Annotated in this window: 45 protein-coding genes and 1 tRNA gene (1 of these 46 running past the window's edge); 21 read left to right on the forward strand and 25 right to left on the reverse strand. The window is 41.2% G+C overall.

Translation table 11 applies throughout. The features are described from left to right. Positions 1–6: 6 nt before the first annotated feature. The 3 genes from B3B27_RS06515 to B3B27_RS06525 form a co-directional block, all read right to left on the reverse strand. Positions 7–669: a hypothetical protein gene (locus B3B27_RS06515; protein WP_286846052.1), complete on the reverse strand. Its 663-nt coding sequence runs from the start codon at positions 667–669 to the stop codon at positions 7–9. A 79-nt stretch (positions 670–748) separates the two neighbouring features. Continuing rightward, positions 749–1,126 carry an HU family DNA-binding protein gene (locus B3B27_RS06520; RefSeq protein ID WP_238841501.1) on the reverse strand — a complete coding sequence of 126 codons (378 nt, stop codon included), beginning with the start codon at positions 1,124–1,126 and terminating at the stop codon, positions 749–751. Positions 1,127–1,657: 531 nt separating this feature from the next. After that, positions 1,658–3,478 (reverse strand): hybrid sensor histidine kinase/response regulator transcription factor, encoded by a 1,821-nt coding sequence (locus B3B27_RS06525; RefSeq protein ID WP_286847161.1) that lies wholly within the window; start codon positions 3,476–3,478, stop codon positions 1,658–1,660. A 574-nt stretch (positions 3,479–4,052) separates the two neighbouring features. Between B3B27_RS06525 and B3B27_RS06530 the strand changes: the two genes are divergently transcribed. The 3 genes from B3B27_RS06530 to B3B27_RS06540 all read left to right on the forward strand — a co-directional run bounded on the left by B3B27_RS06530 (position 4,053) and on the right by B3B27_RS06540 (position 6,232). Then, complete coding sequence (locus B3B27_RS06530) at positions 4,053–5,213, forward strand: TlpA disulfide reductase family protein (protein ID WP_286832446.1); 1,161 nt, start codon at positions 4,053–4,055, stop codon at positions 5,211–5,213. A gap of 148 nt (positions 5,214–5,361) precedes the next feature. Then, positions 5,362–5,832 carry a transcription elongation factor GreA gene (gene greA, locus B3B27_RS06535; protein ID WP_238841504.1) on the forward strand — a complete coding sequence of 157 codons (471 nt, stop codon included), beginning with the start codon at positions 5,362–5,364 and terminating at the stop codon, positions 5,830–5,832. Positions 5,833–5,839: 7 nt separating this feature from the next. Further along, positions 5,840–6,232 (forward strand): HIT family protein, encoded by a 393-nt coding sequence (locus B3B27_RS06540; protein ID WP_238841505.1) that lies wholly within the window; start codon positions 5,840–5,842, stop codon positions 6,230–6,232. Between the two features lie 292 nt (positions 6,233–6,524). Here the strand turns inward: B3B27_RS06540 and coaA are convergent, their stop codons facing one another. Next, on the reverse strand, positions 6,525–7,475 hold the full coding sequence (coaA, locus tag B3B27_RS06545; RefSeq protein ID WP_238841506.1) for a type I pantothenate kinase: 951 nt from the start codon (positions 7,473–7,475) through the stop codon (positions 6,525–6,527). A gap of 147 nt (positions 7,476–7,622) precedes the next feature. Beyond that, a complete protein-coding gene (gene htpG / locus B3B27_RS06550; RefSeq protein WP_286847162.1) occupies positions 7,623–9,521 on the reverse strand; it encodes a molecular chaperone HtpG in 1,899 nt (632 codons plus the stop codon). Between the two features lie 600 nt (positions 9,522–10,121). Between htpG and B3B27_RS06555 the strand changes: the two genes are divergently transcribed. Further along, on the forward strand, positions 10,122–10,640 hold the full coding sequence (locus tag B3B27_RS06555; protein ID WP_238841508.1) for an RNA polymerase sigma factor: 519 nt from the start codon (positions 10,122–10,124) through the stop codon (positions 10,638–10,640). 79 nt (positions 10,641–10,719) lie between these two features. Here B3B27_RS06555 and lon read toward each other — a convergent pair whose 3' ends face one another. After that, the gene (gene lon, locus B3B27_RS06560) at positions 10,720–13,197 is read right to left on the reverse strand and encodes an endopeptidase La (protein ID WP_238841509.1); all 2,478 of its coding nucleotides are present in this window, start codon (positions 13,195–13,197) and stop codon (positions 10,720–10,722) included. Between the two features lie 109 nt (positions 13,198–13,306). Between lon and B3B27_RS06565 the strand changes: the two genes are divergently transcribed. From B3B27_RS06565 to B3B27_RS06620, 12 genes are all read left to right on the forward strand, one after another. Continuing rightward, a complete protein-coding gene (locus B3B27_RS06565; protein ID WP_238841510.1) occupies positions 13,307–14,023 on the forward strand; it encodes a tRNA1(Val) (adenine(37)-N6)-methyltransferase in 717 nt (238 codons plus the stop codon). A 256-nt stretch (positions 14,024–14,279) separates the two neighbouring features. Next, complete coding sequence (locus B3B27_RS06570) at positions 14,280–15,914, forward strand: sialidase family protein (protein WP_286847163.1); 1,635 nt, start codon at positions 14,280–14,282, stop codon at positions 15,912–15,914. Positions 15,915–16,013: 99 nt separating this feature from the next. Continuing rightward, on the forward strand, positions 16,014–16,550 hold the full coding sequence (gene hpt / locus B3B27_RS06575; protein ID WP_238841512.1) for a hypoxanthine phosphoribosyltransferase: 537 nt from the start codon (positions 16,014–16,016) through the stop codon (positions 16,548–16,550). 177 nt (positions 16,551–16,727) lie between these two features. Further along, entirely contained in the window at positions 16,728–17,426 is a 699-nt protein-coding gene (locus tag B3B27_RS06580; protein WP_286847164.1) for an energy transducer TonB, read from the forward strand. 209 nt (positions 17,427–17,635) lie between these two features. Next, entirely contained in the window at positions 17,636–18,613 is a 978-nt protein-coding gene (locus B3B27_RS06585) for a polyprenyl synthetase family protein (RefSeq protein WP_238841514.1), read from the forward strand. Positions 18,614–18,668: 55 nt separating this feature from the next. Continuing rightward, positions 18,669–19,364: a hypothetical protein gene (locus tag B3B27_RS06590; protein WP_238841515.1), complete on the forward strand. Its 696-nt coding sequence runs from the start codon at positions 18,669–18,671 to the stop codon at positions 19,362–19,364. Further along, on the forward strand, positions 19,361–20,137 hold the full coding sequence (locus B3B27_RS06595) for a TatD family hydrolase (protein WP_286844891.1): 777 nt from the start codon (positions 19,361–19,363) through the stop codon (positions 20,135–20,137). The genes B3B27_RS06590 and B3B27_RS06595 overlap by 4 nt, the downstream gene beginning before the upstream one ends. Positions 20,138–20,303: 166 nt before the next feature. Then, a tRNA-Ser gene (locus B3B27_RS06600) sits at positions 20,304–20,391 on the forward strand. A gap of 125 nt (positions 20,392–20,516) precedes the next feature. Next, the gene (locus tag B3B27_RS06605) at positions 20,517–21,326 is read left to right on the forward strand and encodes a MotA/TolQ/ExbB proton channel family protein (RefSeq protein ID WP_238841517.1); all 810 of its coding nucleotides are present in this window, start codon (positions 20,517–20,519) and stop codon (positions 21,324–21,326) included. A gap of 5 nt (positions 21,327–21,331) precedes the next feature. Then, complete coding sequence (locus B3B27_RS06610; RefSeq protein ID WP_238841518.1) at positions 21,332–21,814, forward strand: hypothetical protein; 483 nt, start codon at positions 21,332–21,334, stop codon at positions 21,812–21,814. 113 nt (positions 21,815–21,927) lie between these two features. Continuing rightward, positions 21,928–22,563, forward strand: a complete 636-nt coding sequence (locus tag B3B27_RS06615; protein ID WP_238841519.1) for an ExbD/TolR family protein — start codon at positions 21,928–21,930, stop codon at positions 22,561–22,563. Next, the gene (locus tag B3B27_RS06620) at positions 22,563–23,021 is read left to right on the forward strand and encodes an ExbD/TolR family protein (RefSeq protein ID WP_238841520.1); all 459 of its coding nucleotides are present in this window, start codon (positions 22,563–22,565) and stop codon (positions 23,019–23,021) included. The genes B3B27_RS06615 and B3B27_RS06620 overlap by 1 nt, the downstream gene beginning before the upstream one ends. Before the next feature lie 165 nt (positions 23,022–23,186). Here the strand turns inward: B3B27_RS06620 and B3B27_RS06625 are convergent, their stop codons facing one another. Then, on the reverse strand, positions 23,187–24,413 hold the full coding sequence (locus B3B27_RS06625; RefSeq protein ID WP_286832436.1) for an anaerobic sulfatase-maturation protein: 1,227 nt from the start codon (positions 24,411–24,413) through the stop codon (positions 23,187–23,189). A 408-nt stretch (positions 24,414–24,821) separates the two neighbouring features. Between B3B27_RS06625 and pepT the strand changes: the two genes are divergently transcribed. Then, positions 24,822–26,045 carry a peptidase T gene (pepT, locus tag B3B27_RS06630; RefSeq protein WP_238841522.1) on the forward strand — a complete coding sequence of 408 codons (1,224 nt, stop codon included), beginning with the start codon at positions 24,822–24,824 and terminating at the stop codon, positions 26,043–26,045. Positions 26,046–26,070: 25 nt separating this feature from the next. Next, a complete protein-coding gene (gene gcvT, locus B3B27_RS06635) occupies positions 26,071–27,156 on the forward strand; it encodes a glycine cleavage system aminomethyltransferase GcvT (RefSeq protein WP_238841523.1) in 1,086 nt (361 codons plus the stop codon). A gap of 12 nt (positions 27,157–27,168) precedes the next feature. On the opposite strand, the gene B3B27_RS06640 is transcribed toward gcvT, so the two are convergent. The 3 genes from B3B27_RS06640 to ffh all read right to left on the reverse strand — a co-directional run bounded on the left by B3B27_RS06640 (position 27,169) and on the right by ffh (position 30,279). Then, entirely contained in the window at positions 27,169–27,927 is a 759-nt protein-coding gene (locus B3B27_RS06640; RefSeq protein WP_238841524.1) for an SDR family oxidoreductase, read from the reverse strand. 33 nt (positions 27,928–27,960) lie between these two features. Further along, positions 27,961–28,842, reverse strand: a complete 882-nt coding sequence (gene folD / locus B3B27_RS06645) for a bifunctional methylenetetrahydrofolate dehydrogenase/methenyltetrahydrofolate cyclohydrolase FolD (protein ID WP_238841525.1) — start codon at positions 28,840–28,842, stop codon at positions 27,961–27,963. A 111-nt stretch (positions 28,843–28,953) separates the two neighbouring features. Beyond that, on the reverse strand, positions 28,954–30,279 hold the full coding sequence (ffh, locus tag B3B27_RS06650; RefSeq protein ID WP_238841526.1) for a signal recognition particle protein: 1,326 nt from the start codon (positions 30,277–30,279) through the stop codon (positions 28,954–28,956). Positions 30,280–30,576: 297 nt separating this feature from the next. Here ffh and B3B27_RS06655 point away from each other — a divergent pair, with 297 nt between their 5' ends. Continuing rightward, positions 30,577–31,521 (forward strand): cation diffusion facilitator family transporter, encoded by a 945-nt coding sequence (locus B3B27_RS06655; protein ID WP_286847165.1) that lies wholly within the window; start codon positions 30,577–30,579, stop codon positions 31,519–31,521. A gap of 238 nt (positions 31,522–31,759) precedes the next feature. On the opposite strand, the gene B3B27_RS06660 is transcribed toward B3B27_RS06655, so the two are convergent. The 7 genes from B3B27_RS06660 to B3B27_RS06690 are packed head-to-tail and all read right to left on the reverse strand — an operon-like array spanning position 31,760 to position 39,275. Beyond that, positions 31,760–32,221, reverse strand: coding sequence for a V-type ATP synthase subunit K (locus tag B3B27_RS06660; RefSeq protein WP_238841528.1), 462 nt, complete (start codon positions 32,219–32,221; stop codon positions 31,760–31,762). Between the two features lie 40 nt (positions 32,222–32,261). Then, positions 32,262–34,079: a V-type ATP synthase subunit I gene (locus tag B3B27_RS06665; RefSeq protein ID WP_238841529.1), complete on the reverse strand. Its 1,818-nt coding sequence runs from the start codon at positions 34,077–34,079 to the stop codon at positions 32,262–32,264. Further along, on the reverse strand, positions 34,073–34,687 hold the full coding sequence (locus B3B27_RS06670; protein ID WP_238841530.1) for a V-type ATP synthase subunit D: 615 nt from the start codon (positions 34,685–34,687) through the stop codon (positions 34,073–34,075). The genes B3B27_RS06665 and B3B27_RS06670 overlap by 7 nt, the downstream gene beginning before the upstream one ends. A 3-nt stretch (positions 34,688–34,690) precedes the next feature. After that, a complete protein-coding gene (locus B3B27_RS06675) occupies positions 34,691–36,004 on the reverse strand; it encodes a V-type ATP synthase subunit B (RefSeq protein WP_238841531.1) in 1,314 nt (437 codons plus the stop codon). Between the two features lie 4 nt (positions 36,005–36,008). Next, positions 36,009–37,763: a V-type ATP synthase subunit A gene (locus B3B27_RS06680; RefSeq protein ID WP_238841532.1), complete on the reverse strand. Its 1,755-nt coding sequence runs from the start codon at positions 37,761–37,763 to the stop codon at positions 36,009–36,011. Positions 37,764–37,789: 26 nt separating this feature from the next. Continuing rightward, on the reverse strand, positions 37,790–38,644 hold the full coding sequence (locus B3B27_RS06685; RefSeq protein WP_238841533.1) for a DUF2764 family protein: 855 nt from the start codon (positions 38,642–38,644) through the stop codon (positions 37,790–37,792). Positions 38,645–38,687: 43 nt separating this feature from the next. Then, positions 38,688–39,275 carry a hypothetical protein gene (locus B3B27_RS06690; RefSeq protein ID WP_238841534.1) on the reverse strand — a complete coding sequence of 196 codons (588 nt, stop codon included), beginning with the start codon at positions 39,273–39,275 and terminating at the stop codon, positions 38,688–38,690. A gap of 255 nt (positions 39,276–39,530) precedes the next feature. On the opposite strand from B3B27_RS06690, the gene B3B27_RS06695 reads away from it, so the two are divergent. Beyond that, positions 39,531–40,820: an MATE family efflux transporter gene (locus B3B27_RS06695; RefSeq protein ID WP_238841535.1), complete on the forward strand. Its 1,290-nt coding sequence runs from the start codon at positions 39,531–39,533 to the stop codon at positions 40,818–40,820. Positions 40,821–40,931: 111 nt separating this feature from the next. On the opposite strand, the gene B3B27_RS06700 is transcribed toward B3B27_RS06695, so the two are convergent. The 3 genes from B3B27_RS06700 to B3B27_RS06710 are packed head-to-tail and all read right to left on the reverse strand — an operon-like array spanning position 40,932 to position 46,415. Beyond that, positions 40,932–42,257 (reverse strand): TolC family protein, encoded by a 1,326-nt coding sequence (locus B3B27_RS06700; RefSeq protein WP_238841536.1) that lies wholly within the window; start codon positions 42,255–42,257, stop codon positions 40,932–40,934. Beyond that, entirely contained in the window at positions 42,250–45,309 is a 3,060-nt protein-coding gene (locus B3B27_RS06705) for an efflux RND transporter permease subunit (RefSeq protein WP_238841537.1), read from the reverse strand. The genes B3B27_RS06700 and B3B27_RS06705 overlap by 8 nt, the downstream gene beginning before the upstream one ends. A gap of 5 nt (positions 45,310–45,314) precedes the next feature. Then, on the reverse strand, positions 45,315–46,415 hold the full coding sequence (locus B3B27_RS06710) for an efflux RND transporter periplasmic adaptor subunit (RefSeq protein ID WP_238841538.1): 1,101 nt from the start codon (positions 46,413–46,415) through the stop codon (positions 45,315–45,317). 295 nt (positions 46,416–46,710) lie between these two features. Here B3B27_RS06710 and B3B27_RS06715 point away from each other — a divergent pair, with 295 nt between their 5' ends. Continuing rightward, complete coding sequence (locus B3B27_RS06715) at positions 46,711–47,421, forward strand: SGNH/GDSL hydrolase family protein (protein WP_407681759.1); 711 nt, start codon at positions 46,711–46,713, stop codon at positions 47,419–47,421. A gap of 280 nt (positions 47,422–47,701) precedes the next feature. On the opposite strand, the gene B3B27_RS06720 is transcribed toward B3B27_RS06715, so the two are convergent. The 5 genes from B3B27_RS06720 to B3B27_RS06740 all read right to left on the reverse strand — a co-directional run. Continuing rightward, entirely contained in the window at positions 47,702–48,979 is a 1,278-nt protein-coding gene (locus tag B3B27_RS06720) for a fimbrillin family protein (protein WP_286847168.1), read from the reverse strand. 484 nt (positions 48,980–49,463) lie between these two features. Next, positions 49,464–52,187 carry an alpha-L-rhamnosidase gene (locus B3B27_RS06725; RefSeq protein ID WP_286847170.1) on the reverse strand — a complete coding sequence of 908 codons (2,724 nt, stop codon included), beginning with the start codon at positions 52,185–52,187 and terminating at the stop codon, positions 49,464–49,466. Between the two features lie 302 nt (positions 52,188–52,489). After that, positions 52,490–55,276, reverse strand: a complete 2,787-nt coding sequence (locus B3B27_RS06730) for a family 78 glycoside hydrolase catalytic domain (RefSeq protein ID WP_286847171.1) — start codon at positions 55,274–55,276, stop codon at positions 52,490–52,492. A gap of 11 nt (positions 55,277–55,287) precedes the next feature. Then, a complete protein-coding gene (locus B3B27_RS06735; protein ID WP_286844748.1) occupies positions 55,288–56,199 on the reverse strand; it encodes an alpha/beta hydrolase in 912 nt (303 codons plus the stop codon). Between the two features lie 250 nt (positions 56,200–56,449). Beyond that, positions 56,450–57,671: the final stretch of a hypothetical protein gene (locus B3B27_RS06740; RefSeq protein WP_286847172.1), read on the reverse strand. The gene runs 1,259 nt beyond the window's last position; the window shows 1,222 of its 2,481 coding nt (coding positions 1,260–2,481); its start codon lies off the right edge, out of view; the stop codon is at positions 56,450–56,452.

Raw genomic sequence — 57,671 nt, forward strand, 5'->3', positions numbered from 1 at the left:
GATATTTCACAAGGTGTTCTCTATGTTTATATGAAACTTTCTACGTTTTTTAGGTTTGAAAAACAGTGAAATCAAAGAAATCAGGTTATACCTCAATACCTGGTTTTTACCGTCATTCCCGAAACTGAAAATCGAACTTCTATTCATTCGCGTTTTTTTATTTTTTTTTTCTTCTTCTTCTATGTTTTGTGTATTAAAGTGTGGTATATAATTCACTTCAACCCCGCCAAATTCAATAATATCATCGCTGTTCTCAAACTCCATGCATATTTTAAGGAGGGTGCTTTTACTTACAACTGCCCTACATTCAGCTTTGATGATTCCCGAGGATGGTAAAGGCTTGTCAACCACCTTGTTGTGAAGTACTGTCGCTGCTATCGGTTCTCTTTGTTCCACTAGCCTTACAAGGGGTATATAGCTTTGAATACCAACGATGTGATAGGCGATTTTTACTTGCGTTATCAGGCTTCCTTTGGGCAGGGGCAACATCATGTATATCCATTTTGCTTCGCCAGGTTCTTTCACAGTAATTCGCACACTCGGGTGAAAAACGTATGGATATGAAATCCTGATTGACGGATCGCCCGTAACAAAACCTATCCCATGAAGCATGAGGGTAAGCTCTTCTTGGGGTTCTTTAATTGAGATATATTTGTTTCGGGATGTCATAAATTTCTCTTAAATTGCTGTTATTATGCTTTCAATTGACTTCTTAAACTGCTTATGCCAAGCTTTCAACAGGTTATAACTATTCCGTTTTTTCAAGTTTCATTTTTGAAAGTGTACTCCTGAATTCAGGAGAAGGAGTGAAAACGACGCGCATATTTTTAATATTGTCAGCTGTGAACTCGTCAGGATCGGAAACCCCTTCGCTTGAGAGAGAGAGACGCAACGTTCCAAAATTATTTAAATTCACGCTGTATCCCTCCATCAGGTATTTTGGAATTTCATCTACCATGTTCTCTATTACATTCATTACTGCCCCTCGTGTGAGAGAAGATTTTCCGGCAATTCCTTTGCTCAGTTGGTAATTGTTTATTGTCCCTGCTTTCACCGGACTAGCATACCACTTGCGTTTGGTCTCCGGTTCGAGCGGATTTGCTTTTTGAATCAATTTATACTTCATAAATGTTCTTGTATTTATATGTTTATTTTAATGTCTTATGTAAATTAAATTGAAAAATTCTGTAGCGAATGCACTAATTTATTGGATGTTACCCCGGCTTTGCCTATTGTCGCGTTTTTAGTAACGTTTATGATGTTCTTTTTATACGTATACCGCTTATTCTCTGACCGTTTACCGCTTTTTCTGATTTTTCCCTTTAATATGCTTTCCGTACGTTTAGCAGTGTCAAGGTGTCCGTTTATCCGCCATCATTTTTCGGTACAAACATAAGGTTTTCCCAAACCTGTCGTTAGGATTTTTTTAGTGAAATATAGCATAAAACAAGCTTTAACATTTATGGTTAATAGCACAATTCGCGCAATTGATTTTTTTAAATAATTAAATATCAGTATTATAATAGTGCTATTATTACTTTGGAGTTGTTGAAGAGTTTTTCACGAAATATTTAAAATTATTATATCATCGACAATTTTCACAATTGCCAGTCATAAATTATTTGAATGAAGCAGCTTATCGTGATGGTTATTTTTGTTAATCCTGAGGTAATCTTTGGTATTGTGTTGGTGTTACGCCCGTGTGTTTTTTAAATATTCTGGAAAAATAATTCACATCAAAAATGCCGCACATATCTGCTATTTCGCTGATGGGCTTGTTGCTACGCGTTAATAGTTTTTTAGCGTAAGCAATTTTTACTTGTTGAATATAGGTAGAGCTAGGGTATCCTGTTATGGCATTTAATTTTTTGTTTAGTTGTGATACACTTATTGCCAGCTCATGAGCCAATTTTTTTGCAGAGAAATTTGGATTTTTTATTTCGTGATGAATTATGTCTGTCACCTTTCTCAGGAACTCAACATTTAAATTGTTGCCTGTTTCGTTTTTTTCTTCTTTAAAAATTGTCCTCAGATATTTTTCTTTCAGTTTGTCGCGCGATTCAAGCAGTTTTTCGACACGTACCTGTAGTTCTTCACCCGTAAATGGTTTTCCTATATATGCATCTGCTCCGCTTTTAAATCCTTCTAAAAAATCGGATTGGGAGTTTTTGGCAGAAATGATAATTATTGGAATATGATTTAGAAGAGTTGATGATCTGATATCTTTACAAAGTTCTATACCGTTCTTTTTGGGCATAATAATGTCGGTAATCACAATGTCGGGGATATATTCATTGGCCATCTCCATGGCTGTAACCCCATTATCTGCATATAAAATATTGAGCTTGTCATTATTGAATAAGGCACTTATATAAAGGTATATATCTTTATTGTCTTCGACAATTAAAATTGTTTTACGTTCTCCTTTCTTCTTGGTCTCGAGGTTTACAATATCTTTGTTTTCAATTGGCGGAAGTTTTTCTAATATTCCCTGTTTGGTGTTTTGGCGCGGCGACCAGTGTGAGTACAACTTTTTTTCATCTCTGTTGATTGGCAGCCCTATTGTAAAGGTAGAGCCTTTTCCTTCAGCGCTCTCTACATCAATGGTGCCATTAAGATTGTATATCAGTTGCTTTGTAAGTGTAAGACCTATTCCGTAGCTCAGACTATCACTGGCTGATGGTGCTTTGTAAAACAGATCGAATATATAGGGTAGCTCGGTTTTAGTTATTCCGCTACCTTGGTCAATCACTTTGATCATCAGTCTTTTCTTATCTTTTTTATTTCGCTCAAGTATAATAAATACACGGCTACCATTGTCACTGTATTTTATTGCATTTGATAGAATATTTTGCAATATTTTGAAAAGGTAATCGGGTACAAAATCAGTCTCTATTTTATTTTCTTCACTGTAAAACACCAGTTCAATATCTTTTTGTTCAGCATATAACCCGAATGTTTCTGAAATCATCTGCACATAAGCTATGATATTGCCTGTTTTCCATTCCAGTTTGTTCTCATTTGTCTGTAAATTGGCTAAATCAAGAAGTTGATTTACAAGATCGGATAAATGACGTCCCTGCCGTTCAATTGCCGAGAGAAATGTGAGTGAGTTTTTACCAAGGTCTTTTTGTCCCTTGAGCTGCTTGCTCATCCCTAAAATTATGGTAAGCGGAGTTCTGAATTCATGGGCAAGTTTTATGAAAAAATCATTTCGTGTCTTTTCATTTTCGCGAAAACGTTTACTCTTGATACGCTCTGATAAAAAGTAAATAAGTAGAATTAACGATGCTGCTAAAAACAGGATAAATCCGGTATAAAGAACCTTGTTGTCAGGGTTATCAATAAGTAGGGTTGGGTGTAATAACGATGCAATGAATTTGTTATTGAATAATACCGATAATCTTAAAGCCGAAGCTTTAAATAAGATAAAGGTGCGAGCTGAAAATCCGGAAATAAGGTGATGACAAAGGTTCATACTTATTACTTAAAACTTAATTCTTATTCAGATCCATTATTTTACAGTTAAAAAACAATTAAATTACCGCATTGTAATTTTTTTCTTATCTTTCTTGTCTGTGACTTTACTGTTAACTTGATAAGATATTGTGCAATATATACTTTTTTTTATCAGACAACGCTTTTTTCAATTAAAAAACAGGTAATTAAGTGCAATAGGGTTGAAAAATGTTATATTTGATTATAATTAACTATTCCTTCTTTTAGAATCTTCACTTTTACTCATAAAAGACGAATTGTCAGGCTGTGTGATTACACATCTTTATTTTCTTGATAATTCACTTAAATAATTAATGTACTTTAGTTTGTACATATATGCACAGTTTTAAAAACGACACACTTCCCTGCAGCTTAATTAACTTCAAAATTAGCAATATTATTTTAAAAAGAATTGTATTTTTTATAAAATTGATCTTAGTGTATCTTTTTTTTGAATGTTCCTTTACGGGATACGTTTATAAATTTTTCACCATATACATACTTTTACCTGAAAAATCATTAGTTTTGCACTAAATATAATTAATGAATAATTTATGAACAGGGTGTTTGAAAGATTTGTGCTGGCCTTAATGATTGGAGGGCTATGTTTCTCATGTAAGCAGGGAGCTGCATTTAAAGTGGAAGGTAAAATAGAATCTGCAAAAGGTGATACTCTCTATCTTGAGCATAGAGGCCTGGGTGGTGTTGTACTTCTTGATTCTGCTGTGCTCAAAGAAAATGGTTCGTTTGCTTTTAAACAACCTGCCCCTCAAAACCCCGAGTTTTATCAGTTACGTATTGGCGATCAGAGAGTGGTTTTTACCGTCGATTCTTCAGAAACGCTTCATTTGCAGGCGGATGCTTCAAACTTATATAGTTCGTTTACCATAGTTGATTCTCCCACCAACGATCAGCTCAGAGAGGTAGATGCACTTACTATTGCTGCTGCCGGGAAAATTACCGGTATTGAAAATCTGCATAAAGCAAAATCGATTGATGATATGACCTTTATTGCCCGGCTTGACACGGTGCTGACAGAGTACAAGTCAAACATATCTCGCATGATTCTGGGAAATCCATCGAGTGCTGCTGCCTATTACGCCGTCTTTCAGAAGATAAACGACTATCTGATTTTCAATCCCTATGATAAAAAAGATTATGCAATGTTTGGAGCAGTTGCCACATCATGGAATAGGTATTACCCCGAAACAGAGAGAACAAAACATCTGTATGAATTTGCCATGAACGCATTGAAGACTCGAAGGCAACAAGAGCAGCAGGCACGTCTGTTGGAAAAAGTGCCAGTTGAAACAGTAACCCGATTACCCGATATTGCGCTGAGAGACATGAACGGGGATAAGAAGGCTCTCTCTTCGCTTCAGGGTAAAGTTGTTCTGCTTGATTTCGTGATATATAATGCTGATTTCTCTCCAAAACACAATATGGGCCTTAATGCTGTATATTCACAATACAGATCGCGCGGATTTGAAATATATCAGATTTCGTTCGATTCTGATGAGCATTTCTGGAAAACAGCAGCTGACAACCTGCCATGGATTACTGTCCGCGATCCTCAATCTGTAAATACACGTTTACTGTCGATGTACAATGTGAGGGAGATTCCTACAGGTTTTATCCTGAACCGTGAAGGAGATATTGTTGTTCGGATTGAAGACTTTTCAAAACTGAGTAATGAGTTGAAAAAAGTGTTGTAAAACATACGTAGGATATTTGTTTTATCAGAACAAAGTTTTTATCTTTGTAGCAATTACATCATGGAAAAAGGGAGTTCCGGTCTTATGAAAAGGCCGGAATTCTTTTCTTTATGTTAAGTTTTCACTAAGTTAAACAGGAGAAAAAATTATGTCTGTAACTTACATGACCGAAGACGGACTTCGGAGATTAAAAGAAGAGTTGATAGAGATGGAATCTGTACAGAGACCTGAGATATCGAGACAGATTGCCGAAGCCAGAGATAAGGGAGATTTGTCAGAAAACGCGGAATATGATGCCGCCAAGGAGGCACAGGGAATGCTTGAAGCAAAAATATCACAGATGAAAGGCCTTATTGCAACTGCCCGCCTGATAGATGAAAGCGCTATAGGTACTGATGAGGTTAAGATAATGAACAAGGTGACCATAAAAAACGTGCAGACAAAAAAACAGATGACCTATACCCTTGTCTCGGAGAGTGAAGCTGACCTTAAAAACGGTAAGATTGCTGTAAACACTCCTATCGCTCAGGGCCTGCTGGGTAAGAAAGTGGGTGATATTGCCGAGATAAAAGTGCCATCGGGTATCATGACGTTTGAGGTGTTGGAAATATCTATTTAAATCAATTATGGCTACAATTTTTAGCAGAATTATCTCCGGAGAGATTCCATCGTACAAGATTTCTGAAGATGATCGTTTTTACGCTTTCTTGGACATCAATCCTATGGCAAAAGGCCATACGTTGGTAGTCCCAAAACAGGAGGTCGACTATCTTTTCGACCTGGATGATATGCTTTTGGCAGATATGGTTGTTTTTGCCAAAAAGACGGCAAAGGCTATAGAGAAAGCTATCCCGTGCAAAAGGGTAGGTGTGATGGCCATTGGACTTGAGGTGCCACATGCGCATATTCATCTGATTCCCATTCAAAAAGAGGGTGATATGAGCCTTGCCAATCCGAAACTTAAACTTTCGAAGGATGAGTTTGAGGAAATTTCGGAGAAGATACGGAATGCCTTTTAGCACAAGTAAAGCCTTTAGCACACATCAAATATAGTTAACTGTGTTAAACAGTGGGCAAGTCACAGCTCATCGTTTTTGTTTTCATCCGGGAATGAGTCCACTATAATTAACAATACTCATAAAGTTTTTACTTTTACAAACATAGTGACCCCTATATGTCTTTTTCATTGCATTGAGACAAAATAAATATTTATATTCAGTGCATTATAATAACCATTTTTGATATTCAGGGTTTCATAACAGGCACATAAACTGTTATTGATATTTGCTGGTTATTAATGATACATATCTGTCAGATTTTCCTGATGCGGATACCTCTGACAAAATGACACTCCCCTTTTTCAAGAATCAGATCTGCGCGGAATCGTGTTGGGAGAATATTTTGTTCCAGATTCGGAAGATTTATTTCGTCCCAAACCCTATTGGCAAACTTCAACAGTCTTTTCTCCGGATAGAAGGCATATTTATGAAAATAGGAGTCAGGGTCACGGAAGGCAGTCAGTTGTAATTTTTTAAATCTCTCCAAATACCATTCACGGAGATCCTTCTCACTTGCGTCCACGTAAATTGAAAAATCGAAAAAGTCGGATACAAACACACGTCTCTTTGGTTTTTTGTTTAAGGAAACCTGTAGTACGTTTATACCCTCAACAATAAGAATATCAGGCCGCTCAATGGCTTGCGTCCTGTCTTTTATTACATCGTAATAGAGATGTGAATAGACCGGCACTTCAAATGTGTCACGTCCCGATTTTACACTTGCGAGAAACGACAACAATTTTTTTGCATCGTAACTTTCAGGGAATCCTTTTTTATTAAGTAATCCCCGCTTCTCCAGTTCATCGTTAGAGTACAAAAAACCGTCGGTAGTTATAAGTTCCACTTTCGGATGTCCCGGTGTCATAGAAAGCAACTTCTGAAGTACGCGGGCTGTAGTGCTCTTTCCTGCTGCAACACTTCCTGCTATACCTATGATGTATGGGATTTGTTTGCTGGTATTGACGAAAAACTGATCCCGTTCGTTGTGCAGGTTGCGATAGTGGGTTATATGGATCTGCAGAAGCCTGATCATAGGGATGTAAATGTCTTCTACTTCACTTAGCGTAAGCGGTTCATTAAGTGCTTGCAGTTTTGTAAGGTCGATGTCCGATATGGGAAACATTGGATGTTCCTCCAGTTTACGCCACTCTTCACGGGTGAAAGCACGAAATGGAGAATAGGTAACCTCGTAAGATTTATTCATTTTAAGTCTGTTTTTTTGATGCAAAGATAATATCATATGTCCGATATGGCATATTCACACGGAATAATCTTTATATCAGAAAGAAAAAACCGGTAATGATTGAATGATTACCGGTTTTCTTCATCTTTTCCCAGATAGGCAGATTTTTTATTGTATCATTTCAAAACTGCGTTTTACAAAATTACTAAGTGCCTCTCCTTTAAGCATTCCGTTAGAAAGGAGGGCCAGATCTAACATCTGCTTCAGCCTGGTATCGGAAGAGGCCTGTTCTATCAGTTCTTCTTTTTCTTTTCCTTCACTTTTGTTTATAAGCTCTTTTATTATTGGATGCTGCACATTCAGAACAATTTGATAGGTATCGGGCATCTCTCCGTAAAATGCCATCTGTTGCTGCATTACAGCCATCTCCTTCATTCTTCGTGAGAATTCGTTTTGGGTAATCTGAATAGGTTTGGATGATTCTCCAAGAGCTTTGAAATCAACGGCGAACTCCGTTTTTTCTATTATCGGCAGTTGTGATTTGATTGTTTCTGAAAGTGTTTCTTTCTGTTTGTCGCTTATATCAACTTTTTCTGCCTCCTCCTTCTCAATAATATGTTCTACTGTATCGCTATCGACTCTGACAAACCGGGTCTTCCCCATTTTTTGTTCCAGCAGGCCCATCCAGTGAACATCGAGCTGACCATCCATCATCAGCACATCGTACCCTTTATCTCTGGCAGCGTCTATATGCGCAAACTGTTCCTCTTTGTTGGCAGTATATAGGTAGATAATATCACCATTTTTATCAGTTTGTGCGCTTTCAACTAAAGTTTTATACTCTTCGGCTGTGAAGTATTTACCTTCAGTGTTTTTTAGTAGTGAAAATTTCACCGCCCTGTCATAGAACTTTTCTTCCGTGAGCATTCCGTACTCGATGAAAAGCTTCAGGCTATCCCATTTCTCTTCGAATTGTGAACGCTCATTTTTAAACAACTCTTCTAGTTTGTCGGCCACCTTTTTCATGATGTGGTTCGATATCTTCTTCACATTGTTGTCGCTCTGCAGATACGAGCGGGACACGTTAAGCGGAATATCGGGTGAGTCTATTACACCGTGCAGCAGTGTAAGAAATTCAGGTACAATGCCCTCTACAGAGTCCGTTACATATACCTGGTTGCTGTAGAGCTGTATTTTGTTGCGTTGCAGATCGATGTTGCTCTTTATCTTAGGGAAGTAGAGGATGCCGGTCAGATTAAAAGGATAGTCCACATTGAGATGAATCCAGAACATTGGTTCATCCATTATAGATAGCGGGTAGAGACCACGGTAGAATTTCAGGTAATCCTCATCTTTCAATACGGCTGGTTTTTGTTTCCAGAGCGGGTTAACATCATTTATTATGTTATCCTCCCCTGTATCCACATAATTGCCATCTTTCCACTCCTGTTTTTTGCCGAAAACAACCGGTACAGGAAGAAACTTGCAATATTTATTGAGGAGTGACTCAATTTTATCCTTTTCGAGAAAATCTTTATTCTCATCATCAAGATAAAGGATGATATCGGTTCCGCGTTCCTGCTTTTCAACCTCTTCCATTGTGAATTCCGGCGTTCCGTCGCAAGACCATTTCACGGCTGTTGCCTCTTCTTTATAAGATTTTGTTATGATATCCACTTTCTTCGCTACCATGAATGAGGAGTAGAACCCCAGGCCGAAATGGCCGATAATTGCATTGGCGCTATCTTTGTATTTGTCCAGAAAATCATTGGCGGATGATAGGGCAATCTGATTTATATACTTGTCAACCTCATCAGCTGTCATACCTATACCGCGATCTGAAATTTTGAGTGTTTTGCTTTTCTTGTCGATGGATATCCTGACTGACAAGTCGCCCAGTTCTCCTTTAAACTCTCCCACATCGGAGAGTGTTTTAAGCTTTTGTGTTGCATCCACAGCGTTTGAAACAATTTCACGCAGGAAAATCTCATGATCGCTGTATAGAAACTTTTTAATAATGGGGAAAATGTTATCGGTAGTCACCCCAATCTGTCCTTTTTGTACCATAAATATATACTTTTTTGGTTTATAAATTGGTTATTCTATTGTTATTCAGTTATTTTGTCGCAATTTGCCTTTTATTAATTCGTTAAACGGATATCAAAAATAACTTACATCGCCGAATAACGATAAAGAATTAAATAATATCCGGACTCTGTAAGCGAATAACGTACAAAGCGCACTTATTGTTAAAGGCAAATATTGTGCCATTATGTTAATATAAGCATCTAACTGTTTTTATGCGCTGATATGTTAATTCTATGTTTAACATATTTCATTATAAAGATTGCAGACTTGTTATTATTTAGAGTCATTTTAAAAAAGGGTTTATTTTGTTAGTATTGCAAAGATTTATATTAAACCTGTAGATATAGAAAATCTCAATCAAGCATCGATGCTATCAGGGGTACCCTTGTGATAGCTATATAGGGCTGATAGTCAGCTTGTTTATTTTAATATTTTTTTTGTTAACACTAATTAATCGTTTTTACATCTAAAACAATTTTCGTTTTAAATTTATCTTTTTATATTTGCAGTGACAACAAACGGTCTTTTCTTGACGAAGAAAAAGCAACTGTTATTTAACACAATTAAAAGTCATCGCTTATGAAGACAAAAATTTCTTTCGAAAAGCAACTGCTTAGTCTGCAGGACAACATGTTCAATTTTGCATTGACCCTGACTGCCGACAGAGAAGAAGCCAAAGATTTGTTGCAGGAAACAACTCTCCGTGTATTAGACAACAGAGAGAAGTATTATGAGAATGTAAACTTCAAAGGGTGGGTATTTACCATAATGCATAATATTTTTGTAAATAATTATCGTAAGATTGTCAGAAGCCAAACTATTATTGATAAAACAGAAAATCTCTATCATCTTAATTTACCGCAGGATTCCGGTTTTGATACTCCCGACGGGGCATACACGATAAAAGAGATAAACAAGGCTATTAACAGTTTTACTGATGAGTATAAAATACCTTTCTCAATGCATGTTTCCGGATACAAATATGAAGAAATTGCAAAGCACCTGGAATTACCTATAGGAACTGTAAAGAGCAGGATTTTCTTTGCAAGGAAAAGGCTTCAGGAATTACTAAAGGATTTCAGATATTACTCCGAATAAAATAATATCTGTATATAAAAGGAAACCTCTTCTGATTGAAGGGGTTTTTCTTTTATATAGCTTTCGGAGGATTACCTTTTTACATTGTTGTCTTAGGTTTTTCTTTTATAGTGAAATCTTTTGGGTTTTCAACCTTTTTGTCTAATAGGGCAAGATCTATAACCTCCTTTACATCACTAATGTAATGGAATGTAAGCCCCTTTAAATAGTCGTCCTTTATTTCTTCAATATCCTTTTTGTTCTCTTTGCACAGAATAATATCTTTGATACCAGCCCTTTTTGCTGCAAGTATTTTTTCGCGGATACCTCCTACCGGAAGAACCTTGCCTCGTAATGTTATCTCTCCCGTCATTGCCAGATTAGGACGCACTTTCCGCTGAGTAAACATAGATACCAATGATGTAATCATTGTGATTCCTGCCGAAGGGCCATCTTTTGGTATAGCACCTTCTGGTACATGTATATGAGTGTTCCAGTTGTCGAAAATATCAGGATTTATCTCCAACTCTTCAGAATGAGAGTGAATATATTCCATAGCTAACATAGCCGATTCTTTCATTACATCTCCCAAGTTGCCTGTAAGAGTGAGTTTCGAACCTTTTCCCCTACTTAGTGAACTTTCTACAAAAAGAATCTCGCCCCCAACTGCGGTCCATGCTAAGCCTGTTACAACACCTGCGTATTCATTGCCCTGATAGCGGTCTTTGGAGTACTCTTCCCTGCCAAGATACTCTTTGAGGCCGGAGACTTTCAGCGATTTAGGGTATTCCTCATCTGCAGCAATCTTACGGGCAACCCTGCGCATAATCTTTGCAATTTTTTTATTCAATTCACGCACACCCGATTCACGTGTGTAGTTTTCAATGATCTTATGCAGTGTGGGTTTGGGTATGACAAATGCACCTTTTTTAACACCATGATTCTGGAGCTCTTTGGGAACGAGGTGACGATAAGCTATTTCAATCTTTTCCTCTGTGATATATCCACCTACGTTTATCAGCTCCATACGGTCAAGCAGTGGCTGAGGAATTGAGTTTAAATTATTGGCTGTTGCTATAAACAGCACTTTCGATAAATCATAATCGATGGAGAGGTAATTGTCGTGAAAAGTGGAGTTTTGTTCCGGGTCGAGCACTTCAAGCAACGCAGAAGAGGGATCCCCACGGAAATCATTCCCTATTTTATCAACCTCGTCAAGTACGAACACGGGGTTTGATGAACCTGCTTTTTGAATATTCTGGATAATTCTTCCGGGTATCGCACCTATATATGTGCGCCGGTGTCCTCGTATTTCTGCCTCGTCGTGCAGCCCTCCGAGAGAAATGCGTACATATTTACGGCAGAGCGCTTCGGCGATAGATTTACCCAATGAGGTTTTCCCAACACCCGGAGGACCGTAAAGACAGAGAATGGGCGACTTAAGATCACCTTTCAGCTTTAACACTGCCAGATGCTCAATAATACGTTCTTTAACGGTTTCCATGCCGAAATGTTCCCTGTCGAGCACTTTTTGAGCATTCTTAAGATTGAAATTATCCTTCGTATATTCACCCCATGGAAGATCAAGTATGGTCTGAAGATATCCGAACTGTACCGAATAGTCGGGAGACTGGGGATTTAACCGCTCCAGCTTTTGCAATTCTTTTTCGAATATTTCCCCCACTTCGGAACTCCATTTTTTGTTTTTGGCTTTCTTCCTGAACTCATCAATCTCTATCTGTTGAGTATTGCCACCCAGTTCTTCCTGTATGGTTTTTATCTGTTGCTGCAAAAAATACTCTCTCTGTTGCTGATTCAGGTCCTCACGGGTTTTCATCTGGATATTCATCTTTAGTTCCAGAATTTGTGTCTCGCGGTTGAGAATCATCAAAAGTCGGTATGCCTGTTCTTTTTCGTCATTTATATTCAGAAGATCCTGCTTTTCGTGGCTTTCTATGGGCAGGTTTGTCGCACAATAACTAATGAGCATATCTGAAAATGCCTCACTTTTTATTGTCTGGATCAACTCTCTGGGGGGCTCACCCAACATGTGCAGCATATGAAGCATGGCATCGCGGATGGAGTCGAGAATAGCCCCGAACTCTTTATCTTCAGTCGATGCTTTCACATACTCCCTCAATTTAAACGTAGCCCTCATGTAAGGATCATTTTGTGTGATTTGCAACCACTCAAAACGTTTTTTTGCCTGCACGATAATGCTGAAGTTATTATCTGCAAGTTCAATAACACGCATCACCTCGGCAATTACGCCAATCTGATAAAGATCACTCTTCTCAGGATCTTCAATATTTGTGTCTTTTTGGCATACAAGACCTATATATCTTTGTTTCTTGCCAAGAGATCTGATCAATGCCAGCGATTTTTTTCTGCCGACCGAAATAGGCAGCGTGCTCCCGGGAAAAACTATTGTATTCCTCAACGGGAGCAGCGGTAAGGTCTCTTTCAGATGTGATTCATCAACCTCCGTATTGCCGTCAATAAAATCGCTGGTAATAAAAGAGATAACGTTTGTTTCAGAACCCTCATCACTTGTTGTATATTTTTTAAATGGATTCATAATATAACTTTCTCTGTAATAAAAACAGAAAAATAAGTACTTTTGTTTTTTAGTTTTTTATACTAAAGAACAAATTCCATGCCAAAAGAGACTCAAAGATTGACATATTATGAGCAATCCCTATTTTAGGTTTAAACAGTTTGTCGTGCACCATGACAAGTGCGCAATGAAAGTGGGAACAGACGGTGTTTTGCTGGGCGCATGGTCAAGCGTTGCCAATGCTAAGAGTATATTGGATGTGGGAACAGGTGCAGGCCTTATAGCAATGATGATTGCTCAGCGTAACCCGTGTGCCAGGATTATGGCTGTTGATATTGATATGGATGCAGTGAAGCAGGCAAAGGAAAATGTAATAAATTCACCTTTTTCCGGTAGAATAGATGTAGAGTTGATCGATTTCAGAATTTTTGCCAAAAGCAGGCAGGAGCGTTTTGATTTAATTGTATCCAATCCTCCCTATTTTTCAAATTCTTTTTTGCCGGCCGACTCCCACAGGACAACAGCAAGGCATTCTGTTTCAATGTCGTTGGAGGATCTGTTGGTCTCGGGAAAGAGGTGCCTTAATAAAAACGGAGTTATCTCAATGATTCTTCCTTATGACAAGATTAGCGAACTTGAATTTTTGTGTGATAAGTATCTCTTCAGCATGAAACGTAAAACTATTGTATATCCATTGCCAAACGTAGTTCCAAAAAGGATTTTAGTGGAGATAACTTTGAAAAAAACCACCTGCCTTGAAGCAGATTCACTTACAATTGAGACATCCAGGCACCAGTACACAGAGGATTTTACCAATCTTGCAAGAAGTTTTTACTTATATCTTTAGATTCGGGCGTATTCCCGGGGGCGTTATGAAATAAACTTAATATATTAAGTTTATTAATTTAAATTTATATATTATCTTTGCTGCGTGCAGTATGAGACGAGCATGCAAATCATTAGTAAACGTGAAAATAATTAGAAGTAAGTTCAAATTAATTCTGATTTTTGCTTCACTGGGTAAAATAAAGAAATTTACTCTGCGAACGCTTAGCACGAAAGTTTTGTTAGATAATTGTTTATCAGCTTAATTGTTTAATAATATGAAGAAATTTACATTCCTGGCCCTGTCTATTTTATATGCCTGCTTTTTTGCACAGGGAGCCGATACTGTTCATGTTAAACAGACAAAAATACCGGTTCTGATTGACAGATCGGATAATGTTTTGTTTTATATCCGTATTGATGCTGAGAAATCGAAGGTGCTGAATGAGATAATGCTGCTTTTTTCAGATCAGGTTAATATGGATGAGATAAGTAGTATAAAACTATATTATGGCGGCACTGAAGCTGCACAGCGCAAAGGACAGACAATCTATTCGCCGGTGCAGTACATTTCAAGCTTAGCACCCGGGAAAACAAAAGAGGCCAATAGTTCCTATTCGGTAAAATTGGTTGAAATACCTTCGCCACGGAATGAAGTAACACTTTCTACAAACTGCTCGCTATTTCCCGGAATCAACTACTTCTGGATAAGCCTGGAGATGAAACCGGGTACTTCTCTTTTGTCGAAGATAGATGTAGAAATGTCTTCTGTAAAACTTGATATGAAAAGTGCTCCGCTATGTTTCGCCACTGGAAGTACATTACACAGAATGGGAATAGGTGTGCGCCATGCCGGGGATGATGGTGCAGCTGCTTACAGGATTCCGGGACTTGTTACAACCGGGAAAGGCACTCTGCTGGGAGTATATGATGTACGTTATAACAGTAGCGTGGATTTACAGGAATATGTTGATGTGGGTTTGAGTAGAAGCATTGATAATGGTCAGACATGGGAAGAGATGAGACTTCCTCTCAGCTTTGGAGAGTATGGGGGACTGCCTAAAGCTCAAAATGGAGTGGGGGACCCGTCCATACTTGTAGATGAGAAGACAGGAAACATATGGGTTGTGGCGCTTTGGACACATGGTATGGGAAATGGCCGCGCATGGGTAAACTCAATGAACGGTAACGGAAAGGAGTCGACTGGCCAGCTGGTGATGACAAAAAGTACCGATGACGGAAAAACATGGTCCGATCCGGTTAATATCACGGAACAGGTGAAAGATCACTCTTGGAACCTATTGCTGCAGGGTCCGGGAAGAGGTATTACTATGATGGACGGCACGCTGGTGTTCCCTATACAGTTCATAGATTCTACCAGGATTCCCAATGCAGGCATCATGTTCAGCAAAGACCGAGGTGAAACATGGAAGATTCATAATCCGGCACGTTCCAACACAACCGAAGCACAGGTTGCTGAAGTGGAACCGGGGGGGCTAATGCTTAATATGCGCGACAACAGAGGGGGGAGCCGTGCAGTTTCAATTACTAAAGATCTTGGCGAAACATGGTTTGAACATCCCTCTTCAAGATCTGTTCTTCAGGAACCAGTATGTATGGCAAGCTTGATTAATGTAAGGGCTAAAGATAATGTTTTGGGAAGAGATATTCTACTTTTTTCAAATCCTAACTCTTCACAGCATCGCAAAGATATAACAATTAAAGCTAGCCTGGACGGCGGATTGACTTTTCCTGAGGAGTATCAGGTATTGCTTGATGAAGATTTTGGCTGGGGTTATTCATGCCTGACAATGATAGATGATGAGACTGTAGGGATCCTGTATGAAAGCAGTGTCGCACATATGACGTTTCAGGCTGTAAAACTGACAGATATTGTCAGGGAGAAGAAATGAAACCCTTATTCTGCTTTATCAATCTTGAAATGAAAACTTCAAAATTATTTCTTAAAATCATAAAAAGTTGTAATTTTGCAGTTTTAAAATTTCGGGACTGTGAATAAAGTGATCACCATTAAAGACAAACAGTTTGAGCTGTTTATTGAACAAGAGGTAATAGAACATGAGATAAGGCGTGTTGCCAGGCGTATGAATTCTGAGCTTGAAGGCAAGAATCCTATTTTCCTAGCGGTATTAAACGGCGCTTTTATGTTTGCCGCTGAACTGATGAAAGAGGTTTCGATTCCAAGTGAGATTACATTTGTGCGCCTCGCCTCTTATCATGGAACCACTAATACCGGCTGCATACAGGAAGTCCTGGGGCTTAATGAAAGCATAAAGGGTAGATGTGTGGTGATTGTTGAAGATATTGTGGACAGTGGCAATACAATGGTTGCTCTTGTTGAAGAGTTGAAAAAACACCAGCCCGGGGAGGTGAAAATAGCCACTTTGCTGTTTAAGCCTGCCGCGTTAAGGAATAAATTGGATATCGATTATGTAGCACTTGAAATACCCGGTGATTTTATTGTAGGATATGGTTTGGATTATGATGGATACGGCAGGAACCTGAAAAATATTTATAAAGTGAAATAGTTTTACCGTTTCATGTTAAAAAAAAGGTGAATATTTCCCGCTAACGGGTAAATGATTTTAAAATAGTCTATTTTGTGGAAATTTCTTCCTGAAATGCTGAACTAAATAAAAAAAATAGCTATTTTTGTATTAAAGTAGATATGTAATTAACGCAAGTAGATAAAATAATTATTCAAAATGGACAAAGATGAAGTAAAAAAATCGCCAAAAGCGAATTTGGAAGTGCATAAAAACACTTTCATCCTTATGGGGTTAGTGCTTGGTATATCTGTCCTCTTCTTCGCTTTTGAATGGTCGACTGAAACCAAAAAACTTGACGAGACTGTCATCGTTCAGGATATTTTGGCTGAAGAAGAGATCGAGGTTACGCGTAGGGAACCTACTCCTCCGCCACCTCCACCACCACCTGAACCGGAAACACCCGAGATCATTGAGGTGGTAGATCAAAAGGTGGAAACAAAATTTGATATCCAGGTTGAGGATAATCAGGCTCAAAGACAGGTTCAGACCTATGTACCGCCACCACCACCAAAACCAAAGCAGGAAGAGGTGACTGAAGAGATTTTCGTGGTTGTTGAAAATCAACCGGAGTTCCCGGGAGGTAACGCTGCAATGATGAAATTCTTAAGTGACAATATCAAATATCCTGTAATTGCACAGGAAAACGGTATTCAGGGAAGAGTTATCTGTAACTTTGTGGTAGAGAGAGATGGAAGTATTACTGACGTGCAGGTAGTGAGAGGCGTAGACCCATCACTTGACAGAGAGGCCGTTCGCGTTATCCAGTCTATGCCAAGATGGACACCGGGTAAGCAACGTGGACAAGCTGTGCGCGTACGATTTACACTTCCGGTGGTATTCCGTTTACAGAACTAATTTTTAACTGAGAATGCATAAGGGGCTGCTTTTTGAATATGAGAGCAGCTCTTTTTTCATTATCCTTATACAATGATAGTTCGGTAAAAAAGTATCGAGATTCAATGCAATACATTAATTTTCAGTAGAATATACTTTACCAAAGTTATGAAGTCTTTCTTCCTGATTGTCAGGTGTTTAAGTAGCCGTTTACTGAAATATTGAAACAAATGAGTAGTAAAATTTCCGTTTTTGAAAAGAAAATAGGTGATGCCATAGATAAAGTTCTGATGGATGATCAACCGAAGTCATTGTTTGATCCGGTGAGATACATCCTTTCTATGGGAGGTAAGCGGCTTCGCCCTTTATTGACGTTAATGGCTGTAGACCTGTTCGGAAAAGATGTTGACAAAGCTATTAATCCGGCGTTAGCTATCGAAATTTTTCATAACTTCTCACTTCTGCACGATGATCTCATGGATAATGCAGATATGAGGCGTGGAAAACCGGCGGTACACAAAAAATGGAGTGCCAACAGTGCCATCCTTTCAGGTGATGCAATGGTGATTGAGGCATATAAATATATTGCAAAAGTACCTGCAGAGATGCTTTTTGAAGTGTTAAATCTGTTTTCCGAGACCGCTATGGAGATATGCAAAGGGCAGCAATATGATATGGATTTTGAAAGGCGTATGGATGTCTCTGAAACAGAATACATTGATATGATTCGTTTAAAAACTGCTGTTCTCATAGGTTGTGCTTTAAAGATCGGTGCAATTATTGCAGATGCCTCTCCACGCGATGCCGATTATCTTTACCAGTATGGTATAAATATGGGGCTTGCTTTTCAGTTAAAAGATGATCTTCTTGACGTTTATGGCGATCCGTTGAAATTCGGGAAAAAAACAGGTGGTGACATATTGTGTAACAAGAAGACCTACTTATTGATTAAAGCGTTAAAAAATTCAAACGAAAGACAAAGGGCAGAACTTAAAAAATGGATCTTAGCAACCGATTATAATCCTGATGAGAAAATCAGATATGTTAAAAATGTGTATGATGAATTAAATTTAAAATCAATTTCTGAGAATCTCATTGAAAAGTATTACCTTGTATCGCTTCATTATCTTTCATTAGTCAGTGTTGCGGATGATCACAAAAAAGAGTTGGCTGACTTGTGCGAAACCCTTATGTACAGAGAGAAGTGAATAGATCTTGAATAAGAATTTAAAATAAAAAATTACTGTCGCAGATTAGTTATTGATGCCATATCGCAGATTGCCCAATACTGATACAGCTCGCATAAAAGCGTTGAAGACAGCTATAGAAAAAGCTGCAGAGACAGATTTTAAAGAGTTGTCTATTTCACCCAGCGTGTTGAGTGAAGCCAGGGATGTTGTATCACATTTCGAATACCTGTGCACGCGTTATCAGCAAGTTTATAACACACAGGTAAAAGCTAACAAAACCTTTATCGGTAAAGTGAAAAATGCAAGAATGTATCTCTCTCATTTTGTTCAGGTGCTGTATATGTGTGTATTACGCTCTGAAATAAAAGAAGAGCAGTTGGAACTATATGGCCTTGAGAATTTAAACATGGTTCTTCCTGATCTGACATCAAACGAACAGCTGCTGGAGTGGGGAATGAAAATTATTGAGGGAGAGAAAAAACGTACGTCAAGGGGTGGGGTTCCTATTTACAATCCGTCTATTGCCAAAGTAAAGGTTATATACACTCTGTTTAAAGATGGTTTACAAACACAAAAGCTGCATCAGAAAGCTACTGCACGCGTTTTGAAGGAGGTTGCGGACTATAGGGTAAAGGTAGATGAGGTAATAATTGATATTTGGGAACAGGTGGAAAAGCACCATATAAATTTAACTCCAGAAGAGCGTCTTGCAAGAAACCGTGAATATGGTGTGGTTTATTATTACAGAAAGGGAGAGGTGATAGAATGAGCCTAATAGATACTCACGCTCATCTGTTTGCTGAGGAATTTGAACACGATATTGCAGAAGTAATTTCTCGTGCCAAAGAGAGGGGAGTAAGGAAGGTATTACTGCCCAATATTGATGAAACATCGATTGACAGCCTTAAAAGAACAACTGAACACTATCCCGGTTTTTTTTATCCTATGATTGGGCTTCATCCTACAAGTGTAACCCGAGATTGGAAAAACCAGCTTTATGCTATTTATCAAGAATATAGTAACGGCTCTTATATCGCTGCCGGCGAAATAGGAATAGACCTCTACTGGGATACAACGTTTCGGAAAGAGCAAATAGAAGCTTTTGAAGAGCAGTTGAAATGGTGCACCGAAAAAAATGTACCGGCATCAATACATTTTAGGAATGCCACAGAAGAAGTTATAAAAAGTATTAAAAGAGTAGGCGCAAAATCGTTGCGAGGTGTATTTCACAGCTTTGGGGGGAACTTGGATGAGCTGGAAGAGATAATGAAATTGAAAAATTTTTGGGTGGGAATAAACGGAGTTGTTACGTTTAAAAACTCAGGACTCTCAGAAACACTGAAATTATGTCCGATAGACAAGATACTGCTTGAAACAGATTCACCATATCTTGCTCCCGTGCCATACAGGGGTAAGAGGAATGAGCCCTCATATTTGCCTTTTATAGTGAAAAAGCTGTCAGAAGTATGGAAGGAGACGGAAGAAAACATAATAGAGGTAACAAGTAGTAGCGCTAAGGAGCTTTTTAATATTACAGTTTAGGAACTGAACCTTTATTCCGAAAAGATATCCAGAATATTTTTTTATTAAAATAATTTCTCGCTAGAGTAGTTTATAATCGATAAATTCAGTAATTTTGCCAACCAAAAGGAGAAGAAATGAAATATTTTTTGTAATTTGCACCCGTTTTCGTTGAAGTCTCCTGCCTGGAGAGATGCTCGAGTGGTTGAAGAGGCACGCCTGGAAAGCGTGTATACGCCAAAAGTGTATCGCGGGTTCGAATCCCGCTCTCTCCGCACCCTCGTAAAAGAATGTGTAAAGGAAAAAAGTCGCAATAAACTGTTTACAATATAAAATTCAGAAAATTAAATTATTAATAAATCAAACAATTAAAGATCATTAATCAAAAAAATTGAACACAATGAAAAAGTTATTTGCAATTTTAGCAATCTTCGGAATTATGTCTGTTGGATTGTCATCGGTTCTTTTCGCTCAAGAAGCTACTCCGGAAGAACAAACACAAACAGAACAAGTTGCCGCTACTCCTGTCGAAACCACACAGGCTGCTGTTCAGGAAACTTCAACCGGAGGATTACACCAGGCATTAAAGGTTAAATTTATTGAAGGTGGTGCCGGATTTATGAGTACCATTGCAATCTGTATGATCCTGGGCCTGGCTTTCTGTCTTGAAAGAATTATATACCTGAGCTTGGCCGATGTTGATCCGGATGCTTTCCTGAATAAAGTAGGAGGTGCATTGGACAGAGGTGACGTTGAAGCTGCAAAAGTTATTGCACGCGGAACAAGAGGCCCAGTTGCATCCATCATCTATCAGGGACTTCTCCGCCTCGATCAGGGAGCAGATGCAGTAGAGCGCTCCATTGTTTCCTATGGCGGTGTGCAGTCAGGATTACTGGAGAGAAACCTTTCATGGATCACCCTCTTCATCGCTATTGCCCCTTCACTCGGATTCCTTGGAACCGTAGTAGGTATGGTTATGGCATTCGATGATATTCAGAGAGCAGGCGATATGAGCCCTACTATTGTGGCCGGTGGTATGAAAGTGGCTTTGATCACGACTGTAGGGGGTCTTATCGTGGCTATTATCCTTCAAATTATTTACAACTACATTCTTACAAAGATGGAAGGTATCCTTAACAAAATGGAAGACGCCTCTATCACTTTCCTTGATCAGGTAATTAAATATAACATTAAATACAAAAACTTGTAATAATTATGGCTGTAACTAAAATACACAGAACTTCCAGAATGGTTCTCATGATAGGGGTTGCAATTTCCCTTGTTGTGCTGGGCCTGTTCTATTTAGGAGGTCAGGCATCGGCACAAGATAAAGTGATTGCCGAGCTAAGTCAGCCTAAATATACTGATGCGATATTGTATTGGGCTTATTTTCTGCTGATTGTCACGGTAGTTGTTTTGATTGGATTTGCTGTGTCAGATTTTATAAGAGGATTGAAAGAGAATCCCAAGAAGGCATTAAGTGGATTTTTAGCTATACTGGCTTTGGCGGCATTATTAATATTCTCCTTTGTCATGGGAGATGGAACGCTGTTGAATATTCCAGGATATTCAGGTCCGGATAATACACCTCCAACCTTGAAATTGACCGATATGTGGCTTTACTCATGCTATTTTATGCTGATAGTAACGGTGTTGGCAATGATTGTAATGCCTATGTTGAAGGTGAAGAAAAAATGACATTATCGTAAGGCTTTTTGACCTGGCACAAGCATGCTTGTGCCAGGTCATAGCCTGAAAACGAACGAATTAATGTAACGATTCGTAACAAGAATCAATAAAAATGTTTTAATATGCCAAAATCAAGTAGAAAAGTTCCGTCACTCAACGCAAATTCAATGGCTGACATTACCTTTTTGCTGCTGACTTTTTTCATACTTGTTTCTAGTATGGATACGGATTCCGGTTTGGCTCGTCGCCTCCCGGCACCTCCACAGTCAGAAGAGCAAACATCGGTAGACGTACAGCGCAGGAATCTGCTGGTAGTACTGGTAAATGCCCAGAACGAAACGATGGTTCAGAACCAGCTTACCAGAGAGTGGTATTCCAATGAAAGAGAGTTGCGTGGAGAACAAGGTGGAAAAGTGGCTTTAAAAGATATGGTGAAAGAGTTCGTACTTAATACTTCAAATAGTCCGTCACTTCCGGAATTATCCGAAGAGGACTTCGGAGCGCCAATAGGTACGGTGCCTGTTACCTCTGCCCATGTGATCTCTATACAAAATGATGCTACTACCAGCTATAAGGCTTATATTGCAGTGCAGAATGAGGTGGTAAGAGCATATAATGAGTTGAGGGAAGAGGGAGCAAGGAAATATTTCAACATCTCTTATGATGAGCTGACGGAAGAACAAAAAGATCAAATTAACAAGCTCTATCCTCAACGTATTTCTGAGGCTGAGCCTAAAAACTATGGGGAGGGAAAATAATGGGAAAATTTAATAAATCAGGTAAAAGAGAAATGCCTGAGTTGAATTCATCGTCTATGCCCGACATTATTTTCGCTATTCTGTTCTTCTTTATGGTTACTACTACCATGCGTAGTGAAGAAGTGATGGTAAGAATAAAACTTCCTACAGCCTCTGAAGTACAGAAGCTTGAAAAGAAGTCGCTGGTGACTTATATCAATATCGGCCCACCACAGGATGTGAGATTGGGAACAGGTACTCAAATGCAGTTGAACGACAGGTTTGCACAGGTGGCAGATATACAGAATTATATTGCCCAGGAAAAGGCTAGTATGAATGAGGCCGACCAACCTTTAATGACTGTCTCAATTAAGGCTGATGAAGATACGCGCATGCAGTATATTACCGATGTAAAACAGGCATTGCGTCAGGCGTATGCATTAAAGATCAGTTATTCAGCCCGAAAGGGAGAGAACTGATACAGTGCTGAACTAATGTAAATTAAAAAACCGGATCACTCTCAAATGGTCCGGTTTTTTACATATTAGCCTGTAATTGAGGCTCTTTTTTATTTACTTTTATTGAAATTTCGTGTGCGTTTTGTTATTTTCTATTCCTTGCGAACGACAATGTTTTCTGACACGTTAAGGATTACCTGATTTCACCCATTCCATCACATTGGCGGGCGCCCGTTTTGCCATAAGCTCACGCTTCATGAAGTCCATATAGGGCATTACGTGATGATAAAACTGATAGTACCCCTCGCACAGATAATTTAACCCGTCATTACCATATCTGTCTTTAACAAAACGGTTCTTTGGGCATTCGCCGTAGCAAGCAAACAGAACATCACATTCTCGGCATTGCTGAGGCAGTTTATCAAATTTATTGTTACCGAATTCAAGCTGTTCCTGTGAATACATCATTGCTGTAAGAGGTTTGGAGTAGATGTTTCCAAGGCGGTATTCGGGAAATACAAAATGGTCACACGAGTAAACATCGCCGTTAAACTCTATTACCCCGGCATGGCCACACGTTTTTGCCATAGTGCAAACACCTGGTTGTTCACCAACCCAGTTGGCCAGCGTTGAGTCAAATATCTGTATGAACACTTCTCCTACATCCTGCTTAACCCATTCATCGAATATTGCACATAGGAAGTTTCCCCATTGCCTGGCTGTCACTGAAAAGGTCGCCAGCTCTACTTCACTATCAGTATCTTTTGCAGTAGCTAGTTTCAGGGGTGAACTGTTCTTGTGCAGACGTTCAACAATGGGGGTAAACTGTACGAAACGGCAACCTGTATCTTTGAAAAAACGGTAGAAATCGAGAGGATAATCTGCATTGTAATCATTCACTACTGCCATACAATTGAATTCTACACCGTGTTTATTCAGTAGTTCAATACCCTTCATTACACGGTGAAAAGATGGCCTGCCCATCTTGTCACGGCGATATTCATCGTGAAACTCTTGTGGCCCATCGATTGAAATACCCACAAGAAAATTATTTTCCTTGAAGAAAGTACACCACTCATCGTTGAGAAGGGTGCCGTTTGTCTGTATTGAGTTATCTATATGTCTCCCCCGGGCATACTTCTTCTGTAGTTCCAAAGCTTTTTTATAGAAAGAGACCGGACGCATTAGCGTTTCACCTCCGTGCCAGGTGAACATAACCTGTGGCATGGTCTGGGAGTCGAGGTATTGCTCTATGAATTTTTCAAGGAGCTCTTCACTCATCACCTGATTCTTATTTCCATATAGAATTGCCTTCTCCAGATAGTAACAGTAATTGCAATCGAGATTGCATTTCGAGCCTACCGGCTTTAACATTACATACATTGGCCTGGCAAATGGGGCATATGTTGGCATATTGTGGGTTTATAGAATTTATTTGTACCGCAAATATAAACAAAACATGCAATTATCCGGTTCAATGACTGGTAAGATTCAAAAAAACACTATGAGGAGCATAGAATAATTTTTTCTATTTTTGAGAAGAATGGGTTAAATAAAAAATGGGTAAGCTTACTATATCGCGCCGCTACAACCAAATACCCTTGCTTCGGTCAAGACCTGGGGGATTCATTGGGAGCTGGCCGTATAGGACTTACCCAAGTGCAAAGATACGGTTTTTTTTTAAGTTACAAAATGGTTAAATTGATTTTTACTATTCATGCACTTTTTTTATCTTTGTAAATATTTGCACTATTAAAGCATTGTACTATTAACGCAACTTTAACTTTTTTAGAGAAAAATCATATCAAATACAATTTAATTATGAATATCGCTGACCGGTTTATTAAATACGCACGTATCGATACTCAATCGGATGAGGAAAACATGCAAACTCCGAGTACCAGGAAACAGTTCAATCTGGCAAAGGAGGTAGAAAAGGAAGCATTGGAGATGGGATTGACAGATGTAAGCCTCGATAATAACTGTTACCTGATGGCTACATTACCGACTAATACAAAGAAAAAGGTCCCTGTTATAGGATTTATTGCACATTTTGATACAAGCCCTGATATGAGCGGTGAAAATGTGAATCCGCGCATCGTAAAAGCATATGATGGAAAAGATATTGTGTTAAATAAGGAACAATCTGTGGTTTTATCACCGTCTGACTTTCCTGAATTATTGCGTCATGTGGGTGAAGATATTATTGTAACAGATGGGAATACACTTTTGGGAGCTGATGATAAAGCCGGTATAGCCGAAATTATGAACGCTATGCAATACCTTACTGATCATCCCGAGATTGAACATGGAAAAATACGTATAGGTTTTACTCCTGACGAAGAGATCGGTAGAGGGGCAGACAAGTTTGATGTTGAAAAATTCGGTGCCGAATGGGCTTATACAATGGACGGAAGTGAAGTGGGGGAGCTGGAATATGAAAATTTTAATGCAGCCTCGGCTAAGATAGTTATACATGGTAGAAACGTTCATCCAGGTTATGCGAAAAACAAAATGATTAACGCACTTAACATAGCCAACAAGTTGATTAATCTGCTCCCGCATAACGAACGTCCTGAGTCGACAGAAGGATATGAAGGATTTTTCCATCTTATTTCTTTGACCGGGACAGTGGAAGATGCCAAAATGTCGTTTATTATTCGTGACCATGACAGGAAAAAATTTGAGGAACGCAAGTCGCTGATGATAAATGCTGTTGAGATGTTGAACCAGATATATGATGGACGCATCACAATAGAGATGAAAGATCAGTACTATAATATGCGTGAAAAAATTGAACCTGTAAAACATGTCATAGATTACGCTTACAGAGCCATGGAAGAGGTGGGTGTAAAGCCAAATATAAAACCAATTCGTGGTGGGACTGATGGAGCACGTTTGTCGTTCATGGGTTTACCCTGTCCTAATATTTTTGCTGGAGGAATGAATTTCCATGGGAAATATGAATTCCTTCCAATTCCTTCAATGGAGAAAGCCTCAGAAGTGATTGTAAAAATCGCAGAACTTGTAGCAAAAGATTATTAATATAATTAAAATATTGACTAATAATATGAAAAGGACTCCTTTTACAGATATGCATATTGCACTTGGTGCAAAGATGCACGAATTCGCCGGGTATAACATGCCTATTGAATATTCAGGTATCATTGATGAGCATCAGACAGTAGTGAATGGTGTTGGTGTTTTTGATGTGTCGCATATGGGTGAGTTTTGGGTGAAAGGCCCAAAAGCCTTAGAGTTTTTGCAGAAAGTGTGTAGTAACGATGCATCTGCCCTTAGGATCGGAAAGGCTCAGTACACCTGTTTCGTAAATGGAAATGGAGGCATTGTTGATGACTTTATTGTTTATCATTACGAACTTGAGAAATACCTGCTGGTTGTAAATGCAGCCAATATTGAGAAAGATTGGGCTTGGTGTCAGAAACACAACACAATGGGTGCCGAACTTGAGAATGCATCAGGCCATATGGCGCAGCTGGCAGTGCAGGGACCCAGGGCAATTAATACACTGCAGAAACTGACTAATGAGGATCTGGCTGCAATACCTAATTATGCCTTTGTTAACGGTACATTTGCAGGTGTTGAGAACGTAATTATTTCAAATACAGGCTACACAGGTGCCGGTGGATTTGAACTCTATTTCTATCCGGAACAGGGTCAGATAATTTGGGATGCCATTTTTGATGCAGGTGAAGAGTTCGGTATCAAACCCATAGGCTTGGGTGCACGCGATACATTACGCCTCGAAATGGGATATTGTCTATACGGAAACGATCTTGACGACACAACAACACCGCTACAGGCAGGTTTGGGATGGATTACCAAATTTACTGACAACAAACCGTTTATTGGCAGAGAGGTGCTGGAAAAGGAGAAGTCTGAGGGAGTATCTCGTAAACTTTGTTGTTTTGAACTGGTTGATAAAGGAATTCCCCGCCACGGGTACGAGATTGTTAATGCCGGGGGAGAGGTTGTAGGGAATGTGACTTCTGGAACAATGTCACCAATGCTGAAAATTGGAATCGGTATGGGATATGTCAAGCCGGAATTGGCAAAAGCAGGTACTGATATCTATATAAAAGTTCGGAATAGAAATCTGAAGGCAACAGTGGTAAAACCGCCCTTCAGAAAATAGTAAGATTCAGTTTCAGACATAAATCATCTTTCGGGTCATTCCGCCATCAATGATGAAGTTTTGTCCCGTGATGAAGCTGTTTTCGGGATTCATAAGGAAGAGGACCATACGTGCAATATCCCAGGCATTGCCCACACGCCCCGAGGGATGTTGCAGGTGGTCTTCCCGGGATAACAGGGCTTGTTTGGCAACCGATTTTTTTTTGAGCGCTGAGACATCAATCCATCCCGGGCTGATTGAATTTACACGTACATTTGGTGCCAGGCTTACTGCCATGGCATGGGTGAGAGAGAAGATGCCGCCTTTGCTGGCTGAGTAAGATTCGGTGTTGGCTTCGGACTGAAATGCCCTTGTGGAGCACATATTAACGATAGCCCCCTTCGATTCTTCAAGATAAGGCGCAAGATACTTACTGCATAGAAACGTGCCGGTGAGGTTAGTGGCAATAGCCCTGTTCCACTCTTCAAGGGAAAGCTTATCCATTGGCTTGGAAACCTCATATACGGCATTGTTGACCAGTCCGTATGTGTTGCCAAACTTTTTTACTGCAGCCCTGATGGAGGACCTGATGCTCACCTCATTTGAAACATCGGTAATAAAGAAATCGCAGCGACGTTTGTTGAGGTGGGGACGAAGCTCTTCCATCGCTTCGCTGTCAATATCAAATATAGATACGGTATAGCCGTTTTTAAGCAGTTCCTGAGAAATAACTCTTCCGATGCCTTGTGCTCCTCCTGTGACTATAATATGTGGCAGTTTTGTCTGTTTCATGCCGCAAGTAAATAAATCAGCAACAACCGGACTTTAACTATAAATATTCTTTTTGCCGGCCAAAAGAGTATTTTTAAGTAGCGATACTATGGTCATTGGGCCTACACCTCCGGGAACGGGAGTTATGTATGAGCATTTAGGGGCAACCTCGTTAAAGGCAACATCACCGGTGAGCTTGAACCCTGATCTGGTTTTGTTGCTTGGTACGCGAGTTGTGCCTACATCAATTACTACCACTCCCTCTTTAACCATATCCCCTTTCAGAAATTCCGGTACTCCCAGAGCAGCAATAATGATGTCGGCCTGCAGGCAAATCTCTTTGATGTTAGGAGTGCGGCTGTGGCACACAGTTACTGTACAATCGCCAGGATAGCTTTTTTGCATCATCAGCATGGATACCGGTTTCCCGACAATATTGCTTCGTCCCAATACCACGCAGTGCTTTCCCCTTGTTTCTATATTGTATCTTCTCAGCAACTCAACTATTCCTGAGGGTGTTGCAGACAGAAAGCAGGGCATCCCCAGCGACATGCGTCCTACATTTACCGGATGAAAACCGTCTACATCTTTGCGATAATCAATTGCTTCGGTAATTTTAGTTTCCGAAATATGTTTTGGTAATGGCAGTTGCACGATAAAACCATCGATACCGGTATCGTTGTTCAGCCTGTCAACACATGCCAGAAGTTCTTCTTCGGTGACATCATCTTCGTATCGTATCAGGGTGGACTTGAATCCCACCTCTTCACACGACTTCACCTTGTTAGCCACGTAGGTTTCGCTGCCTCCGTCGTGCCCCACAAGTACCGCTGCCAGATGAGGAGTTTTACCTCCGGCCGCTTTGATAAGTGCTACCTCTTCGGCAATCTCTTTTTTTATTTGTGCCGCAACTGATTTTCCATCAATCAATTCCATAATTTGCTGTTTATTATCTTTTAGTATTAGGATGTCAGTTCTCAGCGTTCGGTTCTGAATTCTGAATTCCCGGTTTCAAGTTTTCAATTTTCTGAATTATGATTTTCAGTTTTATCTTCTGCGCATTTTCCTCATCGTCTGCCGTCCACCGCCCGATGTCATCATGCGCATCATCTTTCGGGTTTCATCGAACTGCTTGATAAGTTTATTTACCTCTTGAACGTTGGTGCCGCTCCCTTTGGCTATGCGGGCCCGACGGCTACCATTAAGTATTTCGGGGTTGCTGCGTTCCTGAGGTGTCATGGAACGGATAATAGCTTCAATACCCTTAAAGGCATCGTCATCAATATCCAGGTCTTTAATCTGTTTACCTACACCGGGAATCATTGATGCAAGGTCTTTAAGGTTACCCATTTTCTTTATCTGCTGAATCTGGGCAATGAAATCGTTAAAATCGAACTGGTTTTTGGCAATCTTTTTTTGAAGGCGACGAGCCTCCTCTTCATCGTACTGCTCCTGCGCTTTCTCGACAAGCGAAACAATGTCGCCCATCCCCAGGATACGATCAGCCATACGTTCGGGATGAAATACATCTATGGCATCAAGCTTCTCGCCGGTACCCACAAACTTAATAGGCTTGTCTACAACAGACCTGATTGAAAGAGCAGCCCCACCACGCGTATCACCGTCAAGTTTAGTAAGCACAACGCCGCTAAAGTCGAGCCGCTGGTTAAACTCTTTGGCTGTGTTCACGGCATCCTGCCCTGTCATGGCGTCCACCACAAAGAGAATTTCTTGAGGGTTGATTGCTTTTTTTATGGATTCTATCTCGTTCATCATCTGCTCATCAATAGCCAAACGGCCTGCGGTGTCGATGATGATAAGGTCTTTACCGTGCTGACGGGCATATTGAAGGGCATTTTGTGAAATTTTTACCGGATTCTTATTATCCTCTTCAGAATATACTGCCACTCCAATCTGTTCCCCCAGTACCTTAAGCTGTTCAATGGCAGCAGGACGGTAAACGTCACCAGCCACAAGCAACGGGCTTTTACCGCGTTTGCTTTTGAGCATGTTTGCCAGTTTGCCGGAGAAGGTGGTTTTACCCGATCCCTGCAACCCCGACATTAGAATTATTGCCGGGCTACCTTTTATATTAATATCAACAGCAGAGCTACCCATAAGGGTTGCCAGCTCATCATGAACAATCTTTACCATCATCTGCTCGGGCTTCACGGCGTTTAGTACGTCTTGCCCGAGTGCCTTCTGTTTAACGGTTTCAGTAAACTCCTTCGCTGTTTTATAGTTTACGTCTGCATCGAGCAAAGCACGGCGTACCTCCTTAAGGGTTTCGGCAACGTTTATTTCGGTAATCTTGCCCTGGCCTTTCAATATTTTAAACGACCTCTCGAGTCTTTCGCTTAAATTCTCAAACATAATTTTTAGTTTTAATTCACTTCACGGACACAATGTGCGCAAAAGCGGAGGTCAATCCGAAAAAAGGCACAGTGTGAAAACGATTCATTGTATGGATGATAATAAATGATTATAAGTGATGAAACAGTTTCACTATTTTGAATACAAAGATAATGAAAAAAGGTTTACCCTGAAAAAGTGAAAGTGTACATTTAAAATAACTATATTTGTTCCGGAATTATGACTTTCTCCCCTCAACGACAGAAGAGTGGCATCGGCCCCTTCTAATAATTGAGTGGACTGAATACTTTAACAAAAATGAATGTAAAAAAAGCAAACAAGCTGCAAAATTTTATTTATCTATCTATTACCGCGGCAATAGTGACGATAGTGTTGAAATTTTACGCCTACTATATAACCGGATCAATGGGTTTTTTGTCGGATTCGTTGGAATCATTCGTTAACCTGTTTGCGGCTATTTTTGCCCTGATTATGTTAAACCTGTCTCAGAAACCTGCCGACGATGGACACGATTACGGGCACAGTAAAGCAGAGTATTTTTCCAGTGCTGCCGAGGGAGCCTTAATTCTTGTTGCAGCCTTTAGCATTATATTGAGTGCCATCAACCGTATTATTAATCCAAGACCGCTGGAAAATATTAACACCGGGTTGCTGTTTTCTTTTTTGGCATCACTGGTTAATCTGTTGGTGGGGATCGTATTAATTAAAAATGGGAAAAAAAACAAATCATTGCTTCTTGAAGCTGATGGTAGACATCTTATGACCGATGTATGGACCTCGGTAGGGGTTATTCTGGGGATCATCGTGGTTAAATATACCGGGTGGCTCATTATCGACCCTGTAATTGCCATACTGGTAGCTATAAACATTATTTATACCGGATATATTCTGATCAGCCGTTCAGCCAGCGGTTTGATGGATGCGGCAATACCCGAGGATGATCTGAAGAAAGTAATCATCTATCTTGAATCATTGAAAGATAAACAGATTGAATACCATTCACTTCTGACACGGGCCGCAGGTCAACGAAAATTTATCTCAATGCATCTGTTGGTCCCGGGAGAATGGACTGTAAAAAAGGGGCACGATTGTGCCGATGATATTGAAGAGGCTATTGTTGAAATGTTTGACGAGCCGGTTACCGTTTCAACCCATATCGAACCTGTGGAAGATCCGGCCTCGTTAAAGGATATCGGCATCGATCGTCAGAAGCGCCACAAGGGCCAGCAAGTTACCCCGTAGTATCGGCATCTATAAACAGAATCCATGCAAGGGCCGGCTAATAAAATAAAAAACCCGGAAGTTATTTAATAACTTCCGGGTGCCTCCCGGCCAAGGCTGATTTCTTCAATTCCGTGGCTTTTATTATTCTGAAAAATGAATATAACAGAATGCTCGCAGCAATTTTTTTTACTTGCATTGCAAAGCAGAAAGCTTATCAAACTCAACAAATTATGCCGTTTGCTTATTGATGAATATGTTATGCAATTGCTGAACCCATGAGAAATGCAGCTGCAAGCGACACTATAGCATATAACTCCGGGAATACAGCCAGGATAAGAGTGTTGCTAAACGCATCGTGCCCCTGACCGATAGCAACCACACCGTTAGCACAAACCTGTCCCTGACGTATAGCAGAAAGTAGTCCTACGAATCCCAGAGCAAGCCCTGCAGCTAATGTTGCCATTGCCTGAATAAATGTGATGTCGGGAGTCAACACCCCGAAGATACTCTCAAACATGAAGTAGCCGGCAAAACCGTACAATCCTTGTGTACCGGGAAGAGCTGTTAATACTAGAAAATTACCAAATTTCCCGTCCACCTTTTTAGCTGCTCCAATGGCAGCATTTCCAACTATAGTAACCCCGTAGGCGCTTCCAATGCCGGAAAGGGCAATCATCACTGCTATACCTACATAGGCAATTAATAAATTTGTTTCCATTCAGTTGTTTTTTAATTTATATGTTGTTTTATTGATATTTTTAATTTTTAAAGGGGTTGTATTTTTTCCCGCCTCCTGTAAACTCAGAGTTGTTGTAAAATTCAACAAACGTAAGCCGCAAGGGATGTACAAATGCTCCGAGTGCGTTCATGAATATGGTTATGGCGTGTCCGATAACGAAGATAAGGACAGTTACTACCGGTCCTAAGATAGCTTTATCGGGACTCATTCCGGTAGCAAGGCTTGTGAATACACTTGCCAGAATGCCTCCCGACAGCCCCAGCGCGAAAAGGCGTACATAAGATAAAACATCTCCCAGCAATCCGGTGGCCATATTGTATGTATCCCATAAAGACAGCCCAATATTTACGAAAATATTCTTTCCGGGAGAGTTAAAGAATATAATAGGTATTGCAGATGACATCATAACAATATTATGTGCAGTACCACCCATTTGCAAAAAATTCGGGAACAGATAAGCTACGATTATACTCAGTAGTAGTGTAAACCAACCTATTGTAGATACAGCATAGGGAAAACCGAACTGTTTTATCCGGTTTATACATTTCATGACCATGCCAAACATAATCTGAATTATTCCTAGAACGAGTGAGAGAATAAACATTTGTGAATTGTCAAAAAAGATCTGATCTTTCATATTCCGGAAGAACGGAGCGTTGATATCATAAATGTTATAACCGAAAAAACCACCGGTAAGCAGGCCGCATACCATTGTGGAGGCACCCAGTATCTGTACAAGAGTCATGATGCCTTTAAGTGATTTTTCTATTTTGTCCTTTTTCAGAATTTTTATAAGTGTTCCCAAGATAAAGAGGAAAGCACCATAACCTATGTCACCCAGCGCCAATCCGAAAAAAATCATGTAAAACGGCGCAAAGAAAGGAGTCAGGTCCACCTCATTATACTTTGGCATCATATAGAGTTCGGCAATAGGCTCGAACATACGAGAAAATCTATTGTTTTTGAACTTAATTGGCACATCGTCTCCGGGCAATGGATCAGAAGTTTCAAAATATACACTTTCTTTGGCAAGGTAGCCGGTGATCTCTTTAACATTGTCTTCCGGAGCCCAGCCCTGCAGCAGTATTATTTTGTTGTCAGCCACAGGAGTGGAGCTTTGAACAGCCTTGGTAAATACAATTTTATCTTCAAGCTTCTTTATTGCACCCTTCACCGATGGCAGGTCGTCAGACATCTTTTCAAGTGCTTCATCCTGATGCCTGATCTTCTCCTTTATAGACTCTATCAGCTTGTTTAGCGATTCCAATGACACATCTGGCATCTTAACCTCTTCAATGTTAAGTAGTTCTGCCATATTATTATTTTTTGTCACCGTAACAAAATAGGTCCTTGAAGACTCTTTATTTATGACAACTGCATCGTAAAGTGTTTCCCACTCCTTATCATATTGATTGTCCGGAGCAATGAAGAAGTTGATCCGGTATCCGGCTCTCTCAAGTTTTTTAATATTTTCCGGATCAAAGTTACCCCATGGTTTCAGTAAGTTGCTCTCTTTTATACTGACCTGGAGCTGCTGGTTGAGTGACGACTTGAAGTTCTCTATCTTCTCTATCTCTTCAGGGATTCGTTGGCCGAGTTCGATATCCGGCTCATTGAAAGAATCTTCATTGTTATTATCTCTATATCTTTTCAGAGTCTTTACTGCTCCTTCAAGTTGTTTTAATTTAGAAGTGTATGGATAGAGTTCTTCTTCGTCAAGTTCAGTCCGGTCCTGTTCTACAATATGGATCATTCCCAAATTGCGCAGTTCTATTAGGAACTGTTCATAATCTTTATGGAAAGCCAAAAAGATAAATTTTTTCATTTTTGCTACCATATTTCTTCTCCTTTCTCCCTTTTTCTTTCCTGTTGAGAACGCATAATCTTTTGTGATGATTTGGAGAGATTCTCCTCATCTTCAAGGTAACGTTTGATTTTCAAAATCGCTTCCTGATATCCCGGTATCTGTACCTTCTCGAATAGGTTCACTTTTTGGGTTGTTTTCTTCCTTGCATGTTCAAGGCGATTGAGCCTGATTTCATGAAAATCGCGGCGAATAGCTGTCTCGGCAAGCTCTTCAAGAGTTTTCACCCCGTCGAGAAACCATTTCGGGCGGCTGAACAGGCTGAACTGTTTGATTTCGAAATCAACACTGTCAAGCATGGGAATCAGCACTCCCGCAATTTTCCTCTTCGAAAGATGCACATCTTTAACACTTATCAGGCTGGGATCGAATTCAATCCACATTCCCATCATCTTCTTGTATGAAATCACCTTTGCCTCAAGATCTTTTTCAAGCAATTTGATTTCATCTTTGGCTCTTTTTACCTCCGTCCGAAGTGCTGTCTCCTTATTCTGCAAGGTGGGAAGTGCCCTCTCACGTACAGTCAGTTGTTTTTCAAGCAGCTGACGGGAAGTTTTATTATATTGAAATTTAATAGCCATTTTTTATTTCCAATACTTATCCACTAACTCTTGTTTCATATTAACCTCGGTTGGTTTGAAGTATTTTGAAAGCAGCTCCCAAGTTTTATCAAGCATCTCCACCGTATTTAGATTTACGTTTATAGCAAGTATGTATTCTGAATAATCTTTCGCGAACGACAATGTCCGCTGATCATAATCGGTCAGATCGAAGCCGTTTTCCAGTTTGGTTTTAGCATTTGCAGCGTCGGCATAAAGTCTTACTGCTGCATTCATCAATTGCGGATGATCGTCCCTCGTTTTCTTGCCCTGTACAAGTTGTTTTAGTCGCGAGAGAGAGCGGAATGGATCAACAATAACCTTTCCCACATCGCTGTCGAGGCGCAGGAAGAGTTGTCCCTCAGTAATATATCCCGTATTATCAGGGACTGCGTGAGTAATATCACCTCCTGAAAGTGTGGTAACTGCAATAATGGTTATAGAGCCTCCTGAAGGGAACTGGGCCGCTTTCTCGTATATTTTGGCCAGGTCGGAGTATAGCGATCCGGGCATTGAATCCTTCGACGGGATCTGATCCATGCGGTTTGACACAATAGATAGAGCATCGGCATATGAGGTCATATCTGTAAGCAGCACCAGCACCTTCTCGTTTTTATCGACTGCGAAATATTCAGCTGCCGTCAATGCCATATCTGGTACCAGGAGCCGTTCTACAGCAGGGTCTTCGGTGGTGTTCATAAAAGAGATGATCCGGTTTAATGCACCAGCGTTACTGAATACATTCTTGAAGTAAAGGTAGTCATCGTTTGTCATCCCCATCCCCCCCAGAATAATCTTGTCGGTCTCTGCACGAAGGGCCACTGTAGCCATTACCTGGTTGAACGGTTGGTCAGGATCGGCAAAGAAAGGTATCTTCTGTCCCGATACAAGCGTATTGTTCAGGTCTATACCTGAAATTCCCGTTGCTATAAGCTCCGAAGGTTGTTTCCTTCTTACAGGGTTAACAGAAGGGCCACCGATGGGACGCTCTTCACCTTCGGGTACCGGGCCGCCGTCTATGGGATCACCGTAAGCATTGAAAAAACGGCCTGCAAGTTGATCGCTTACCTTAAGAGAGGGTGATTTTCCCATGAAAATCACTTCGGCATTGGTTGATATACCTTCGGTACCCCCAAAAATCTGCAGAGTAACCTCGTCGCCCATTATTTTTACTACCTGTGCCAGTCGCCCTTCCACTGTAGCCAGTTCATCATAACCTACATTGGTTGCTCTCACAGAGCAGGTGGCTTTCGTGATTTGGGTAATTTGCGTATATATTTTCTGAAATGCTTTTGCCATAACTTCAATCTATTTTTTGATAAGCCAATTGGTTCAGCTTGCTGTAGTATTTATTAAACCTCTCTGATTTGAATTCTGAGTAATTCATCTGTCTGCCGGTATTTATCACCTTCTTGAAAAAATCAGCCACATCGTTGAAGTTGTCAAATTCGAAATCGGTGCGACAGATATCGATTACCAGGTCAAGAATATATTTCTGACGTTCTATTGGTGTAACTGCATCAATATCATCAAATGCATCTTGCTGCAATATGATGAAATCTATCAATTCAGATTTCCAGAATGTAATATGATACTCTACCGGCACGCCGTCATCTCCCAGAATATTTATCTGTTCGGCAATCTCCTTTCCACGAAGGAGGCGGGTCTTTGCCTCATTTACTTTTTCTGTCCAGTCGGTTGATATATGCTCAGAAATATACTCTTCAAACTCAGGATATTCAATATATTTCGAATATGATTCTATAGGGTTGATAGCAGGATACCTTTTTTTATCGGCACGATCCTGTTCAAGTGCGTAATAACAACGGGCAACCTTTTTTGTGTTTTCGGTCACCGGCTCTTTGAGGTTACCCCCAGCGGGTGATACTGTACCGATAAAGGTAATTGATCCCTCCTTGTCATTATTCAGGATCACGTGCCCTGCCCGGCCATAGAAATTGGATATAATAGCTGAGAGGTCCATAGGAAAGGCATCGGGGCCCGGTAGCTCTTCCAGCCGGTTACTCATCTCACGCAACGCTTGTGCCCAACGTGAAGTAGAGTCCGCCATCAGAAGTACTTTCAAGCCCATTGAACGGTAATATTCACCAATTGTCATAGCTGTATAGACCGAAGCTTCACGTGCCGCCACAGGCATGTTTGAAGTGTTTGCTATTATGATTGTACGCTCCATAAGCTTGCGCCCGGTGTGCGGATCAACAAGTTCGGGAAATTCAGTAAAGATCTCCACAACCTCGTTTGCACGTTCACCACATGCGGCTATGATTACTATATCGGCCTCTGCCTGTTTTGAGATGGCGTGCTGAAGCACAGTTTTTCCGGTGCCGAAAGCCCCTGGAATAAATCCCGTTCCACCTTCCACTATCGGATTCAGGGTATCTATGGAGCGAACACCCGTTTCTAGCAACCTGTATGGCCTTGGTTTCTCTTTATAAGCTGTGAGGGGTATTTTTACGGGCCATCGCTGAATCATATTCAGCTCCGTTTCATTGCCGTTTTGGTCTTCCACCACTGCTACTGTTTTATAGATATTGTAATCTCCTTCCTTCGCAATGCTTTTAATGATGTACTCATCTTTCATCTTAAAGGGAACCATAATCTTATGAGGTTGATAGTTCTCGTCCACCTCACCCAGCCAGGATCCCGCGGTTACCTTTTCCCCCGGTTTGGCAATAGGTTTAAAATGCCATAGCTTCTCTTCATCGAGTGGGAATGTGTACTCACCGCGTTTCAGGAAAACACCATCCATTTTATCAAGATCGTTCTCCAACCCGTCGAGGTTCCGCTCAAGGAGCCCGGGTCCCAGTACTACCTCAAGCATATGGCCCTGAAATTCCACTTCTGCTCCTACAGTAAGTCCACGTGTGCTTTCGAAAACCTGAATGTAGGCATTCTTTCCGATTACCTTGATAACTTCCGACATCAATCTGGTCCCATCCAGATCGATGTAAGCGATCTCATTTTGAGCAACAGGCCCATCCGCATCAACGATGACTAGATTGGATATGATCCCTTTAACTATTCCTTTTGTCAACATATATGTTTTTTTAATTTGTATCGGTATTAAAATTCTTCCGGTAGGTTTGTCTGATTCTTCAGATTGGAAATAATTTCCCGAAATACACGTTCACCTTCTTTCGCGTTTAGCTTCACCCAACGTTCAAGGATTTGAAGTTTACATAGATAGGCGAATATGTATTCGATGTTGAAGTAGTCGAAAACGGTGTTCTCTTCAAGCCAGTTCCATCTGAACCTATCGGCCTTTCGCTCACGTTCATAAATATCCGATTCCTCTGATATGCGCTGTATAGTATCGAAATATTCCAGTTCACGACTAAGCCCGAAATCGCGTATGTTGGCATTATCTTTAATTATTTTTGCGATTTTATTACTTCCAACTATCACTTTTGTGATATCTATACCATATTTTTTTGCATAGATTGCCGCGAGTATATTCCCGATATTCAGGTTGAGTTCGAACCATTCAGAAATCAGGCTGTTTTTAACTTCTATCCCATAGTCCATAAACAGGGAGGTGAGCAAATCTTCCCACAACCTTCCTCCTTGGGGCTGCCCTTCCTCACTTAACCATATCCGGATAAATTTTTCGAAATAGGGCGGTATTTTTTTATTTGTGACAGGAAGATCTTCTTTTACTCTTTCTAATGTTTCCAGTATATCTTCACGCGATAATTTTCCTGCAGGGTTCAGATCTGAATCTTTTTTTTTCAACAGTGTGAACAGATTCTCATTATCTGTCTTCAGGAAATATTTGCTCAATAGCTTCTGATCTGCCTGTTTTAATTCTGTGTCGAGCATTGATCTGAATTCTTCCACAGTGAAGGGAAGCTTCATGCTGTCGAAAGTGAAATCTGGCAGTCCGGATATAAAGTAGTAATATTGATTTTTAAAAAGCATATGCAAAATCAAACCGGTAATGGGGAGATAAAAATCTCCTGTGTTAAAATAGAAGTTTTTGAATCTGAGGACGCAAGAACTCTCTGAAATATTCGATAAACTCCTCTTCTCCGAATTTTACTTTGTAGGAACCATCTTCAGGAGATAGTGTGAATCCTGTTTTAATACCACTCACTGTCTCAATCTTTAATCCTTTATCCAGGAGATTTTTGGCATTGGAGGCGATGTACGACTCAAGCTCCTTAGGATTTTTAACCCCAATAGTTAAGGTTTCATCCTTAGACCAGTTCTGTATCAGCTCCACTATCAGTTTCTGCATAAAGGTTTTGTCCTCAACGGCAGCCTTCACATTCATCGAGGCCAGCTTGTCAGTTACGATGTTGGTAATCTCCGTTTTGAGTGCCTCGGAAGACTGAGCTGCGAACAGTTTTAGTTCCGCTTCGGTATGGCTTTTTAATTCTGCACTTTTCTTTTGGGCTGCAGCAATAATTTCAGCCGCCTCAGTTTTTGCTTCATCCAATATTTGCTGCTTTAAAGCTGTGGCTTCCGTAACTATTCTGTCGGCTTCTTCTTTGCCTTTCTCCACACCCTCGGAGTACAATTTTGAGGTAAGTTCCTGAATCTTATCCATATAGTAATATAATGATTTTATTTTTTTGAGCCCGGGAAGTCGATATTCCAACCTTTCGGATATGGATTACCGGCACAATGCTGAAAATGCAAAGTGAACCCGCAAATTTACAAAAAATAATGCAGAATTGTAATTTAATCAAATCAAAAATACCTGAATCGTACATTTATAAGTTTCAGGCTGCATTATTTTCGGATGAATTGTCGTTTTCACCATCTCTTTTTATTTGGCACTGTTTTTGCTTTTAATAGAACTATGGACAGGAAAATCTTCAGGCTTGCCATTCCAAATATTATTACCAACATTACCGTTCCATTACTGGGGATGATTGATATTGCCATTGCAGGCAGGCTTGGCTCCGCAGTGTATATTGGTGCCATAGCCCTTGGTGCAAATATTTTTAACATGATTTACTGGAACTTTGGGTTTCTGAGGATGAGTTCAAGCGGTTTCGCCGCGCAGGCATACGGAGCAAGGGATCTATCGGAAGTTATGAACGTATTTATCCGTTCTCTGGCCATAGGGCTGGGAGTTGGCCTTATCATTGTTTTATTGCAATATCCCATTGGTGAGCTGGCTATTACTTTTATAAAGTCGGGCCCTGAGTCAGCAGAGCACGTGAAGAGCTATTTTCGTATTGTGGTGTGGGGAGCGCCGGCAGTGTTGGGGATGTATGCCTTTAAGGGGTGGTTCATTGGTATGCAGAATGCAAGAATTCCCATGGTCATCGCCATCCTTAATAATCTGCTCAACATTTTGTTAAGCATGGTTTTTGTTTTTGGTTTCGGGATGAAGATCGAAGGAATTGCGTTAGGTACAGTGTTATCGCAACTAATTTCGCTACTGGCAGCAGCAGGCCTTTGGTGGAAGTATTACAGACGCCTTGTGGAATATGTCAGGAAGGAGACTGTTTGGGACAGGCAGGCTATTCGTCAATACTTCAGGGTAAACAGTGATATTTTTGTACGTACTTTTTTGTTGACTTTAGTTACCACTTTTTTCACCTTTGCCTCTTCGGGGATGGGAGAGGCCATATTGGCAGTCAATGCCCTTCTGATGCAGTTTTTCATGCTCTTTTCCTATTTTATGGATGGTTTTGCCTATGCCGGTGAGGCCCTGACCGGTCGGTTTATCGGTTCTAAAAACCGGGAATACCTTCAGTGGATGATCCGTAGGATATTTTTCTGGGGGACTGTGGTGAGCCTTGTTGCCGTAATAGTTTATCTGATCTTTCCTTCTCAGATACTGCATATCATGACCAACGACCTTTATATTATTGAGCGAACCAAAGATTTCATGTTTTGGACATTGCTTATCCCCGTTGCCGGCTTTGCTGCTTTTCTGTGGGACGGTATTTTTATCGGTGCTACGGCTTCCGCACAGATGCGTAATGCCATGATACTCTCTTCTGCGCTTTTTTTTGCCTGCTATTTTATTATGTCCCCACTGTGGGGCAATAATGGACTCTGGCTTTCTTTTATCCTCTACCTGCTGGTAAGAGGTGTTATGCAAACCATCTGGTCGCGGAAAGCTTTGTCTTTTTAATGCGATAGCTTGTTCTTAAAAAACCTTAAAATAGAAAATGATTATTTATAATAGCCTGAATATTAATGCCTATTTCAGCTAGCTTCTGCATTATCTGTTATCATTAACATCCTACTCCAGGTATCTACCTATTTTGCCACTGATCTGAAGCAGTGAGATCTCATAAAGCTTTGTGTTGTATTGCGCTGTTAAGAGTCGCTGTTCTGCTTCTAGCAGGCTATTTTGAGCCTCACGCAGTTCCAGCCCGGAGAGATCTCCGATCTTATACCGTTCCATGGCTATCTCGTAATTCAGTTCTGCATTTTCAAGGCTTTCGGACTCCAGCTTTGCCAACTCAATATTGTTCTGGTAAGCCATCCACATATTAGCAAAATCGCTTTGTATTGCAAGTTTACTTCTATCTATTTCCAGTTCCCTGTTTTGAATGGATATTTTTGCATTCTTCTGTTCTCTTCTGCGGTTGAATCCATCGAAGAGTGTGTATCCTAACGTAAGCCCGGCTGAAGGGCCCCAGTTGCGCTGCCTGTCAATAGACCCAGTGTTGTAGTTGTAATTGGTGAACCCGTATCCGGTATTCAAACGGAGATAGGGATAGTTCCTGCTTTGCAGTTTTTTTAGTTCAAGCTCACTCAATGTTTTGTTCTTTTGTGTGAGTAGTAGCAGAGTGTTTTGCTGTAATGAAGCATCAAGAAGCTCATCCTGCGACAACATTGTATCGAAAAGGATGGTGGTATCTTCTGCCATGAAATTCCTGTTTACATCCACTCCCATCAGCTCGTTGAGCCTTATACGGGATCTGTTCAGTATCTCGTATTGCTGTATAAGCTGAGAGCTGTCGGCATTAAAATAGACGCGGGCCTGTTGAAGGTCGAGGCGCGATAACGACCCAACCTGATAACGTGCCTCCACGATGCGTAATCGCTCCCTTGAAAGCGCTACGGCATATTGGAGATTACCTAGGCGGATCTGCTGTTGTACATAGTTGTAGTATTCAGCTGTTAAATTGGCTATGAGGTTCTCTAAAGACAGGCGGGTATTCAGTTCACCTACTGTCTGCAACTCCTGTAGCCGCTTATAGTTTGTTTGCACGCGGAAGCCCTCAAATAGAGTCCAGCTCAGGTTAACCGATGCATCAAGAGCCTGTGTGCCGGAGTTGCGGGTTTTTACAATATCTCCGCCTCCGGAGGGTGACTGATTGGTGTTGCTGCTACGCATGCTATACCCCGAATTAAGGTTTACATCCGGTAAGAAGCCGGCATTCCCCGGAGTGACATTGTTATCAGAGATCATTTCTTCATTGCGTGCTATCCGCAGGTCGTAATTATTCTCAATCCCAATCCTCAGGCATTCCTGCAGGTTTATCACACTTTGCGGTGATGTGATGAAAGGAATAAAGAAAAACAGTAACGACAGCACCTCTTTTATCTTCTTACTCATGTTGCAGTTTCTCATTATTTTTCTTCTTTTCTTTTGCTTTCCTGTCGGTGGAGAGATACATATACATTGCAGGTATGAGGTACAGGGTGAGCAGCGTGGAGATAAGCAGCCCGCCTACAACTACTGTCCCCATCGCGATCCTGCCGTTCGCTCCCTCGCCTGTGGCGAACATAAGTGGAAGCAGACCGAGAACGGTTGAGATGCTCGTCATAAGTATCGGGCGAAACCTCTGTACTGAAGCCTCCACGATTGCCTGGCTCTTGTCAAGGCCGGCAGCCTGGCGCTGGTTAGCAAACTCAACGATGAGGATACCGTTCTTGGTAACCAGGCCAATAAGCATTATCAACCCTATCTGGCTGTAGATATTCATTGTCACCCCGGTTATCCACATGAACAACAGTGCACCGAAAAGTGCCAGCGGAACAGTAAACATTATGACAAACGGGTCTTTGAAGCTCTCAAACTGAGCCGCCATCACGAGGAAGATCAGCAATAGAGCCAGCCCGAAAGCAAAGAGAAGGCTCGATGAACTCTCCCGGAAATTTCTCGACTCCCCCTCAAGGGCTGTCCTGAATGAATCGTCAAGCACTTCAGTTGCTATCCTGTCCATCTCTTCCAGTCCCTCCCCCAATGAATATCCGGGTGCAAGCCCTGCTGATATCGTTGCGGAGTTAAACCGGTTATACCTGTATAGCTGAGGGGGGGCGACCGACTCTTGGAGTTTGACAAGGTTATCCATCTGGATCATCCGCCTGTCTGAATTTTTGATATAGATGGTTTTCAGGTCTACAGGTTTATTTCTCTGCTGACGGTTTATCTCTCCAAGAATCTGGTACTGTTTGCCGTTCATGTAAAAATAACCCATTCGTTGCCCGCTTAGAGCGTATTGCAAAGTCTGGCCGATGTCGCGGGTACTTACTCCCAGCATGGCTGCTTTATCTCGGTCTATCAGTATGCGTGTTTCGGGTTTGGTGAACTTCAAATCCACATCGGCCATCTGGAAGTAGGAGCTTGCATTTACCTTTTCCATGAAAAGGGGGATGAACTCCTGCAGCTTCTCAATATTGGGAGCTTGCAGCACATACTGGATGGGCATTCCGGCACGCCGCCCTCCAAAAGTAGACTGTTGCTGTACGAAGGCACGGGCAGCCGTTTCATTCCTTACGGCACGGGAAAGAGCATCGGCAATCTCCATCTGACTTCGTTCACGCTTATCCATATCAGGCAATACCAGCCGGACCATTCCGAACCCGCTTCGGGTCATGGTTATATTTGATTCTCTTTCTGGCGCGATAGAATCGGAAATATATGAGATCCGGTCGGTGTAGTCCCGTACAAATTCATAGGTTGCACCTTCAGGGGCGGAACTTCTGATTATCACCTGCGAACGATCCTCAAGTGGAGCCATCTCGGCCGGTATGATTCCCTGGAAGAGAACAATGAGTATTGCCGAAATAATAACTACCGGCAAGACGAGCCATTTTTTGTTTAGAAACAGATTCAGGGAGTTATTGTATATACTGTTCATCCCCTTGAAAAAAAGCTCTGACTTTTGATAGAGTTTCGATGGCTTTCGTTTCCTCTTTAACATTTTTGATGAGAGCATGGGGACGAAAGACAAAGCTACAAATGAAGAGATGATAACGGCACCTGAAATAACAATGCTGAATTCCCTGAATAATCTTCCTGTCAGCCCTTCAAGAAAAACAATAGGAAAGAAGATAGCCACCAGCGTTACTGTTGTAGATACCACTGCAAAGAATATCTCTTTGGACCCTGTGATGGATGCCTGCCCGGGGTCCATCCCATTCTCAACCTTCTGATAGATATTCTCAGTTACTACTATGGCGTCGTCAACCACCAGACCGACTGCCAGTACTACCGCCAGCATCGACAATACATTGATTGAGAATCCCGCCAGATACATCACGAAGAATATACCGATAAGTGATATAGGTATTACCAGTGCCGGGATAAGGGTGACACGCCAGTTACGAAGGAAGACGAATATGATGAAAACCACCAGGATAAAAGCAATGATTACAGTTACTTGCACCTCCTCGATGGATGCCCTGATAAATTTAGTGTTGTCGAAAGCTACATCCAGAACCACATCCTCAGGGAGATCTTTTTTCATCTGGTCCATGCGTAATCTCACCTGATCGGCAATACTTATATGGTTGGCCCCCGGCTGGGGTATTATAACGCAGCTCACCATGGGAACGCCGTTCCTGCGAAGGATATTTTGACGGTTGGCTGCATCCAGCTCGGCATACCCTACATCCCTGAAGCGTACTATCCGGAAATTATCTTCTATCAGGATTAAATTGTTAAAATCTTCCGGCGTCTGCATCAATCCCATTGTGCGGATCGACTGTTCTATGTGGTCTCCTTCTATACTGCCTGCAGGAAGTTCAATATTCTCCCTGTCAAGGGCATTTTTTATGTCCATGGGAGTGATATTGTATGCTGCCATTTTTATGGGATCAAGCCACAAGCGCATGGCGTATCTGTATTCTCCCCAAATCTCAACTGCACTTACGTTGGAGATGGTTTGTAGACGCTCCTTGACGGTAAGGTCGGCGATCTCAGAGAGCTCAAGCATAGAACGGACCGGGCTCTGCACTGTAATCTGCATGATTGGGTCAGAATCGGCATCAGCTTTCGAAACTGTGGGAGGATCGGCATCTCGCGGCAGGTAGCGCTGTGCTATGGAAACTTTGTCTCTCACGTCGTTCGCTGCTGTTTCCATATCTACGCTTAACTCGAACTCCACTGTTATCCGGCAGCTTCCCTGGCTGCTCCGGCTTATAAGGGAACGGATCCCGGGAATTCCGTTGATGTGCTGTTCGAGTGGTTCAGTGATCTGATTCTCTATCACATCGGCATTGGCTCCGGGGTAGGAAACATGAACGGTGATGATTGGGTTATCAACGTTCGGGTACTCGCGTACAGCCAGGCCGGTGTAACCAATGAGCCCGAAAATAATGATGATAAGGATCATCACTGTGGCAAGTACCGGGCGTTTTATGCTTAATTCTGATAGATTCATCTCTTTTATTCGGCAGTGTTTTCAACCATTGCATCTATTCTGACAGGCATTCCGCTTCTCAGCTGCATCACACCTGTGGTCAGCAGTGTGTCCCCGATTGACAAGCCGTCAATGATTTCCACTGAGGATGATGTGCGCAAACCTGTTACAACTTCAACCTCTTTCGCTTTGCCATTATCATATATATAAGCAATATCACGTCCCATCTCCTTGATGCTGGAGATGCTTGGGATTACGATGGCATTATCTATCTGGTCAAGCTGAATTTGAATGCTTGCAGACTGTCCCGGCTTAATTTTCCCGCCGGAATTTGTATAACGGGCACGAGCAAACAGGCTGAGCGTCTGCATATCTAAACGCGACTCAATAGCGTAAACAGTTGCTTTGTATACCTCTAGGTTATTTTCAACCCTAAAAGCTATTTCTGTACCGGGCTTTATAAGATTCACAAAATTCTGGGTGAGTGAAAATTCTATTTTAAGAGGTGATATCTTTGTTAATGTGGCTATCACTACTGAGGGGGAGGCGTATGCACCTTCGCTGACTTGCCTTAGCCCGATAACACCACTGAAAGGGGCACGCAGTTCAGTTTGGCGGATACGTGCTTTTACAAGTTCAATGTCGGCCATGAGTGTTTCGAGCTGTGTGGTAACTGCCTGATAAGTCTCCTGGCTGATAGCATCTTTTTCCAGCAGTGTCTGCTGACGGAATACTCTGTCCCTGGCAAGCGGCAGTTGAGTCTCCAGTTTTTTGAGTTCGGCCTGTAAAGGTTCGTCGTTCACTTTCGCCAGCAAGGATCCTTTTTCCACAAAAGAACCTTCTAGAAAGTAGATGCCGGTTATTTTTCCTGACGACTCGAAAGTGAGATCTACCTCTTCATCAGGGAGCAGGACGCCGGTTACTCGAAACATGTTGTTCAATGACTGAGGCTTCAACACTGTTGCATTTACCACCAGGCCAGATCTGTCGGCATTGCTCATTGTTTGTCTTGAATTCTGAGAAGGATTTTCGGAAGCAAGCAGTTTCCGGATTTTTGGATAAAGAGCCATTGCCAGAATCAATACAGCGATGGATATAAAGACAGCTATTTTGGTTTTTCTATTCATATCGATGTATAAAATTCCTCAAAAATACCCTTTAAAACCGATAAAAGGGAGTTGATGATGTCGATTTTAGTTTTTTTAGTTCATAAAATAGACATATCACTGAATTAAATCGATGAAACGGTTGGGAAACGAATTTTTCTAACTATTTTTGACATTTGTATAAATGAGCCTGTTCCGAAAGTTCTGAATATCAGAAATGATTATTTTATTGCATTCAATAATATTATCTATTTTGGTCCGCATCAATTAAAGAGACTTTTAGGAGAGGCTCATAAAATGAAAATTAAAATTGATCATGACAGAGTTAAATTTGAAAAAACTGTTTTTCGTGTTTGCGTGTATTATGAGCAGTGTTTTTATTACAGTAGCACAGGACTGGGCAAACCTGAATCGCTTCAGGGAGGAAAATGCAAAACTGGGACCCGCGAGAACCTGCGACGACCGGGTTGTATTTATGGGAAATTCAATCACTGAGGGGTGGATAAACCTGGTCCCGGAGTTTTTTGCCGATCGCTCCTATATCAACAGGGGAATAAGCGGCCAAACCACACCGCAGATGTTGATACGTTTCCGCCAGGATGTACTCAATCTATGGCCTAAGGTGGTGGTTATACTTGCAGGTACCAATGATATAGCGGGTAATACCGGGCCATCAACACTTGAAATGATAGAGGATAATATCCATTCTATGGCAGAGCTTGCAAAGGCACATGGTATACAGGTGGTGCTGTGTTCGGTTCTTCCCGCTTATGACTATCCGTGGCGTACCGGGCTGGAGCCTGCTCCCAGGATTGTGGAGTTGAACAAACGGCTAAATAAGTATGCCGGAACGCATGGAGTGGTATATTGCGATTTTTTCCAGGCTATGGCTGATGAACGCAATGGATTACCCGAAGAACTCTCCGGTGATGGCGTGCATCCTAATAAAGCGGGTTATACCATCATGGCGCCCATCGTTGAAAATGCTATCGCCCGCGCCCTACTTATGTGGAAAGAATTTAAATAGCACTTGTGAGCGGCCAAAAGACGCTCTCCGGCCCTATAAAAACTGCTGAATTATAAGGGTGAGTTAATCACCCTTTTTTAGTCTCTTCGGCTTACATGCGTGCTTCTCTTTCTTTACCGTAGCTTCACATTTTTTACATATGAATCTTGCGTCCTCTTTAACTTTCAAATCTTTATCCTTACAGGCTGTTTTGCTCATAAAATATATTTGCATAAAAACAGCAGGCATAGAGTAATTGTTCAGTGGCATAGGTCGCTAAACAGCAATTCTTGCGTTTTTTTTACGGATCAATTAGAACATATTCTTTTGGTTCCCGTATGCCCGGAGCAGAAAAATATTGTCCCAGTTCGCCTTTTATTTTCACCTTTTTGTTTAGATTATCGGGATTTTCCTGCAAGTTCAATGCTTTCCTTAATGCTCCTGTTGGCAATTGCACCGGAATTATTTTATCTGTTTCCGTTTCATCTCTGTTATCTGCTAATGCAAGATTACTGGCTGAAGCATTTAATGTATCGGACGAAAAGGAACCCATGCTGCTGCCTGTAAATGCCCCGACAATATATCCTTCTACCCACACACCTGTTTTGCCCTGATAGTTCTGCGCTTCAAATATGGTAAAGGGTGAATCTTTAGATCCCTTTATGACTGGAGGTGTTTCCGTTGTCCTGCCTGCTGTCACATTAACAGAAGGCCCTTCTGCCCAGTCTGTTATTGAACCAAGTGTGATAGCTGCAATTTTATCTGTGAAAAGGGTAACGTTGTAGTTGTATTTTGTCGACTTATCAAAAGAATTTATTTCCAATGCATCCGCCAGGGGATATTTATATACCTCTTCATTATCCCCGATGATAAACCAGAGTTCTTTGTCCGTAAGAGTAGCTTCAGGGAGCAGGATACCTTCGGCAACTGATCCATCAGAGTTCACTCTGAGTGAAATATTTCCGTAATCGGAAGTGGCTGAAAGTGTTCCGGCCGCCAGGTCAAAAGATGCATTTATCCCTACATTCGTGATTATTACCTTAAGGTTACTTAAGTTTGCCGATTCGTGGTGTAATATGTTAAGTCCAATTTTCGACAACTGGTGTGAGAACAATAATCCGACATTAGGGTTTTTTGAATTAAAACTCTTCGCGTTGTTAGAATACATAAGGTCGAGAGCCGCCTGATTTTCCTGATTGCTCAGATCAACCAAATATGTAAAGTCAATAATATCTTCACGGTAAGGGTAGTAGCTGATAAAATCAACATCTGACCCGTCGAATGGGAAAGTGATTCCATCCGATTCATTTGATGGTATAAACGTTGTAGTACCCGTTGTCACATATTTTACATTCAAGGCAGAAGCCGATGAACTAAGCGTCTGCCCCGATTTTATCATATAAAGGCCAATAGCATCTCCTGCCTCCCATGAGGAGTTGGAAGCACGTGTTTTTATTCCTTCAATCTCTGCATTCAATTGAATTTCCCTGCTTGCCCTGGTTTTGTCTATTTTATCACCTTCACACGAGAGTAGGATAAAACAGATAATAGGCACAAATAGTCTACTTGCTTTTTTCATAAGGCCAATTGATTTATTGTTAATTAATAGGATACTCTCTTTTAACAGCTCAATATTATATCAACAGTTCGGTAAAAAATTCCACAGTATAATATAATCAATTGAATATCAACGCAAAAGGTTCTGTGGGAGATTCCAATAACCTTTAATTCTGATTGGAGGTGTATAAATATACATTTACCGGAATATTGTTATATAATTAAGACTAAAAATTGCAATATATTAACTAAATGTTAATAAGCAAATTATTTAAGGAAAAATAATATAAAAATACTGCGAGTTGAGTAAATATATAACAATTCTAAATAATGTTTTGAAAACAGGCCTTCGATTTACAAATAATTACTATGCTTTTTTTTCTAATGTATACATATTGAGTGCCTTTGGATGTAAATCGAATAAGGGACTGTTTTTTGAAAATGGGTGGTTGTGAGAAATTAATTTAATTAAAGAAAATGTTGTATTCTTGAAATCAATGACATTATTAAATATTAGATAACCGGTAAGCTCCTGAACCCAATTCTATTACAAGGCCCGAATCGGTTTCATTCACTTTTCGTATACCATTACCTTCTGGCTGTATTATTATTATCTCTTGGGGAAGTCTGACAATGGCTGATGTATTGGCAGGAATGGTAATTTCCCAGCTAAAGGAGCTTCCCTCTTTCAGCCATTCACTTTTAATCTCTCCATACACCGATCTATAAGAAGCTTTTACATGGGAGAGCCCTTCAGGGAATTTTGGCTCCATCAGCAGTTTTTTGTACGCCACACTTCCCGGATAGTTTTTTATTCCGGCAAGATCTTCATAATACCAGATAAGCAGATCACCTAACAGCATCACATGATTTCCCGAATTCATGGCCGGATCGGCAGTGTCGCCGTTCCAGAGTTCCCATATAGTGGTTGCTCCTTTCTCTATCATATATCCCCAGCTGGGATAAGATGTGTTTGTGGCAATTTTGTAAGCAAGGTCCACATTACCGTGTTGGGTAAGGCCTCTCATCAAGTGCTGGATACCCAAAACACCGGTGCTGACATGGCTGTCGAAATCTAATTCCGTTTTCCGTACGATGTTTTCAAACAGACGCTTTTCATATCCTTCCGGGGCCAGTCCCAGCTGTAGTGATAAGATATTTGCTGTAACGGTATTGTTATCGTATCGGGCTGAATCCGTATTGAAATAGGCCGCATTATACGCATTCCTGATGTTTGCAGCCAATTCTTCATATGCTGGAATATCGTCCCGATGCCCGGTGATCTCTGCAAACTCAGTCATCAGGTTCAGCAGACTGTAATACATAGTAGTACTTAATACGGGACCTGCAGTTTTTCTTGCCGGATCCGCCGAATGGATCAGGTCCTGTCTCTCGGGCGGCATACACCAGTCGCCATATGTATCTTTTGTCAATATGCAATCCTGCATCGATACTTCCTGAATTCTTTCCAGATAGCGCTTCATGGAAGGGTAGTGTTTTTTTATCGGTTCGCTGTTTCCGTAATGATAGTAAAGCATCTTGACGGCATAAAACCAGGCTGCCGGCCAGGTCACATCATCGTTGTAAATTGTCCAATAACGGGGCGATACTACAGATACGCTGCCTTCAGGGCTTTGAGAGTCTTCAATATCCTGTACCCATTTCCCGTAGAGCAATGCATTATCGAAAATAAATGCTTCGCCAAAACAGCCTGTGGCACGGTCGCCCAGCCACCCCTGGCGCTCGTCGCGTTGCGGACAGTCTGTTGGCATTCCCCGGTAATTACCACGAATACCCCAGTAGGCATTTTTGAATGTTTGATTGATGATCTCGTTTGAGGTCTTGAAATCTCCCGTTGTTTCCATTCTGTCATAGATTACCTTGCCTGAGAAGCTCGATAGATCGGGCCTTTCTTCAAGGCCGGTTATCTCTACGAAGCGGAAGCCGTGATAAACAAACGATGGCTCCCAGCTAAATGAGCCGTTTTCTCCGGGAATATACTTATCGGCTACTTTTGCACTGCGAATATTGGCGAGATATAGGGTGCTGTCAGGATTAAGCAGTTCGGCAAATCTGAAGGTTATGGGTTGATCTTTTTTTCCATATAGTTTTGTAATTTTTAGCCAGCCCACCATATTCTGTCCCATATCGAGAATAAATCTGCCGTCGTGAAGTTCGATCATACCGATGGGGCTGATCTCTTCCATTACCCGGATATTGGGGTTTGGTTGGGCGGTTAGTTTTCCTCCAGGATCTCCCATAATATCGACTGCTTCCCAGTTACTGTCATCAAATCCGGCTTTGTTCCATTGTGACATTTCCAGTCGTGCGTCATACTCCTCTCCATCGAATTCATTGTTAGCGATGATAGGCCCTTTAGAGGTTATTTTCCACGACTCGTCGCTCACAATAAGTTCAGATGTGCCATCGCTGTACTCTATCTCCAGCTGGGCCAGTAACCGGGGTAGGCCAAAAACCTGTGTATCCGATTGTCTCATCCCGAAATAGCGCCCGTTGCCCAGCTTCACGGCCAGCAGGTTCTCGTTTTTTTTCATTAGGGATGTTATATCGTATACGTTATAATACACCCGTTCAGGATACCATGATACTGTGGGAGCAAAAACATCTTCCGATACCCTTTTGCCGTTCAGGTAAGCTTCATAACTCCCGAGCCCTGAGACATAGAGCATAGCACGTCTTGCCTTTTTCCCGGCTGTGAAAAACTTGCGCAGGTATCGGGCGGCAAGCCGGGTACTTCCCTCTGCCGTTTCTCCCGGATTAGAGAGCCTATCCTCACCGATCCATTTTGCCTTCCACTCTGTTTTGTTTAGTATGCCCATACTCCAGTTATTGACGTCACTCCATCCTGTCTCACCATGATTGGTAGTCACTTTAACACGCCAGAAGTAGGCATAGCGGGATAAAAGCTTTTCGCCCTCGTAAGGAATAAGTACCGACAGGTCACTCTCTATGATGCCTGAATCCCATACCAAATTCTCCTCTTTGTTCAGATCATCTTCTGACCTGGCTGCCTGAATCCGGTAAGATTGCTGTACCAGATCGGGTATTGCCGAGGTGATCTGCCACGAAAAGCGGGGATTTGTTACTTCCACCCCTTCCGGGTTTTCCTGCATTTCAACTTTCAGGGAGACGACTTTCATTCGTGCTTCCTGACACCCTGCTATCAGAACTGTTAATATAAGTCCTATTAAAAAGTGAATGTTTTTCATCTGTTTTTATTTTTTCACACTATTCTTATATTGAGTATTACATGTTTTACATGCTGATTTTACAATATAGGTTGCCGAGAATGTGATGTTTGCATGTTTTGAAGGGTACCCGTGGCACGCAGGGTGTCGGAACAAGCCTTAAAACATCATCAGTCGGGCAGTTTAGTTTTAACCATGCTGTATGCGAGACCGACTTTCGGTTTAAGTTTAACCACAATGGAGACTAGTTTAGTTTTAACCATGCTGTATGCGAGACTTGAGTTGAGAATTTTTTATTGGTTCAATCATGCCAATCTCATTTTTTAATTTGAAAATTGATAACTCCCTGCTGGAATTTCAAACAAAATGTATCCCTTCTCTCTACCCACTTGCCTGGATAATCCTGAATTCTCCTCCACAGTCTTACCGGCTTCATGAGGAAACCAAACTGTAGCATTACAGTTGGGAGGAACGGTAACCCTTAACTCTAATTTTCCTTTTTCACGTTTCCATGACGACCTGATAAGTCCTGCCGGTGAGTCGAAATCGGCTTTTGCCCATGAAATTTGCGTTTCGGCAAGCCTGGGTATGCGGACTGTGAATTTTCGAAACCCAGGCGTTTCACTATCTTTTCCAATGCCTGCCACACCATCAATATACCATGCTCCGGGATATAAATAGGAGCTGTGAAGAAGCGAGTGCCCGGGAAGGTCCTTTTCCCACATCTCCCAGATGGTGGTTGCTCCGTTTTCGCGCATGAAACCCCAGCTTGGATAGGCCGTTTGAGAAGTCATAGCATAGATAAGATCGTCACGTCCCTCTTCGCGCAATACTTTGAATAGCATTGCTCCACCTGTGATACCTACATCAATATGTCCCTTTTGGTGGATCAGGATCTCTTTTTCCAGCCTTTCAATTACTTTAGGTCGAAGCCCGGCTGGCATTATATCACCGTATAGCGCTGCTGCAAGGCTTCTCATTGTCCTGTCGGAATAGTTGTGGTCATCTTTTTGGTAATATTTTTCGTGGAGTGTTTTACTTGCTATCTCCGCCTGTTGCCTCCACTTTTGTGCCTCGGCTGTTTTACCGGCCACCGCTGCAATCTGTGCTGCTGTTTTCAGATTATAGACCCAGTAGCAGTTGTTGAAAAACAGGTTCTCATCTGAATAATTATTCATTCCCTGGGCTGTTGCCTTAGGCCAGAGCCAATCCCCCAGAAAATCCCACTGTCCACCGTATCGTTTCAGCATATTATTTTCAACGTGGGTCTCCAAAAATGTAAGCCACCCCTTGATCATGTCAAAATTTTCTTCCAGGATATCTTTATCACCCTGATATTGGTACATAAACCAGGGTAGCGTAACCACTATTCCACCCCAGGCAGGACCGCCGCCTCCATGATAGGTGGGTGCTGTCTGAGGTAAGATCCCTCCACCCAGCATCCTGCCGCTTCCCTCTTGTTTGCGTGCCCAGTCCGGATTGTTCATATTGCCGACCATTGGTTCGGTGCCCTGCACATCCCGCCAATCCTCCAGCCATTTGTTGTAGAAAGCGCCCAGTCTGTAATTTAGCATGCCAGTTTCCGAGGTAGCGTGAGCATCGCCTCCGTAGCCAAATCGTTCACGTTGGGGGCAATCTACTATATATCCTCCGAGGGACAAGTTCTCAAAGGTCCATTTTACAGTGTTGTAAATCCAGTTTTGCAAGGTGTCTGAACATTCAAAGAAAGTTGTCCTGGCAAAGTTGGTGCGAACCATCCATCCCTTTATATCCTCCTTTCGGGGGGAAGATGTTGCTCCCACAATAGTAATCCACCTCCCAGACATATAATTGAAACGATTTTGAAATACACCCTCTCCCGATTCACCCATTACATAGGCACTGTGAAGATTGAATGTCATATCGTCCTGCTCCCTTTCGGAAAAAAGCATGCTGATGGTATCGCCAGGGTTCCCTTTCAGACGAATCCGTGTCCATCCGGCAAAATTCACTCCCATATCAACACGATAAGAACCATCGTTACGTGTTTCGATGCTGATCGGTTGAATCTCATCAAATAAAGCATTTGTTTCTACCCGTTGAGCCGATAATTTGAGAGCTGGAGTATAGATTGTAGCACTTTCCCATGTCCTATCATTGAGATTTCCGTAATTCCAATTATTCACCTCTTTATTTGCATCCCAGATTTCACCCCCATATCCTCCAACGCCAAATCCCCAATTACCTATTAGTTTATTAGGACTCGGGTGTGTTTTCCATGATTCGTCTGTAGCTATTCTTATGAGTTTTTGATTGTTTTTGCCGTAAATATCTGCCTGTGCAATAACAAGAGGCGCGCGGGGCTTATCAGGGGTAGCGTACGGAGCGAAAACGGACCAGGATGTTCCCAGCCATAGGGCAATTACGTTTTCCCCCCGTTTCAAAGCCGGGGCAATGTCGTAAGCAATGTATCGTGCACGCTGTGTGTGATCGGTAACTGCCGGCGCAAGCACATGGTCACCAATTTTCTGACCGTTCACATATACTTCATGGTATCCTACTGAAGCCACAAAGAGGGTGGCCCTATACGGTTTCTCATTTAAATAGAAAGTTTTACGGAACCATGGATCGTACATTTTATTCGATCCCTCAGCCGGGTTGTACACTTCGCCGGTGCCGATCCACTTTGCTGTCCACTCCCCCTGCAGGAACAAGCCGGTACTCCATTCGGCTGTCTTACTGTAGTTCGATTTATTTCCGTTTTCATCTTTTACCGACACCTTCCAGAAGTATCGGCGATCCGACTGCAACGGTTTGCCGTTGTATTTGACCAGCTGCATGGCATCCGACGGTACCCATCCCGAATCCCACATGTCGCCATTTTTTTTACTCAACGCTTCCCTGCTACTACATACAAGAATACGGTACGCCGATTGTTTTTGTCCGAACGATGCTTTATCGGTCGCAGTCAGTTTCCAGCTGAAACGAGGAGATTTTACATCCAAACCCTGAGGATTGTTTAAATACTCACAAGTGGGTTCAACAGGGAGAATACTCGATTTGTTTTTTGTAAAAGCCGAAAGATGTACAATAAGAAAGATGATTGATAAAAGAATTGTTTTTGTGTGCATATTTCTTGTTTTTACATTATTTTTTCAATATTCATCCAGTGAATACAACGGCCGAACCACTCCTCAAATTCGGGAATTTGAAGAAAACCATGGTCCCCTCGCGAATAAATATGTATTTCAACGGGAATTTCATTTTCGTATAATTTTTTGTAAAAAAATATGCTGTTTTTCACTGAGACTACTTTATCATCGTTTGTATGGATTAATATAGTTCCGGGAGTTTGTTTATTTACGTGCAATTCATTCGAAAAAAAATGGATCATCTCTTTTCCAGGATTAACACCAAGTAGTTGGTTGCGTGAACCCTCATGGGTTGTGCTGTCACTAAAACTGATTACTGGGTTGATGAGTATCATGAAGCTTGGACGAAGTGTTGTGTTTTGTTTGTTTTGAACCAAAACCGAATCGTAGTGTACTCCAAGTGATGCCGCCAAATGCCCTCCGGCTGAAAATCCCATGATACCTGTTTTATCGGGATCGATGTTCCATTTTTCTGCATTCTCACGTATCAGCTGAATAGCACGTTGCGCATCTTTGAGAGGTGTAATCATTTTGTCTTTGACAATTCTGCTATCCGGCAACCTGTATTTTAAAACGAAAGCAGTTATTCCACATCTGTTAAATGCTTCGGCTACTTTGTATCCTTCACGCTCCATTAGCAAGGTGTGATATCCACCTCCGGGACAGATAATTACTGCACTTTTAGATTTTTGATTTTTAGGAGTGAAAACTGCGATTGAAGGATTTGTCACCCTACTGACTAATAATCCAAAGATACTATCTTGAGTTTGTTCCTCGCTTATCTGTTCTTCCACTCTGTTATATAGTAAAATCTCTTTTTTATCCTGGCCTTTTAGCGGATATAAATTTTCAAGAAACGTCATCAATAGTAAAACAAAGATGTATGTTGATCTGATATTCATTTTTTCTAAAAAAAATTGTTATCTTTCAGTATAGAAATACTGTAAGTTACAAAGAAATAAAAAGTTTGGGTTTCAACAGCCAACAAAATGGCATAAAAACTATTTAAAATGATATAAATTGAGCTGTGGATGTTAAAAAGAGGCTGTCTCAAAATAAATCATGAGACAGCCTCTTTTAAATTTAAAAATAGAGTTTGATCACAAAATGAGGGAATGTTTCTTCCCTTTTTCTTTTTTCAGGGATCCGTTATCAATTACTCATTTCAATCACATTGACAGAACTGTTATTATCAATCCTTGTCTTGTATCCTGCAGGCGTTTTTAAAAGATAGTGGATATTATCTCCCTTGCGTTTCCATTCCAGACTTATTACTTTATCTTCAACAGGAATGGAGCCACTACAGTATTCCAGGTTGATATCGGAAAAACTGATGATAATCTCTTTGTTCAGGTAGTCAATATTGCTTATACCCAACATATCCCGATACAGAACATGGGCGATATATGAAGCGAAACCGTGATTACAGCTGGCCTGGTTATGCACATTCTCCCACAAAGTTCCGGTTCTCTCAGCCATATAGTAGAAATAATCTTCAATCTCGGATAGTAATTGTGGTTGCAACTTGTATCTTGAAAGTATATCCATACGAAGATAGTTTCCGATAAATGCATTTGCAACTGCCACATTTGAAAAAGTAGTTGTTTCATCTCTGTCAGGCCCGAAAACGGTTGCAATCTTTTTCCAAAGATCGGGATGTGACTCAGGTGTTGCAATGTTAAAGAAGAATGCGTAATATTGACATACTTCCGTGATCTGATCTGTCACCTTTAATATCCCATTTTCTCTTACTGCGTTATCAACAAAAAACTCTCCGTTGAAAGACTGTTTTTGAATCTGACGTTGTATATTCTCTGATTTTTTTTGCCACTCCTTATTTCCATAAAGATTAGCCGCACTAGCCAGGGCGGCACTATAGAGCATATTTGTGGGGTAGTTCACATCCTGTACCAGGCTGTTGGCTTTGGACCATTCCACGAAGATCCAGCTTTCCAGCTTTTCCAGCAACCCGTCCTCATTTTCGAATTTTTCGAAATACCCCAGCAGGTCGGTGATCCGCGTTCTCAGGTCTGACACAAGCTGCCTGTCACCTCCGCGCCGGGCATAATCATCGACTTGAATTATAAACCAGAGCGACCAGTTGGGAATGAATACCCCGTCGTTATGATCGGCAGGATAACACATGGGGATCATACCCTCAGGCAGGAATTCAAATTTCTCAGGCAGTGCGTAGTTCTCGTAAAAATTATGGGCCACTTTTGAATACCCGGTGAATTCTTTCTCCATGATCGCAGAGAAATAGCTGTCACAGAGCCAGCCGGCACGCTCCCGTGAGGGGCAATCCATAAAAATATCCAGGGCATTTTGCCGGTAGGTCTGTTTGGCCGCATCGTAAATCCGGTTCAATTTCTCG

It is taken from the genome of Proteiniphilum sp. UBA5463 (assembly GCF_002427225.1).
GTDB lineage: Bacteria > Bacteroidota > Bacteroidia > Bacteroidales > Dysgonomonadaceae > Proteiniphilum > Proteiniphilum propionicum.

Bases quoted from the DNA above. Each gene is read 5' to 3' on its own strand.
- B3B27_RS06515 (WP_286846052.1), bottom strand. From the start codon at position 669: ATGACATCCCGAAACAAATATATCTCAATTAAAGAACCCCAAGAAGAG.
- B3B27_RS06520 (WP_238841501.1), bottom strand. From the start codon at position 1,126: ATGAAGTATAAATTGATTCAAAAAGCAAATCCGCTCGAACCGGAGACC.
- B3B27_RS06525 (WP_286847161.1), bottom strand. From the start codon at position 3,478: ATGAACCTTTGTCATCACCTTATTTCCGGATTTTCAGCTCGCACCTTT.
- B3B27_RS06530 (WP_286832446.1), top strand. From the start codon at position 4,053: ATGAACAGGGTGTTTGAAAGATTTGTGCTGGCCTTAATGATTGGAGGG.
- greA (WP_238841504.1), top strand. From the start codon at position 5,362: ATGTCTGTAACTTACATGACCGAAGACGGACTTCGGAGATTAAAAGAA.
- B3B27_RS06540 (WP_238841505.1), top strand. From the start codon at position 5,840: ATGGCTACAATTTTTAGCAGAATTATCTCCGGAGAGATTCCATCGTAC.
- coaA (WP_238841506.1), bottom strand. From the start codon at position 7,475: ATGAATAAATCTTACGAGGTTACCTATTCTCCATTTCGTGCTTTCACC.
- htpG (WP_286847162.1), bottom strand. From the start codon at position 9,521: ATGGTACAAAAAGGACAGATTGGGGTGACTACCGATAACATTTTCCCC.
- B3B27_RS06555 (WP_238841508.1), top strand. From the start codon at position 10,122: ATGAAGACAAAAATTTCTTTCGAAAAGCAACTGCTTAGTCTGCAGGAC.
- lon (WP_238841509.1), bottom strand. From the start codon at position 13,197: ATGAATCCATTTAAAAAATATACAACAAGTGATGAGGGTTCTGAAACA.
- B3B27_RS06565 (WP_238841510.1), top strand. From the start codon at position 13,307: ATGAGCAATCCCTATTTTAGGTTTAAACAGTTTGTCGTGCACCATGAC.
- B3B27_RS06570 (WP_286847163.1), top strand. From the start codon at position 14,280: ATGAAGAAATTTACATTCCTGGCCCTGTCTATTTTATATGCCTGCTTT.
- B3B27_RS06580 (WP_286847164.1), top strand. From the start codon at position 16,728: ATGGACAAAGATGAAGTAAAAAAATCGCCAAAAGCGAATTTGGAAGTG.
- B3B27_RS06585 (WP_238841514.1), top strand. From the start codon at position 17,636: ATGAGTAGTAAAATTTCCGTTTTTGAAAAGAAAATAGGTGATGCCATA.
- B3B27_RS06590 (WP_238841515.1), top strand. From the start codon at position 18,669: ATGCCATATCGCAGATTGCCCAATACTGATACAGCTCGCATAAAAGCG.
- B3B27_RS06595 (WP_286844891.1), top strand. From the start codon at position 19,361: ATGAGCCTAATAGATACTCACGCTCATCTGTTTGCTGAGGAATTTGAA.
- B3B27_RS06605 (WP_238841517.1), top strand. From the start codon at position 20,517: ATGAAAAAGTTATTTGCAATTTTAGCAATCTTCGGAATTATGTCTGTT.
- B3B27_RS06610 (WP_238841518.1), top strand. From the start codon at position 21,332: ATGGCTGTAACTAAAATACACAGAACTTCCAGAATGGTTCTCATGATA.
- B3B27_RS06615 (WP_238841519.1), top strand. From the start codon at position 21,928: ATGCCAAAATCAAGTAGAAAAGTTCCGTCACTCAACGCAAATTCAATG.
- B3B27_RS06620 (WP_238841520.1), top strand. From the start codon at position 22,563: ATGGGAAAATTTAATAAATCAGGTAAAAGAGAAATGCCTGAGTTGAAT.
- B3B27_RS06625 (WP_286832436.1), bottom strand. From the start codon at position 24,413: ATGCCAACATATGCCCCATTTGCCAGGCCAATGTATGTAATGTTAAAG.
- pepT (WP_238841522.1), top strand. From the start codon at position 24,822: ATGAATATCGCTGACCGGTTTATTAAATACGCACGTATCGATACTCAA.
- gcvT (WP_238841523.1), top strand. From the start codon at position 26,071: ATGAAAAGGACTCCTTTTACAGATATGCATATTGCACTTGGTGCAAAG.
- B3B27_RS06640 (WP_238841524.1), bottom strand. From the start codon at position 27,927: ATGAAACAGACAAAACTGCCACATATTATAGTCACAGGAGGAGCACAA.
- folD (WP_238841525.1), bottom strand. From the start codon at position 28,842: ATGGAATTGATTGATGGAAAATCAGTTGCGGCACAAATAAAAAAAGAG.
- ffh (WP_238841526.1), bottom strand. From the start codon at position 30,279: ATGTTTGAGAATTTAAGCGAAAGACTCGAGAGGTCGTTTAAAATATTG.
- B3B27_RS06655 (WP_286847165.1), top strand. From the start codon at position 30,577: ATGAATGTAAAAAAAGCAAACAAGCTGCAAAATTTTATTTATCTATCT.
- B3B27_RS06660 (WP_238841528.1), bottom strand. From the start codon at position 32,221: ATGGAAACAAATTTATTAATTGCCTATGTAGGTATAGCAGTGATGATT.
- B3B27_RS06665 (WP_238841529.1), bottom strand. From the start codon at position 34,079: ATGGTAGCAAAAATGAAAAAATTTATCTTTTTGGCTTTCCATAAAGAT.
- B3B27_RS06670 (WP_238841530.1), bottom strand. From the start codon at position 34,687: ATGGCTATTAAATTTCAATATAATAAAACTTCCCGTCAGCTGCTTGAA.
- B3B27_RS06675 (WP_238841531.1), bottom strand. From the start codon at position 36,004: ATGGCAAAAGCATTTCAGAAAATATATACGCAAATTACCCAAATCACG.
- B3B27_RS06680 (WP_238841532.1), bottom strand. From the start codon at position 37,763: ATGTTGACAAAAGGAATAGTTAAAGGGATCATATCCAATCTAGTCATC.
- B3B27_RS06685 (WP_238841533.1), bottom strand. From the start codon at position 38,644: ATGCTTTTTAAAAATCAATATTACTACTTTATATCCGGACTGCCAGAT.
- B3B27_RS06690 (WP_238841534.1), bottom strand. From the start codon at position 39,275: ATGGATAAGATTCAGGAACTTACCTCAAAATTGTACTCCGAGGGTGTG.
- B3B27_RS06695 (WP_238841535.1), top strand. From the start codon at position 39,531: ATGGACAGGAAAATCTTCAGGCTTGCCATTCCAAATATTATTACCAAC.
- B3B27_RS06700 (WP_238841536.1), bottom strand. From the start codon at position 42,257: ATGAGTAAGAAGATAAAAGAGGTGCTGTCGTTACTGTTTTTCTTTATT.
- B3B27_RS06705 (WP_238841537.1), bottom strand. From the start codon at position 45,309: ATGAATCTATCAGAATTAAGCATAAAACGCCCGGTACTTGCCACAGTG.
- B3B27_RS06710 (WP_238841538.1), bottom strand. From the start codon at position 46,415: ATGAATAGAAAAACCAAAATAGCTGTCTTTATATCCATCGCTGTATTG.
- B3B27_RS06715 (WP_407681759.1), top strand. From the start codon at position 46,711: ATGACAGAGTTAAATTTGAAAAAACTGTTTTTCGTGTTTGCGTGTATT.
- B3B27_RS06720 (WP_286847168.1), bottom strand. From the start codon at position 48,979: ATGAAAAAAGCAAGTAGACTATTTGTGCCTATTATCTGTTTTATCCTA.
- B3B27_RS06725 (WP_286847170.1), bottom strand. From the start codon at position 52,187: ATGAAAAACATTCACTTTTTAATAGGACTTATATTAACAGTTCTGATA.
- B3B27_RS06730 (WP_286847171.1), bottom strand. From the start codon at position 55,276: ATGCACACAAAAACAATTCTTTTATCAATCATCTTTCTTATTGTACAT.
- B3B27_RS06735 (WP_286844748.1), bottom strand. From the start codon at position 56,199: ATGAATATCAGATCAACATACATCTTTGTTTTACTATTGATGACGTTT.